The organism is Mailhella massiliensis, assembly GCF_020741395.1.
Taxonomy (GTDB): Bacteria; Desulfobacterota; Desulfovibrionia; order Desulfovibrionales; family Desulfovibrionaceae; genus Mailhella; species Mailhella massiliensis_A.
In genome coordinates, this window is sequence record NZ_DYZA01000200.1 from 1 (window position 1) to 42,212 (window position 42,212).

The window sequence follows — 42,212 nt, forward strand, 5'->3', positions numbered from 1 at the left end:
CGGGGAGAAAACGTGATAAGGCTTTCCAACGTGCATAAATCCTTCGGCTCCCATGAAGTGCTCAAAGGCGTCGACCTGGAAGTCCAGGAAGGGGAAAAACTCGTCATCATCGGCCCTTCCGGTTCAGGGAAGTCCACCACGGTGCGCTGCATGAACGGCCTGGAAATCCCCACCTCGGGCCATGTGTTCATCGACAATGTGGAGCTGACCCGGAAAAACCGCATCGAACTTGTGCGCAGCACCTCTTCCATGGTGTTCCAGCAGTTCAACCTCTACCCGCATCTCACGGTGATGGGCAACCTCACTCTCGCGCCCGTAAAGCTCTTCGGCAAATCGAAGAGCGAGGCGCAGGATATCGCCCGCCACTACCTGGAAGTGGTCGGCCTTGAGGAAAAGGCCCACGCCTACCCGGCCACGCTTTCCGGCGGCCAGCAGCAGCGCGTGGCCATTGCCCGCGCCCTGTGCAGCCAGACGAAGATCATCCTTTTCGACGAACCCACCTCGGCCCTCGACCCGGAAACCGTGCAGGAAGTACTGAACGTCATGGTCAGGCTGGCCGGAGAGAAAAACATCACCATGGTCATCGTGACTCACGAAATGGGCTTTGCAAGGCAGGTGGCGGACAGGGTGATCTTCATGGACGACGGCACCATTCTGGAAGAAGGCACGCCGGAACACTTTTTCGTCAACCCCACCCATGAAAGGACGAAACAGTTCCTGGGCAAGATACTGCACTAGGCCGGGAACGGAAAACGCCGCACGGCATAACCCGACAAGGAGAAGAACGACATGAAAAAACTGCACAAGATAGGCGCGTTTCTGCTTTCCGCCCTCGCCGTTCTGAGCATGGCCTCCGGCGCTTTCGCCGCGACGCTGCCGGATGACGTTCAGGCCATAGTCAAGCGCGGCGAGCTGCGCGTGGGCGTGAAGTCCGACGTGCCGGGCTTCAGCATGCAGGACCTTTCCGGCGACTATGCCGGCATGGAAGTGGATCTTGCCAGAAAGCTCGCCGAAGCCATGGGCCTCAAGCCCGACAAGGTCTCCTTCACCGCCGTGACGGCCAAGACTCGCGGCCAGCTTCTGGATACCGGCGATATCGACATGGTGCTCGCCACCTTCACCATCACCGCCGAACGCAAGAACATCTGGAACTTCTCCTCAGCCTACTACACCGACGCGGTATCCCTTCTGGTGAAGAAGAACGGCGGCGTCAAGGGCTACGCCGACCTCAAGGACAAGCTCGTAGGCGTGGCGGAAGGCTCCACCTCCAAGGATGCGCTCATCGCCGCAGCCAAGGAAAACGGCGTCGCCCTGAACGACACCGACAATATCCAGACCTTCCCCGACTACCCCTCCATCAAGGCCGCCCTCGACGCCGGCCAGGTGCAGGCCTTCTGCGTGGACGGCTCCATCCTTTCCGGCTACCTCGATCCGAGCACGGAAATTCTCACCACCGTCCGCTTCGCCCCGCAGGAATACGGCGTGGCCACCAAGCTTTCCAACAAGGGCCTGGCCGCCTTTGTGGAAGAGAACATCACGAAGTGGCTTGCCGACGGCACCATCGACAAGATCATCGCCGCCCACAACGTGGCCCCCTCCTTCAAGAAATAGGCACTTTTCTGGCGCGGCGGAAGCCGCGCCGCACAACGCAGGTTTGAACCGTGATTGAGCAAATACTGTCGCCCGCATGCTGGCTTGTCTTTCTGGCTGACTGGCGCCTGTTCCTTCAGGCCTTCGGCGTGACCGTCATGGTGTCCGTCGCCGCCCTGGCGCTGGCCCTGGCCCTCGGCGTCGTCTTCGGCGTCATGTCCACGTCGCATTTCCTTCTGCCGAGAAACGTGGCCCGCGCCTATGTGGAAGCCATTCAGAATACCCCGCTGGTGCTTCAGGCCTATGTGTTCTACCTCGCCCTCCCCTACATAGGGGTGATGATGGGCCAGGTATCCGTGGGCATCTTCGCCGTGGGCATCTACCACGGCGCGTACATTGCCGAGGTGGTACGGGCGGGCATCCAGTCCATCCCGCGCGGGCAGTCGGAAGCCGCCGCATCCCAGGGCTTCACCTATGTGCAGACCATGCGCTGGGTGATACTCCCCCAGACGGTGAAGATCATACTCCCGCCGCTCGTGAACCAGATGGTGAACCTCATCAAAAATACCTCCGTCATCGCCCTCATAGGCGGCACGGATCTCATGAACCGCACCAACGACTGGGCCACCAGCGGGGCCAGCATCTACGGGCCGCCCTTCCTCGTCTGCGGCGTGCTCTATTTCCTCCTGTGCTTCCCCCTCTCCACATGGGGGCGGCGCTATGAGGAAAAGCTGAAGAAAAAGGACAGCCATGCCGTTGAGGAGCTCAGAAAAATAGAGGAAGAACTGTCGTGATCGAGGTCATTACCCGTACTTTTACGCCCGAAATACTCGCCTATCTTCTGGGCGGCGCGTGGCTTGTCATCGAGCTTTCCGTCGTCATCGTGATATGCAGTATTTTCTTCGGCCTTATCCTGGCGCTTCTGCGCAGCTACGACAGGTTCATCCTCGGCAGGCTCGCGGGAGTGTACATCGAAATCTTCCGCAATACGCCGAACCTCATGTGGGTGCTCATCTGCTATGTGTACGCCCCCCTGCCCACGGCTTTTCTCCGCTGCTCCTTCGCCTTCGTGCTCTTCACCTCGGCCACCATCGCGGAAATCATCCGCGGCGGCCTGAACTCCATCCCCAAGGGGCAGTTCGAGGCAGCCGCCTCCCAGGGCTTCAGCTTCGTGCAGACGCTTATCTACATCATCCTGCCCCAGTGCTTCCAGAACATCGTGCCCACCCTGCTCAGCCAGGTCATCACCGTGGTCAAGGACACCTCCTTCCTCTCCATGGTGGCCGTGGCGGAGCTCATGTTCCGCTCCAGGAACGCCCTGGCGCTTCTGCCCCGGTACACGGGGCAGACCGTGGGCATCGCGCAGGTGGCCGTCATCTTCGGCTTCGCCGCGCTCATCTACTTCATCATCAACTTCTCGCTCTCCTGCATCGTGCGCCACATGCACAAGCGCCGCCATGCCCTGGCGCGGCAGGCCACGGCCAAGGCATAAAGGGCAAGAACCTCACCCCTGAAGCGCCCGGTACGGCTCACGCCGCGCCGGGCGTCTTTCATGCCCGAAGCAGGCCCCCGCCGCACGAAAAAGGCGAAACGCCGAGTCCCCGGGCGCTTTCCCGGCCGGGCGCGAAGGGCTTTTCTTCCGCGCGGCGTCACCCGGGGAGAAAACGCGCATCCGTTCGGAAAGAGGGCCTGCCGGGCACCGTGTCGACGCCTTCCATACCGCGCCCCCGGAAGGAAAAAGCCCTTCTCCCCTTCTGCCGCCCCGTCCTCCGGCCGTGCGGTCAGATTTTCCGGCCCCGGGCAGAACACGGCCACGGCTTGCCGCAGGCTTCGCACAGGGCTTTTGCCCGGCCGCGCAACGTACATAACGCCCCTCATGCCCCGCGCGCTTTCCAGAAAAAAAAGGCGGGCCGGCCGAAGCTCTGGAATTTTTTCACAACAATCGTGTCATACAACGGAAAATCTACGGCAAGAAAGCAGCTGCAAACAAGAATACGCTTGATAAAGGGCACGGTTTAAGATAATTACAGGAAAATACCTTTCGTGACGAAATTCCATCTGGCATATCCTGTCTCCGCCTTTCAAAAGCCGTCTTCCCGGGGCAAAGCCCCCATGTTTCGCAGGCTATTTCGCCCGCGTCCCCCCAGGCGTCCGCCTGCGGGAAACCCGTCATGGAACTGGGATATCTGCCATGAAAAGCACTGTTGAACTGCATGAACGCGCTCCCCTGCCCCTTGTCATCGCCCACCGCGGCGCAAGGGGCCACGCCCCGGAAAACACTCTCACCTCGGCCGAACTCGGCCACAAAGTCGGGGCCGACCTCTGGGAGCTCGACGTCAACTACACCAAGGACTACAGGCTCGTGGTGGTGCACGACGACACCCTCGTACGCACGACCAATGTGGAGGAGGTCTACCCCGGCAGAAGCTCCTACCGCGTGTGCGACTTCACGCTGGAGGAGCTTTCCCGGCTGGACGCCGGTTCCTGGTATGAAGGCCGCGACCAGTTCGGGCGCGTGGCCGCCGGGGAAATAGACGCGGATACCCTCGCATCCTTCAAGGGGCTGCGCATCCCCACGCTGGAAGAGGCACTCCTGCTCACGAAGCGCTTCGACTGGTATGTGAACGTGGAAATAAAGAACCACGAACACCTCATCGGTCATGATACCGTCACAAAAGATGTGTTAGAGATGATCCGCCGCCTCGACATGGCGGATCAGATCATCATTTCCTCCTTCCAGCACCGCTATCTGGAAGAGTGCCGCGCACTGTGCCCCGAAATGGCCACGGGCGCGCTTGTGGAAACGACGCGCCCGGAAGACCCTGTGGCCCTCTGCCGGAAGCTCGGCGTGAACGCCTATCACCCCGACAGGCTCATCCTCGCCCCCGGCGACCTTGAGAATCTGCGCGACGCGGGCTTTGCCGTCAACGTCTGGACCGTCAACGACATGGACGAAGCAAAAGATCTGGTCGCCCACGGCGCAAGCGGCATCATCACCGATTTTCCGGCCGCCTGCCGCTCAGCTCTCGGCAGGGGCTAGGCGCGCCGGAACACGCCCCGGGGAATCTTCCCCGCGCGGCGCATCCCATCCGGGATTCCCCCGGGAACCCCAACCGGACGACACCGTCCGCAAGGCAGGAGAACGTATGCGTTCCTTCCGATCCGTGGCCCTGCTGGCCATCAGTCTCATGCTTCTGGCCGCCCCCGTGCAGGCCAAGACCACCATCACCTTCTGGCATGGCATGGGTGGTGAACTCGGTGAAATCACCGACAACATCATCAACGACTTCAACGCGTCCCAGGACAAATACGAAGTCAAAGGCGTGTACAAGGGCAACTACGACGAGGCCATGACTGCCGCCATTGCCGCCTTCCGCGCCAAACAGCATCCCAACATCATCCAGATCTTTGAAGTGGGCACCGCCAGCATGATGGCCGCCAAAGGCGCCGTCCGCCCCATCTGGGAAATCATGGAAAACGCGGGCACGCCGCTTGACATGTCCAAGTTCCTGCCTTCCGTGACGAGCTACTACTCCACGAGCGACGGCAAGCTCATCGCCATGCCCTTCAACGCCTCCACCACCGTTCTCTACTACAACAAGGACGCCGTGAAGAAGGCCGGCGGCGACCCGGAAAACTTCCCCCGCACCTGGCCTGAAGTGGCCGACCTTGCAAGGAAAATCAAGGAATCCGGCGCGTGCAAGTACGGCATGACCAGCGGCTGGCAGTCCTGGGTGCAGCTTGAAAGCTTCTCCGCCTGGCACAACGTGCCCTTCGCCTCCAACAACAACGGCTTCGACGGCCTCGACACCGAGCTGCTCTTCAACGGCCCCCTGCAGGTCAAGCACATCGACTTCCTCTCCCAGCTGAACAAGGAAGGCGTCTCCGTGTATGTGGGCCGCAAGTCCGAAGCAATCAACACCTTCACCGCCGGCGAGGCGGGCATCCTCATGAACTCCTCCGGTTCCTACGCCGCCGTCAAAGCCGGCGCCAAGTTCGACTGGGGCGTGATGGTGCTGCCCTACTGGCCCGATGTGGAAGGCGCTCCCCAGAACACCGTCATCGGCGGCGCGGCCGTGTGGGCCATGGCCGGCCATTCCAAGGATTCGGAAAACGGCGTGGCCGCCTTCCTGAACTATGTGCTCCAGCCGGAGATCCAGGCCGCCTTCCATCAGGCCACCGGCTATGTGCCCGTCACCCTCGAAGGCTATGAACTCACCAAGCAGCAGGGCTTCTACGACAAGAACCCCGGCACCGACGTGGCCGTGAAGGCCCTCTCCGACAAGAAGCCCACCATCAATACCCTCGGCCTGCGCCTCGGCAACTTCGTCCAGATCCGCAACATCATCGACGAAGAACTCGAAGCCGTCTGGTCCGGCAAGAAGAACGCCAAGGACGCCCTCGACTCCGCCGTAAAGCGCGGCAACCAGGAACTACGCCGCTTTGAAAGGGCCAACCGCTAATCACGCTCATCCCGGGAGGGGCTGCGGCCCCTCCCCCCTCTCACGCATGCAAAAAGGAGCTCACAATGCAGGATGAGCGTTACGCATTCCGGGGCAAAAGGCATCTCATACTGCCCGTCCTCTTCCTGCTGCCCCAGCTTGTCATCACGGTGGTGTTCTTCTTCTACCCCGCCGGCGAGGCTCTGCTGGGGTCGGTATACATGGAAGATTCCTTCGGGCTTTCCCGGGAATTCGTCGGACTGGACAACTTCGCCGTCCTCTTCTCCGACCCGGGCTATCTGGAAACCCTGTACCTCACCTTCATCTTCAGCATCGCCACCATCACCCTCACCATGACAGTTTCCCTGCTCATGGCCGTGGTCGCCGACCAGGTACATGTGGGCGGCACCCTCTACAAATCGATGCTCATCATCCCCTACGCCGTCGCGCCGCCTCTTGCGGGCGTGCTCTGGCTTTTCCTCTTCAACCCCTCCGTGGGCGTGCTCTCCACGTTCCTCGACGGATTAGGCTACACCTGGAACCACAAACTCAACGGCAATCAGGCCCTGCTTCTGCTCATCATCTCCGCCTCGTGGAAACAGATTTCCTATAATTTCCTGTTCTTCCTCGCCGGATTGCAGGCCATTCCCCGTTCCCTCATAGAAGCGGCCGCCATAGACGGCGCAAGCCCCTGGCAGCGGTTCCGCAACATCATCTTCCCTCTGCTTTCCCCCACCACCTTCTTCCTTCTGGTGGTGAACACCATCTACACCCTGTTCGAGACCTTCGGCATCGTGCACGCAGTCACCCAGGGCGGTCCCTCCCGCGCCACGGAAACGCTCATCTACAAGGTCTTCAACGACGGCTTCATCGGGCTTGACTTCGGCGGCTCCTCCGCCCAGTCCGTGGTGCTCATGTTCATCGTCATGATCCTCACGTTCCTCCAGTTCCGCTACGTCGAACGCAAGGTCAACTACTAGCCGCGACAGGAAAGGGACTCGTTATGGTAGAAAAGAAAGGACTGGGAAGGGCGCTGAGCCATGCCGTGCTGCTTTTCGGCGCGGCCATAGTGCTCTTTCCTCTGTATGTGGCGCTTGTGGCCACCTCGCACAGCTACGACGTGCTCATCGGCACCACCCCGCTGTGGTTCGGTGAGGAGCTCATCAAGAACTTCACCACCGTGCTCACGGAAGGGCTCAAGGCCGCGGGCGGCATCCCCGTGTGGGTCATGATGGGCAACAGCCTCATCATGGCGCTCGGCATCGCCCTCGGCAAGATCGCCATTTCCATCACCGCCGCCTACGCCATTGTGTACTTCCGCTTCCCCGGGCGCGAGCTCTGCTTCGTGCTCATCTTCATCACGCTCATGATGCCCGTGGAAGTGCGCATCGTGCCCACCTTCCAGGTGGCGGCCACACTGAACTTCATCGACAGTTACGCCGGGCTCATCCTGCCGCTCATCGCCTCGGCCACGGCCACCTTCCTGTACCGGCAGATGTTCATGACTATCCCGCAGGAACTTCTGGAAGCCGCGCGCATCGACGGCGCGGGCCCCTGGCGCTTCTTTGTGGACGTGGTGCTTCCCCTCTCCCGCACCAACACCGCGGCGCTTTTCGTGGTGCTGTTCATCTACGGCTGGAACCAGTACCTCTGGCCACTGCTCGTCACCAACCAGGAAGGCATGTACACCGTAGTCATGGGCATACAGCGCATGGTGAACATCCCCGACGCCGTGCCGGAATGGAACCTCATCATGGCCGTGGCGCTTCTCGGCATGCTGCCGCCGCTTCTCGTGGTACTCGGCATGCAGAAGCTCTTCGTCCGCGGACTTGTGGAAACCGAGAAGTAACCCGTACAAGGAAGAGACAATGGCTAATGTTCGTCTTTGCGATATCGACAAGACCTTCAATAAGAACAAGGTGCTCTCCGGCCTCAACCTCGAAGTGCCGGACGGTTCCTTCATGGTCATGGTAGGCCCCTCGGGCTGCGGCAAGTCCACGGCCCTGCGCTGCATCGCCGGGCTGGAGGAAGTGACTTCCGGCTCCATCTACATAGGCGACAGGGACGTGACGCACATGGAACCCAAGGACCGCAACATCGCCATGGTGTTCCAGAACTACGCGCTCTACCCGCACATGAACGTGTACGACAACATCACCTACGGCCTGAAGGTGCGCGGTATTCCCGCCGAAGAGCGCAAACGCCGCGCCGAGGAGGCGGCAAAGCTCCTCGGGCTCGACGGCCTGCTCACCCGCATGCCCCGCCAGCTTTCCGGCGGCCAGCGCCAGAGGGTGGCCATGGGCCGCGCCATAGTGCGCGAGCCGAGCGTCTTCCTCTTCGACGAACCGCTCTCCAACCTCGACGCCAACCTCCGCAACCAGATGCGCATCGAGCTGCGCCGCCTGCACCAGCGCCTCGCCACCACCAGCATCTACGTCACCCACGACCAGGTGGAAGCCATGACGCTTGCGGAAAAAATCCTCGTGCTGCGCGCAGGCCATATCGAACAGTACGGCACGCCCGACGACGTGTACCTGCGCCCGGCCTCCGTGTTCGTGGCCCAGTTCATGGGCTCCCCGTCCATGAACATCGTGCGCGCCAGGGCCGAGGGCGGCGATATCATCCTGCCCGACGGAACCAGGCTTTCCGGCGTCCAGGCTCCAGACATAAACCTCGACGGCAGAAACGGCGACATTCTGCTCGGCCTCAGAAGCGAAGACCTTATCTTCGATCCTGAAGGCGACATTCGCGTCACCGTGGATATCGTGGAGGCCCTGGGCTCCGACACGCTCGCCTACTGCCGTCCGCTGAACAGCAACCCCGAAAAGCAGGAAAGCTCCTCCGTCATCGTGCGCCTGCAGGGCTCCCAGCGCCCCGCCTCCGGCGACGTGATACGCCTCACGGCCCGTCCGGGCCACGGCCATGTATTCGACCCGGAAACGCAGCTGCGCTGCCTGTAGAAATTCCATTAAAAGCCGAAAAAAACGGAGCTTCCCCGACGGGGAGGCTCCGTTTTTCTAAAGAGGAAAGCCGCTAATACACCGCAGCGATTTCGGCACAGGTACTTCTCAGAAGGCGTATGTAAAGGCGTATTTCCTTCTCCGTGAACTGCTGGCGCACGGCGGAAATCGTGATCACCGCGGTGAGGTCGCCGTCGGCGTTCAGCACGGGGGCAGCCACGGAACAGGCCCCCTGTATCCTTTCATTGGCGCTGGAAAAATAGCCGGCATGACGTATCTCTCCCAGAAGATGGGAGATCTGTTCCCAACTTTCTTCCATATCCAGCGCGTTGTCCCGATACACCTGAAGCTGACGGACTTCCGGCAGGCAGGCCCAGAGCATTTTGCCCGTGGCCCCCTTATGCAGCGGCAGGGGCGTGCGCAGCGGCGTATGATAGCGCAGCTCCTGGGCGGCATTGTGCACGAGTTCTATGCAGATGCGGAAATTATCCCTGTCCACCACGCTCATGCCCACGCTCTGCCCCGTTTCATGGGAAAGCTTGCGAAGATACGGCAGGGAAATTCTGCGGAGACGCTCATACATCTGACCGCCCTGGGCCATGCGAAGTATCTTGCTGCCCACGCCATACCGCGTCCCGGACTTTTCCAGGATGCCGCCCTCCACAAGACAGCGCAACATGCGAAAACATGTAGACTGGGGAATCCCCGTCACCACGGCAATGTCCTGAGCGCCCAGCCCGTTCTTTTCCTCCGCGAAGAGGGATAAAATGGAAATGACCCGTTCCACGGAGCGCATGGAGCTCTGCCCTTCCCCCTCTTTCTTTTCCGGCGCTTGTTTTAAATTTCTCACAAAGATAACCCGTTGTTTGTCGTTATTCACCTTCTTCATCCATACTGGGAAACGGACAAAGTTTCAATGTCCGCCGCAGGAATACCGAAAAAGTGATCCACCCGTCATACGATACGGGAACATCCCGCCGCCGGAAAACGGCAGCCCTGCCTTCGGCCTCCGGTCGAAGAAAAGCAGGCCCGGGGAATCCGCCCCTTTCTGCAAGGCTCCGGGCTCGCCCATGCTGCGGACACGGCCAGCATGGACGCGCTTTTCCCACGACAGAAAACCTGCGTCTGAAGCAAAAAGACAAAAGGTCCCGGCAAGATGGATGCTGCCGGGGCCTTTCTCCTGTCTGCGGCGTCCTCCGCCCGCGGGCGGAACGACGCGGAGGGGACATGACGCGCCGTTCCGCCCCGGGGCAGGTTATACCCAGGTCAGGGCAGGAGGCTTTCTCCACGGGATGCGCACATAACGTATCGCCGGATACCCGGCCAGAAAGGCGGCATACACCATCTTTCCTTCCGGAATGCCGAGGAATTGCCTGAGCTCGGGAACGGCGGGCGCTCCGCGTACGATGAGGCCGGACCAGCATGTACCTATGCCCATGGTGTGCAGCACGAGCTCAAGGTAGGACGCTGCGCCGGCGCATGCCTGGGGGGACATGTACGCGGGGGCTTCAAAATCGCCCCAGCGGGAAGGCAGTTCATCGGCATAAACGGTAAGCAGCAGGGGAGCTCCCCGAAGTATGGTATCCCTGCCGTGGCGGTAATTGTCGACATGCTTTTTCCAGCGGGGGAAGGCCTCCATCCACTCTGCCAGCAGCTCGCGTACCCGCGCAATAGCATCCGGGGAATCCACAAAACTGTACCCTACGTCCCGCCTGTTGGCTCCCGTGGGGGCATAGTTCGCTATGTGAAGCGCCTTTTCCACCTGCCCCCTGTCCACCGGCCTGTTTCTGAAGTGGCGTATGGAACGCCGCGACATGAAAAGCCGGGCCGCCTGCTCTTCGGGAATATTCAGAGCGGCAGGCTCCATGGCTTCCGGGTCCATGTCGTGCAGGCGTATGGCGGCGGCAGGGCATACCGCCACGCAGTGCCCGCACTGGATGCACTTCGCTTCCTCATCCGTCTTCCATACGGCCTTTTTATCTTCTCCCATCCTGAAAAGGTCGATGGAGCAGGCTTTCAGGCAAAGCCCGTCGCCCAGGCATTTTTCCGTATCTATGTGTATAAGAGGCATAGGGAACTCCGGCAGGATTAAAGAACGTCGATAAGCTTCCAGTAAGGCATCAGCACGGCCACCACGAAGATGGGCATGATGATGAACATGCGCAGGGCGAGAGCGGGAATGACATGGCGGAGCGTGATGTAGCCCGTCATGAAGATATACAGGAAGAAGCCGATTTCATAGGGGAAGATGTACTGATCCAGCCCGTAACTGAACGTGTACAGCATGGCCTGCGGGGAAACGCCGAGATCGACGGCAAGCTGCGCCATGGGCTGGCACAGCGCGGACATGGCGGCCATGGGCGTAAGGATGAAGTTCACCGCAACGCCCGTGAAGTAGCTGGAAATCAGTGCCATAGTCTCGCCCTGGCCTTCCAGAAGGGGCAGAAGTATGCCGGCCAGAGCCTTATCAATGCCTATGTTCTGGGCCACGATGCCGATGGAGATGCAGGCCGTGAGGAAAATGACGAAAGGCATGTCCAGCCTGCGAAGATCCGCCGCCGTCATCAGATTCACGCCGGGCAAAAAGTACACCATGGCAAGCAGCGCGAACACAAAGCCGCCGTCAAGCTTGGCCATGGGCGCAAGAAGGAATCCGGCCATGGCGATAACCAGGACGCCGAGCCCCTTGACTTCATCTCGGGAAACGCTGCCCATGGCGGCAAGGCGTTCGGTGAGCATCTGGCGCATCTGCCCGCGGTCGCGCAGGCGTTCCTTGCCCCGGATCATGAATATAAGCGCATAGGCTATGGCCGCGTAGACGACGCAGCCGAAGGCCTGATGATACATCCACTGCCCGTAGTTCACAGGCTCCTGTCCGCTGGCCACGGCCGCCGCATTGGCGCCCACGAGCTGGAGGAGCATGCTGGTCATGAAGGCGGGGGAGGTGGCCGCCGTGGCAAACAGGCCCGCCATGATGATGGAAGAGGACATGCGCGACTTGGGATCCACCCCGAGGGCGTCTACCATCCCCATGCCGAGAGCCGTAAAGATGATCAGACGGCCCTGGCTTGCAGGCATGATGGAGGAAAGCACAAAGCCCGCGAGAAGAAAGCCGAGCATGGCGCAGGCGTAGGAAGACCCCGTCCAGAGCATGATTTTAATGGCGATTCTCTTGGCCGCCCCCGTGCGGTGCAGAACATCGGCGATGATCAGGCCCGCAAAGGCTATCCACGGCAGGAAGGTACCGAAGGAACTGAACACCACGCCGGGTTTGGTGACGAACACGCTGTACAGAAACACCATGATGATTGCGGACACCGACGAAGGCATGGTTTCCAGCGCCCACGACATGACGGCCCATACCGTGATTGCAAGGAACAGGGGAATTTTCGGGTTCATGCCTTCGGACACGGGAATACAGAAATACACCAGCACCGGGACAAGAATGGACGCCGCCCATTTTATGGCGTCGGAACGTGAGAAGCCTGCTGAAACGGTAGACATAGGAAACCCCACTGTAGTGAATGAAGGGAAAAGCCGCCTCAGGCTTCCGGGGGCACAGGCACCCGGAAGGGCGGAATATTTCCACAATGATGACGAGACGGCCTTCCGGCTTGTTGCATCTTCTTCAGGAAAATGCGGACTCCTGAAAACAGTCGCGCTTCACACGCGGCCGCCTCCGGCGAAAGGCTCCCCGTAAGAAACTCAGACCTGAAGATCGTCCATGATTTCCTGAACCGGACGGTTTTCAAAATCCTTGATATCTTCGATGATCTTCTGCTGCCTGTCGTAGTAGAAGGGCGTGACGGCATGTTCGCAGCAGTGCCGGAACTTCCTTTCCACCTCTTCCGCCGTCAACATGTTGGTCGAATGGCCCTTCAGTACATGGCAGGTCTTGCTGAGCACTCTTCCGTCATCCAGAATGATCTGCACGGTCTGAGGCATTTTCAGCTTAGGCGCGGCATGTTCGTCCATGACTACCCGCGTCTTCTTTGCAAGGGCCACGATATCGGGATCATACAGGCGTTCTTCCGTGAAGTCGTCAAGGTCGATGAATCCGCGATGGAAGGCCACCGACGTGCAGTAGGCGCCGCTCAGAATGGCCTCCACCACGGCATGGCCGGAAATGGCCTCATACGGCTTGCTCGATACGCGGAACGGCGCGTCCGGCATGGTGATCACCACCTCGGCAATGTGTTTCGGATCCACGCCTTCGCGATAGAACTCGCATGCCGCGTCCACGGCGGCGTGCACGTCGCGTGCGCAGGGATACTGTTTGACGCCAATGCTCTTCACTTCCCAGCGGCTGCCCAGGTCCTTGAAAATCTGAGAGCGGTCGAAGCAGCCGCGTTCATACAGATTCATGTAGCCGAAGCGCCCTTCCAGCACGCCCTTCGCGCCGGTGATCCCCTTCTGCGCGAGCTGGCAGGAAAGAATGCCCGCATGCACGCCGAAGGCGGGATGCATGCGCTTGACCAGCGCCCCGTCAATATTGGACTGCAAGGTCGTGGACACCTGCGCATAGGCGATGCCCAGAGCATCCACAAACTGGGGGAAGCTCAGGCCCAGCATCTTTGCGGCTGCCACGGTAGCGCCGAAAAAGCCCAGAGTGCCCGTGCGCACAAAGGCTATGCTGGAGGTGATGCCCATGCCTATACGGCACTGTACCTCAAGAGCCAGAAGCAGGGCTTCCAGGATATCCTTCCCGGTTTTCCCGCCCATATATTCCGCCATGGCCAGCGCGGGCGGCAGACAGGAACAGTGGGCGTGACAGCACGCTTCATCGTGGTTGTCGTCGAAGTCCAGCGCCTGTATCAGCGTGGCATTGGCCATGGCCGCATGCTTGGCAAGAACCTTGCCTCCGAACACAAGGAAAGAACTCTGGGGCCTGCCTCCGTATTCCCGCATGAGCTCGACTACTTCCCGGCAACCGGGAGCATTGGAGCCCGCAAGGGCTACGCCCAGAGTATCCAAAAGCAGAAGTTTCTCATGATCCACAACGTCCTGCGGAATATCTTCCAGCTTCATTTCATACGCAAACTGTGCAAGTTCCTGCATAGCATCCATAGACTTTCTCCCTCTCTCCGGTTGCATACTCTTCCACGCCGGACGGGCGCGAAAACGAAGCATTACTTTCTTCCGACATAACGCCCGGCGCCGGGGGCGACGCAGATCTCGCCGTGATCCATGACCACGTTTCCCCGGCAGATAGTCATGACGGGGCGGCCCTTCAGGCGCATGCCTTCATAGATGGAATAGTCGGACGCGCTGTTGAGCTCCGACGCTTTCACCGTGAACTCGCTTTCAAGATCCACCAGCGCAAAGTCCGCGTCGCAGCCTTCCGCTATGCGGCCCTTGTCCGTCAGGCCGAACACCCGCGCAGGATTCGTGCTCGTCACTTCCGCGATGCGCTCCAGGGAAAGCCCGCGCTTGTGGTAGCCCTCGCTTATCATGAGCGGAAGAAGAAGGCCCACGCCGCCGAAACCGGGCTTCACCTTGCTCTGTTCCGTGCGACCCCCCTTCTTTTCAAAGCTGCTGTTGCAGTGATCCGTGCCTATGGAGCCGACCGTCCCCTCGCGTATGCCTTCCCACAGGCGCTCCGAATCCTCTCTGTAGCGTACCGGAGGGTTCACCTTGGCAAGAAGGCCGGCCTCGCTCTCCACCGTGGACGCCAGATAGTGAGGGCAGGTTTCCACCGTCACATAGCGCCGCGTCTCCTCGTCCTGAAGCAGGGGCGTGAGCATGTCCGCCGTCAGGCCCGCACTCGTGTGCACAAGGTAGGCCTTGGCCCGGAACTTCCGCGCGAGAAGCGCCGCTGCCAGCGCGGATACCGTTTCCGCATAGTCCGGGCTGCGCTTTTCGTACCAGCCCAGCGTGTCCTTGTCCGGCAGGGCGTCCCATTCACGATGGAAAAGCGGGCTGCGGGAAATCTCCATGCTTTCGCAGTGCACGCACAGCGTGGCCGTGGGAAGTTCCGCTCCCATGCGCTGCAGCACATAGCCCATGTCCCCGTCGTCCAGCCGCAGGGCCTTTTCCTCCGGCACCTTGAACAGTTCAGGCACCTGATACATGTAATTGGTGTAGAACTTGAACGACGATATGCCGAAGCGCCTGTACAGCACCCCCATCTGCTCTATGTGGTCCGTGGACAGGATGCCGATGTGAAGCCCGAAATCCACCGCCACCTGCGCTTCCCCGCGCCGGATGAGGTCCTCCACCGTATCCGGGTAATCCTTGCCGTGGCGGAAATACGACAGCACCGTCGTCACGCCCCCCGTGGCCGCGCAGCGGCTTTCCGTCCGGCAGTCGTCGTCGTAGGGCATGTACACGCCGTAGTGCATGTGCGGCTCTATCGCCCCGGGAAGAACCACCAGGCCGCGCGCGTCTATCTCTCGGCGCGCCTCGGGCGCCCCGTGGTTGCCGATGAACACGATGCGCCCCTGTTCCACCCCTATGTCCACCGGCTGCATGCCCCTGCCGGGCAGGCAGGCCTGCCCTCCGCGTATGAGAAGATCAAGCATGGCCGCCCCCCAGGCCCTTCATGTAGGCCGATATTTCTTCGGAGTTCATCACGTCGCAGTATTTCATCCACATATCCAGAAGCCCCGCCGCATGGGAAATGCTGATGCGGTCGTATACGCAGTCCTCCACCACCGCCACGTTGAAGTTGCGCGTCACCGCGTCCACCGCCGAGGCACGAACGCAGCCGCTCGTGGAACCGCCCGTCAGGATCAGCGTGTCTATCTTCATCTTCACCAGCCAGGAAAGAAGCGGCGTCCCGTAGAAAATGCTGGCGTAGGCCTTGTCCAGCGTCAGGTCCCCGGGCTGCGGCGCAAGCTCGTCCACGATGAACGTCCCCCGGTGCCCTTCCACATACCGGCTCTGATCCCGCTGCGACTTGGCGCCGAAACTGTCGAAAGCCAGGTTCTTCTGCACATTCCTGGTCAGAAGCACCGGAATCCCCGCTTCCCTTGCCTGCTTCAGAAGCGGCTGTATGCGCCGTATGGCCGCCCATGCCGCAGCCCCGCCGCCGGAAGGCCACTCGGCGAGCTGCTCCCCTACGGGCCTGTCCTCGCCCACATAGTTGTACTGGGCGTCGATCACCACCAGCATGGGCCTGGTTCCCAGCCCCCTGCTCTTGCCGTAGCCGCCTTTCTCAATGACCAGTTTGTCGTCCCCGGTCAGATACGGAGTCCAGACTCTTTCCATACTCGGCCCTCCTTATTATTTTATGATAATATATTTCTTATTGTATGAGAAATAAAAATCATAAAATAATATTCTTTTGTTTTATAAACATAGTGTCCGTTCTGCTTTCTCTTGTCAAGGCCCCCGCCGGATTTTTCTTCCGCGCAATGAAAAGGCACGTGACGCCCGGCACGGCATCCCTGCCTGTGCATAGGCGCATCCTCCGCTCCAATGGGCTTTGAAGAAAGGCATGTCCCGCCCGTCTCCCGGATAGCGTGCTTTCTCCGTAAAAAAACACCTTTTCAATGGCGACCGGGAGCCTGAGCTGCCCGCCTTATCGAAAAAATGCCTTTCGTCGATGAATGGGCCGTGTTCTGTCCGCGCGTGGAGGCATCCGCGGTCTCGGCAGCTTCCGCTCCATCCACGGATTGAAAGCTTTTCCCTTATCCCCGCACATGCGCGTCTTTCCTTTGCCCTGCCCCGCACAGGACAAAAAAACGCGCCGAATTTCTTCAGCGCGCTTTTTACAGCACCGGCCGGGAAAATCCCGGCAGGTTCACGTCATGCCTTGTTTTTCGCGGCCCTGCGCACAGGGGAGCCGTCCATGCGCCAGATGCCGAAGCCGGTGACGGCGCAGATCAGGGAGAAGATGGGCACGAACCAGTTGAAGAAGGCGTAGGGCACGAAATCGTAGGCGCTCACGCCGAGTACGCCCGCAATGTAGAAGGCGTGCACGCTCCACGGCACGAGCGGGCAGCCGATGGTGCCCGCGTCCTCACAGGTGCGGGAAAGCACCAGGGGGCTGATATCGGCGTTCTTGAAGGAATCGAGGAAGGCGCGGCCGGGAACGATGACGGCCAGCATCTGGCTGCCGGTACCGAAGTTGATGAGATACGCGGCGGCCAGGGCGGAGGCCACGAGGCGCAGGGCGGACTTCGCGCCCTTCAGTATGGCTTCGAGCAGCACTTCAAGCACGCGGGAGCGCTCCAGGATGCCGCCGAAGGCCATGCCGGAACAGAGCAGCAGCACGGTGGGCATGATGCTCATGAGCCCGCCGCGGGAGAGCAGCGGGTCAAGGTCGGCTATGCCCGTCTTGGACACATAGCCCGAGGTCAGCATGGTGGCCAGCTTATTGAAGGGCACGCCCTCGGCCACGGCTATGACCATGGCCGCAAGCAGGCACACGAGCATGACGGGAAGCACGGGGTAGCGGCGGTAGGCCAGCACTATCATGAGCACGGGGGGGATGAAGGCCACCGGGCCGAGGCTGAAGTTGGCCTCAAGGCCGGAGAGAATGGCGTTCAGGCTTTCCAGGGAAGCGCTCTGCTGCGCCGCCACGGAACTGCCCAGGAAGGTGTAGGCCACGCCCGCCACGATGAAGGCGGGGATGGTGGTCCAGAGCATGGACATGACGTGGGAGAAAAGCGGCACTTCGCACACCGAGGCGGTGATGTTGGTGGAATCCGACACCGGGGACATTTTGTCGCCGAGGTACGCGCCGGAAACGATGGCGCCCACCGTCATGTACACGGGGTAATCCAGCGCCTGCCCCACGCCGAGAAGCGCCACGCCTATGGTCCCCATGGTGCCGAAGGAAGTGCCCGTGGCCACCGAGGCCACGGAGCAGAGCACCATGGCCGAGAGCAGGAAGTGCTCGGGAGCTATGAGTTTGAGGCCCCAGTAGATGATTGCGGGGATGGTGCCCGAAGCAAGCCAGGCCGCGATGATCATGCCCACCATGGCCAGAATGGCTATTGCTATCTGTATGCGGCCGAGGGCCTCGAACATGCCGTCCTGAAGGTCTTCCCAGGTGTAGCCCGTCTTCATGGCCATGAAGGAAGCCAGGGCCACGGCTCCGAGCAGCGGCAGCACGGGGGGCCGCACGCCCACCACGAGCGTGCCGTACAGGATCATGGCCACAGGCAGCACCAGTGAAAGTGTCGCCCACAAAAGCGATGGTTTCTTTCCTTGCGTCTCCATCTGCATTCCTTGCGGTAAAGGTTTTTCCCTACCCTCTCCTCTGTGAGGGTTCCCTCTATGCCCTGGCGAAACGCGCGCGGCGCCCCGCCTTTTATGCGGAAACCTCAAGCCGCGTGGGGCGGCCCGCCTTCATGTCCAGAAGGCTTTCGATGCCGCAGTCCACCATGCTTATGATGGACTCCTCCGTATAGAAGGCCATGTGCTGGGTCAGCACCACGTTGGGGAACTGGCGCAGGTACACCATGTCCTTGTTCCTGAGTATGTCGGTCTTCCTGTCGGCATGATAGATGCCCTGCTCGTTCTCGAATACGTCCATGGCCAGGGAGCCTATCTTTTCCGTCTCTATGCCCTCAGTCACGGCGTCGATATCCATGAGCTCGCCCCGGGCGGTATTGATGAGAATGACGCCGTCCTTCATGCGGGAGAGGCTTTCACGGTTCACCATGCGCCGTGTTTCGGCAGTAGCGGGCACATGGAAGGTGATGATATCACATTCCCTGTAGATGGTCTCAAGATCCACGAAGGTCGCCCAGGGGCGCAGATCCTCACATTCCACAAGATTGTAGGCCAGGATGCGGCATCCGAACCCGGCAAGGGCGCGTATCACGGCGGCCCCTATGCTGCCCGTGCCCACCACGCCCACGGTCTGGCGGCGGAGGCTGCGGCCCATGAGCCCGTAGAGGGAGTAGTCGTTCACCTGCTGCCGCCACATGGCGGGCTTGTAGCGGCGCAGCACCATGAGGATGAGCATGAGGGTGAAGTCGGCCACGGCGTCCGGCGGGTAGGCGGCGTGGCTCACGCGAAGACCCAGCTCCTTCGCGGCGGCGAGGTCGATATGGTCCACGCCTATGGTACGGGTGGACACAAAGCCTATGCCCATGGCCTTGAGCGCTCCGAGCAGCTCCCGGTCAAGGCGGCTGCGGCCGAGCGTGGACACGGCTTCGCAGCCCTCGGCACGGAAAAGAGTGTCCATGGAAAGGTTGCCTTCCACCAGGCGGAGGTTCACGTCGAGAGTGCGGGAAAGGCGGTCGAATTCCGCCCTTTCGTCGCTGCTGACTTCAAACACGGCGATGTTCATGGCTGTTCTCCGGTAGGGACGCGGTTACAAAAAAGTGACGGCGAGGCCGTAGAGGATCACGCTCACGAAGAGCGAGGGCAGCATGTTCAACGTCTTGCAATCTTTGATGCGCAGCATGGACACGCCGGAAACAAGGATGAGTATGCCTCCCACGACGGAGACTTCCGTAAGGAGGTCGCGCGGAACAAAGGAGCCGAGCCACAAGCCGAGAAGGTACAACCCTCCCTGCCAGCAGAAAAGCACCGGCGCGGCAAAGGCTATGCCAAGACCGTAAGTGGAGGCCAGCACCATGGAGGTGACGAAATCCAGCGTGGCATTGGTGAAGAGAAAGGTGTGGTTGTTGTGCACCGCACTTTCTATGGGGCCGAGGATGGAGAGCGTGCCTATGCAGAAAAGCAGTATGGCCGTGGCGAGGCCGCGCCCCAGGTCGGAACTGCCCATGCGGCGGGCGAAATTCTGGAACTTGCCGTCCCAGTCCCACACCGCGCCGAGAAAGCTCCCGAGGGCCATGCTCAGAATAAAGAGCACGGGATACTTGCTGTTCGGCATGTTGGAAACCACGGCGTTCACGCCTATGGCCACGGCGGAAAAGCCCATGGCGTCGAAAAGCGCAGTCTGATATTTCTCCTTGATGCCCTTGCGAAGCACGCTTCCGAGCACGCTTCCGCAAAGTATGGCCGCCGTGTTGACTATGGTGCCTATCATGTTTCCTCCGGTCAGGTGTTTCTGCATAGCATAAATCATGCCGGGACGTAAGCCCTCCCCCCGGGCGCAGACCGGGGCGCGGCATTGCCAGGAAACGAAGCTTTTTGTACAAAAAAAATACGCATCGCCTCTTTTCCCGAAAAAAAAGCATTGACAACACGGCAAGGGGCTATGACATTCTTTTCCGCCGCGCCCGCCCGGAAGGCCTGTGCCTGCCCGCCGGACCTCGGCATCTGGAAACAGGAGATTCCCTATGCGCAAACTTCTCATATCCTGCCTGCTGCTCGCGGCCGCTCTCGTGTTCGGCCCCGCCTGCCAGGCACAAGCCGGAGGAAAAACCATGGTCACGCTTCAGACCACCAAGGGCGACATAGTCCTTGAACTCGACGCCGAAAAGGCCCCCAACACCACCAAGAACTTTCTGGAATATGTGAAGTCCGGCTTTTACGACGGCACCATCTTCCACCGCGTCATCCCCGGCTTCATGATCCAGGGCGGCGGATTCGACAAGGACATGGTGCAGAAGAGCACCAACGCCCCCATTGAGAACGAAGCCAACAACGGCCTGAAGAACGACGTCTACACCATCGCCATGGCCCGCACCCAGGCCCCCCACTCCGCCACGGCGCAGTTCTTCATCAACGTGGCGAACAATTCCTTCCTCAACTTCACCGCCCCCACCATGCAGGGCTGGGGCTACGCCGTGTTCGGCAAGGTGGTGAAGGGCCAGGACGTGGTGGACGCCATAGCCAAGGTGCCCACCACCTCCCACTATCCCCATCAGGATGTTCCGGTGGAACCCGTCATCATCAAGAAGGCCGTCATCGACTAGGCTTTCCCAAGCCTGAAACGACAAAGCCCCGGGCTTTCGCCCCGGGGCTTTTTTCGCATCCGGCCGGGGCGCGCTCTCCCCGCCGGGCGGAGACCCGGCAGGAAGGCCCGGCAAAGCGCAGGGATTTTCCGGCGGGCGGCTGCGCAGGGCGCGTTTTCTGCCCACCCGCAAGCCCCGCTTTTCCGACCTGCGATGCCGTGAGTCAAAAACTGTGCCGGCGATACGAAAAGGCCCTTCCCGCCATGCGGAAGGGCCTTTTCGTATCGCAGAAGGCCGGAATCAGCCTTTCTTTCCTTCGTCCTTCCTTTCTTCGGAAGAAGGTTCCGCCCCGGAGGATTCGCTTCTTCCCGCAGGCGGAGCAAGGAGTACTGCCGCAAAGGTGCGGACGGCCTCCGCCGCCTGCGCGGCGTACCACTTCAGCGGACGTGGGAAGAGCAGTACGGCGAAAAGCATGGTCAGCCCCATCAGGGCAAAAGCCTGCACGAGCACGGCGAAGGCCATGCACAAGAGCGCGAGCGCCAGCACCGCACAAAGGAGAAGGGCAAGGGAACGGCCCAGACGGACGGACAATTCGCGCATTTTTTCCATGATGCTTACCACAGCGTTTTTCTGTGCGCGGCCATGTGCTGGAGGCTTGCCAGCGCAAAGGCCGCACCGGCGGCGCGGTGCAGGCTCCCCCCGCCGGCAAAGGCCCCGGCCAGGGAAAGCAGGAGGGAAACGAGCATGGCGCGGTTCGCAAGGCGCGTGGCGCTGCGGGAAAGCACCATAGCCATCAGTTCAGAGGCGGGCCCCCGGGCCCTGCCGCGGCCCTTTTCCTCCTCCGGCAGCAGGGCCGCACCCTGCCTCGCCAGCTCCAGGAGCGTTTCCCGGCTCAGTTTTTCCGCATCGTAGAAGATGAGAAGGGAACCGGTCAAGGGGTTGGCGCGCACGCTCTCCACGCCGTCCACGCCTCCCAGCAAGGCGGTGACCATGTCCGCCGTGGAAGGGTCTTTCAGAGCTTCGTGACGAAGGCGCACGCGGCCGTCGATGAAACTTGTGATGCAGTCGGTGATGGAAACCATATCATTCCCCTCCGGGCAGGGCCGGGCGCATGGCGTTGAGCGACACGCCCAGCGTGGTGAGATTATGAAGTACCGCCGAGACCCCCGGCCTGAGCAGGCCGAAAAGGCCTCCGAGAAGGAAGGCGGAATTCAGGGCCATGGTGGCTGCAAAATTGATATGGATACGGTTCATGGCTCCCCTGCCGAGCTGAAGAGCCGTGACCAGCTCCCACAGGGATCCGCCCATAAGCACTACGTCGGCCACCTCGCGGGCGAGATCCGCCCCGTCGCGCAGCGTGACGCCCACATCGGCGGAGGAAAGAGCCGGGGAGTCGTTGATGCCGTCTCCGAGCATGAGCACTGTACGGCCCGAGGCCTTGAGCTCCTGCACCACGCGGGCCTTGTCTTCCGGCAGCACCTGGGCGCGGAATTCCGTGATGCCGAGCCGCGCCGCCACCGCGGAGGCGGTGCGCCCGTCGTCGCCGGTAAGCATGAGCACATGACCTATCCCCATGTCGCTCAGGCGCCGGATGAGTTCCGGACTTTCCGGCCGGAGAGGGTCTTCCATGGCGATGATGCCCGCCGCCTTTCCGTCCACGGCAAGATAGAGCAGAGAGTACCCCTCGCGGGACAGAGCCCCCATATGCTCTTCCATGGGAGAAAGATCCACATGCTCATCCTGGGAAATATAATGACGGCTGCCCAGAAGCACGCGCTTTCCCTTCCACAGGGAAGCGATGCCGTGAGCCACCACATATTCCACTTCCGTGTGTTCCTCGGCATGGCGCAGGCCGCGTTTCTCCGCACCGTGCACCACGGCGCGAGCCACGGGATGGGGGAAATGCTCCTCCAGGCAGGCAGAGAGGCGGAGTACCTCGTCTTCGTCGAAGCCCTCGGCGGGAACAACACGGGCCACCTCAGGCCGCGACTGGGTAAGTGTACCCGTCTTATCGAAAACCACGGTATCCACGGAAGCAAGAGCCTCCAGGAAACGCCCGCCCTTGACCATGACCTTATGCTTCACCCCCTCATTCATGGCCGCGAGTATGGCAAGGGGCGTGGCGAGGCGCAGGGCGCAGGAATAATCCACCAGGAGCACGGAAGCCGCGCGCGTAAGGCTGCGCGTGAAAAGCCAGACCAGGCCAGCCAGGGCGAAGGTGAAGGGCACGGCCCTGTCGGCCAGTTTCTCAAAACGCCCCTGTATGCCCGCCTTCATCTGCTCGGTAGTTTCGATGAAGCGCACGATCTGCTGCATGCGGGTATCCTTGCCGATGCTGGTGGGGCGCACGAAGATCTCCCCGTCCTCCACCACGGTACCCGCGTACACGGAAGCCCCCTCCCCGCGCATGACGGCCAGAGGCTCCCCAGTCATGGAGGATTCGTTCACCGAAGCCGTACCCCGGGCCACCACGCCGTCTACAGGCACTGCGGAGCCGGCACGCACGGCCACAAGATCAGTCTCCTTGAGGTCGGAAAAGGGAATGAGCATCTCCTCCCCGTCGCGCAGCACCCACACTCTGTCCGCCTGCAGCGCCAGATGGGAGGCCAGATTCTCCAAGGATTTCTTCTGCGTGTAGCGCTCCAGCGCGTCGCCGAAGCCGAGAAGGAGCGTAAGCAGGCCCACGGTACGGAAATCGCGCCTGAGCAGGGAAACGGCTATGGCCGCACCATCCAGTGCATCCACATCCAGCCGCCTCTGCGACAGGGAGGAGACGCAACGACGCAGATACGGCAGCGCGTGGGAAATGGCCGTGACCATATTCACGGCCACAGGCAGAAGCGGACGCAGGAAAAGGTAGCGGAAAAAGGGAAAGAGGCTGGGCCCCCCCTCCACCCTGCCCACGTCCCTGGATACAGGCTTTTCCGCCCCGCAGACGGCTCCATTCAGAAAAAGACAGGCACGGGAAAGTGCGCCCTCGTCGCTGTAGAGAAGGAGGACACTTCCGGTATGCGGGTTCACACGCACGCCCTCCACCCCGGCAACAGCCTCCAGCCCGTCTGCCAGGGCCTCGGCCGTGCGCAGCCCGAAGCGCGCTTCACTGCGCAGGCGGGCACGCCCCGGAATACGATGGACTAAAACAAAATTCATGCATTTCTCTCCCGGAGGGCCGGACATGGCTTCCGGCCGAAAGTTCCGGCCGCGCCTATGCCCGGCCTTCGGCAGCCCCCGGAAGCATGGCTTGAACCGGAAGCAACGCCCTTGCGGCAGGGAGGCCGACGGCCGCCCCAACAAAAAGAACGGCCCGGCCTTTCCGTATGGACAAGCCGGGCCGGACAAGCCTTCCGGCAAAACTCTACACTTCCCCGGCCTTCGCCTTGCGCTGTTCGGAAACGGCGTGGGCTTCGGCCACCATGTCTTCCATGTTTTCGCGTACAGTTTCAGCCTTGGCAAGAAGCGCATCCTTCGCGTCCAGCCCCCGACTCATAAGTTCGGTGGCAAAGGGCCTGAGGTCAAGCTTGCCGCGGCTCACCGCCACAGCACCCACGGCGCCGAGCGCCACTCCACCCAGAAAGAACAAACCATATTTGAGATTCTCGTTCATTCTGCATCTCCTCTTTCGCGTGATTTCCATCGACTACGGCACGAGCCGCCTTCTTGCTGTTCAAGAACAAAGGAAATATATTGAAACAGAATTTCAATGTCAACTATAAAAACGAAGATTCCGCGTTCTTTCCCGCTATGCGCAGGAAACGCTCGGCCAGCACGGCGGGGGCGACGAAGGCTCGCGAACTTTCGGAGGAGGCAAGACTGCCCTCCTCCCTCATGGGTTCGCTCGCGCAGGCCTGGGCCAGCTGGGCTTCAAATGCCTCGCGCAGGGCAGCGAAGGAGGCTTCCACTTCCGGATAGGAGTTATCGGCTCGCCAAGGCAGACGCAGGGTCTGCGGCCAGCTCCTGCCCCGATGAGAAGGTGTTTCCAGCTCATAACACGAGGCGGGGCATGGGGCTTCCGCCCTCTCCATCTCCCCGGGATAACAGTATTCCCGCCAGGACTCCTCCGGTTCGGGGATGGAGGAGCGCACGCGAAGGGGCGGCATGGCCAACGCCTTTTCATGATCCTCCAAAGTGACGCTGTAGGTGAGCAGGGGGCGGAGATTGCCTCTTTTCTTGGTGATGTTCCATGCTATGCGCATATTCCCTCCCGGGAACGGATGGGCGGACGAAAAGCGGCCCCTGGGACCTGGCAGGAGGAAAACGGCTCCCTTACCCTTTCGCCCGCATGGTTTCAGCCCTCCGGCCCGCCTTCCGCAGGTATGACGACGATATCCCCGAAGGGCGGACGTACCTTCGGTTCTGCCGGACATACCCAGAGCACGGGGTAAGGGGGCTCCTCGGGGAAGCGGTCGCACTCAAGGTCGGTGAACCACAGAAGGCAGGCAGGGGAAAGGCCCATAGCCTCCACCTCCTCCGGTACGGGGCGGTAATCGGTGCCCCCGCCGCCCACAGGTACGGGCGTAAAAGGCATGTCCTGCCTTGTATATACGGCGTACCCGCCGACCTTCACGTCGTGATAAAGCACGAAAAGCGTAGTGTCGAAATCGGAAAGCATGCCGGAAAGCTCCGCGCAGAAGCGGGAAAGAAGGTGTGCGTCCACGGAACCGGAGGCATCCACGGCAAGTGCCACGGACGCAAGGCGAGCCTCCCTGCGCGAAGGCAGGTACAGCCCCGTGTGCACATGCCGCCTGTCGGGCTGTGTCCAGGTATAATCGTTGTCCGAGCACTGCTCCATGAAACGGGAAAGAATTTCGCGCCAGGAAAGCAAAGGCCGTACCCTCTCCTTTACCAGCCTGGCAAGGGAAGCTGGCATGTCGCCCATGCGAAGCGCCTCCCTCGAGGCCTGCACCAGGGCCATGTCCGCTTCCTGTTCGGCCTTTTCCCGCGCAGCATCGCCCATCCCATCCCCAAGAAGCGGATGGTCGCGCACCTCCCCTGAAAAGGGCTTTTCCGTATCGCGCTCGCGGCCCTTCGGCTTCTTTCCGGCTGCGGCCCCCTTTTCCCCCAACGCGCCGCGTCCCTTTTCCCCGGCCCGGGGAGAGGCTGAAGCCTTATCGTTCTCACGCCCTTTCTCCCCGCCAAGGCCCGCACTCCCTTCGGCTGCAAGAGAGACTTCCTCCCCCTCTTCCGATATGCCCTTCATCCTGTGGGAGGGGCCGTCCTGAAGGCGGGCAAGCCACGAATAAATCTCGTCCGCGCTTCGGTCCGCATATTCCGGACGAAACGCAGCTCCTTCCGGCAGAGAAAAGCCCGCGTCCAGCAAAACGGCATTCACCACATAATCGCAGGCCCTGTTCCACAGGCGCTCATCGCGCTCCCTGCGTCGTACATGATGGCCGAGGGCTATGTGCAGCACCTCATGGGCCAGAGAGGAAATCAGCGTTTTTTCCGAAACCGAGGCCGCGTACACGGGATTGCAGGCCAGAGTACGGCCGTCGGCCCAGAGGTCGGCACAGGTTCCGTCGCAGTAAAGGCGCATACGCAGCGCTATGGAGCCGAAAAAAGGATGTTCCAGAACCAGCGCGGAGCGGGCCTTCTCCAGCGCCTTCAGGGCAGCTTTTTCCATCTGTTCCGCCGGGGATGCGGCTTCGGGCGCACTCACAGCAAAACGTCCGCGTGTTTCTGAGCCCACGAAGCAAAGGCCGGGCTTTCCACAAGACCCTGATCCCTGCATACCCCCCGTCGCAGGCACAAGACGCCGAATTCCACGGGCAGCCGCTCAAGATAGGCAAGGACGCGGGCCAGGTTCTCCCGGGAAAGAAAGGACGCAAGGGCCTCGCTTACGGCATAGAGAGCCGCGGGCTCCCCGGGTACCTTCGCCGTTTCCGGGGCGGAAAGCACCTCCTCCACCGAAGGCAGCTCGCGCCACACGGCAAGAAAGCCCATGAATTCCGCAGCCGCACCGTCGCCCACGGCGCCGCGCACAAGGTCGTATTCCACGGCACGCTCCGGTCCGGCCTTCAGAATGTCGGACACAAAGGACCACGAACGCGGCGACGCAAAGGCACGCGCGGAGGACTGAGGGTCGAAATCGTGCAGAAGCGCAGGCCGGAAGCGCAGAAACGCCGTGACTTCCGGCCGTATCCCCGCCTGTGCGGCCCACTCCAGCCAGTCGTCGAGGCTTACGTCGAATTCCAGATGCACCATACGGTTGGAAAGCGCACTGGGCATGCGGTGCGTCACGGCCCTGTCCTTTTCACGGTTGCCCGCAGCCACCACCACCCAGCCTTCAGGCAGCACATATTCACCGATGCGGCCGTCGAGGATAAGCTGATAGCAGGCGGCCTGCACCAAGGGCGGAGCTGCGTTCAGCTCGTCAAGAAAGAGTATGCCCTTTTGCCCGCTGCGCGCATCGGGCAAAAAAGAAGGCGGGCACCACTCGGTTTCTCCTGCAGCCGTGATGCGGGGTATTCCCCTCAGATCCACAGGATCGAGCAGCACGGCGCGTATGTCACGCAGTTCATAGCCCAGAGAACGGGCCACCCCGGCCACCACCTCGCTTTTGCCCACTCCGGGAGCACCCCAGAGAAATACGGGCCTACGTATGGAAAGAAGCGTTTTCAAAGAAGAAATAATGTGCGAAGGTCTCATGGCGCAGAAAGGCTCCTCAGGAAAAAGAATGTTTCTCCAGGCAAAAAAAGTGCTGCAATGGGCCAGCCCTCATGACGGCGGGCCCGGGGGCAGAAAAGGCATGGTCAAACAAGCCGGACTCGTCGAAAAAGCCGGGGGCATATCCCCGTCCAGAGGAAAGCGAAGCGGCAACAGTTTTTCTTTTTATATTGAAAATGAATTTCAATGTCAATATCAATGCGGGTCAATTCTCAACTCTTCCCACGAAGGCCGCGCCGTACGGCATTTTTCCGCAACATATACGCAGGGGCGGCACTTCAGCCTTCCGCTTTCCCGGCTACTGCCCCTCCCGCGACCCGGGAGAGGCACGCCGCACGGGGACTTGCCGTGAAGGCTCCTCGTTGCCCCTGCCCCATCCCGGCAGGGCACATGCGTCCCTTCTCCGTCCGCTTTTCTCCGTTCATAACGGGCAAGCCGCAGAACATTACGCCGATACGTCTTCCCCTTTGCATGGGAATGTCCAATATAATCAAATGAACGCACAATGTTTTCGACTTTACAACACAACCGTCCTTTGTGATAAAAAGTATTTTTACGGCTTCTTCCCTGCAAAGGCCTCCGGGAAGCCGCAAAAACGCACCATGGAACTATGCTGGAGAATGCCATGACAAGAAAATATCCGCACCTTTCCGCCCCCATCCGCCTCGGCCGCGTCACCTTCCGCAACCGCATGTTCGCCGCGCCCACCGGCGCCACGGATATCACCTGGGACTGCTGTGCAGGCCCGGGCAGCCGCGCCTTCTATGAAAACAGGGCGAAGGGCGGCAGCGCCAACGTCACCGTAAGCGAGCTTGTGGTGCACCCGGAGACCGACGCCTCCCACATGCTGCACCTGGAACTTCAGACGCCCGGTTCCCTGGCGAGCTTCACCATGACAGCCGACGCCATACGCCGCCACGGGGCTATTCCCAGCGTGGAGCTTTCCCATTCCGGCCAGTATGCGGGCACCTATCTGGTGGACAAGGAAAAGAAGAACGCCCTCTCCCAGTACGGCCCCTGCGACGGCGTGCGCCCCGACGGCAGGCCCGTGAAGGCCCTCACCAGAGAACAGATAGCCGCAATCGTGGCTTCCTACGGCGAAAAGGCCGCCCTTGCCAAACGCGCGGGCTTTGAAATGGTCATGATCCACGCCGGGCACGGCTGGCTCATCAATCAGTTTCTCTCGCCCTATTTCAACAAGCGTACCGACGCGTACGGCGGCGACCTTGCTGGACGCGCCCGCCTGCTTCTGGAAGTCGTCGACGCCGTGCGCGAGGCCGTAGGGCCGGGCTTCCCCATCGAAGTGCGCATGAGCGGCTCAGAGCTTTTCGAGGGAGGCTACACGCTGGAAGAAGGCGTGGAAATAGCGAAGCTCCTCGACGGCAGGGTCGACCTCATCCATGTTTCGGCCGGTTCCTACCAGTTCGGCTTTTTCGACACGCACCCGCCCATGTTCTCCGAGCACGGCTGCAACGTGTACCTTGCCGCCGAGATAAAGAAGCACGTTTCTACGCCCGTGGCCACGGTAGGCGCGCTGAACGACCCTGCGCAGATGGAAGAAATCATTGCCTCCGGCAAGGCGGACGTGGTGGAAATGGCCCGCGCCCTCATCGCCGACCCGGAACTGCCCGGGAAAGTCATGGAAGGCCGCGATGATGAAATCGTGCGCTGCCTGCGCTGCTTCGTGTGCATGGCCGAGCGCCCCACCACAGGCACGCGCCGCTGCACGGTGAACCCGCAGATAGGCCGCGAGCAGGACCTGCCGCCCCTGCCCGCCCGCCGCGCGAAAAAAGTCCTCGTGGCCGGAGGCGGCTGCGGCGGCATGAAGGCCGCCGTTACGGCGGCACAGCGCGGGCACCATGTCATCCTCTGTGAAAAAGACGGGGAACTCGGCGGCATACTCAGAAGCGAGCAGGCCATTCCCTTCAAGCGGGAAATGTACATGCTCGGCCTCACCCTGGCCCGGCAGCTGGAAATCGAGGGTGTGGAGGTGCGCCTGAACACCCTTGTCACGGCCGACTATGTGGAGAAGGAAGGCGCGGACGCGCTCATCATCGCCACCGGTTCCGAGCCCATCGTGCCGCCCCTTCCGGGCATGGACGGCAAAAACGTCATCATCGTGAACGACTACTATCTCCGCAAGGAAGAATGTGCGGATACCGTGGTGGTTCTCGGCGGCGGCCTTGCCGGATGCGAATGTGCCATTCACCTTGCCGAAGAAGGCAAAAAAGTCACGCTCGTGGAAATGCGGCCTGAAGTTGCGCCCGACGCCAACATCCGCCACCGGCCCATACTCCTGCGCAAGCTGAAGGAGCTTGTCACGGTGCACACCTCCTGCACGGGCCTTGCCGTCACGGCCGAGGGGCTTCTCGTGCGCGACGCGGAAGGAAAGGAAGAGCTTCTTCCCGCAGGCACGGTAATCTGCGCCGCGGGCCAGCGCTCCCGCGCCTGCGACACACTCCTCGATGCCGCGCCCTTTGTGCGCGTCATAGGCGACGCGGTGCGCCCCTCCACCATCACCACCGCCGTGTACCAGGGCTACCACGCCGGGCTCGACGTGTAAGCCCGAACCCCGCGCTTTTCGCCGAAAATGCGCCGACATAACGCAAAGGGCCGCCCCACGCCTTCCGGGGCGGCCCTTTTTTGCGCAGAAAAGCCCGGCTCCTTCATGAGAAGGAACCGGGCTTTCTGAAAAAATATCCTTCGCCCTACCCGGCCGGGCAGGAGACGGGCCGGGACCCCATAAAGCGTCCTGCCAGCATGGCCGCCGCGGAAAGCGCCATGCCCGCATAGGCGAAGAAAGGCTCGCCGAACACGGCCGAGGAAAGGCCCCCCGCGCCGCCCGCCGCCATGGCCGCCAGGGCAAAGGACGGCCGCACCGTACCGCGCTTCATGAGCATGGCCACGAAAACAGGCACGGCCACGCCGCAGACATAGATATCGTTGGCCATGAGCAGAAGATCGAGGATGCCGTGCCCGCGTGCGGCAAGGGCAAGGCCGCCCGCGCCGAGAAGAAGCGTGACTTTCCGGCAGAGCGCAACGTCGCGCCGTCCGAGGATATCGTTGCAAAGCACGGTGGAAGCCGTGACGACGCACGAATCGGCCGAGGAAAGCACGGCGGAGAGAAGCGCCGCCAGAAGCAGCATTCCCGCCCAGGAAGGCATGAGGGCCATGGCGGAGGAGAGCACGTCGTCGGGCGACATTCCTTCCGGCACAAAGCCCCGGCACAGAACGCCGAGAACCACAATGGCCGCGGCGGAAAACAAAAGCCCCGCCACGGCGAACCAGCAGCCGCGAAGGGCGCTTTTTTCGTTGCGCGCGCTCAGGATGCGGCCGAAGAGCATGGGGCAGACAAGATAACTGCCGCCCATGACGAGCATGAAGTAGGAAAACCTGCCCGGCCCGAACTGTTCGTTGACGATTTCCAGGCGCAGATTTCCCAGCGGAGCGGAATCGTGCAGGAAAAGCCAGAGAAGCGCCGTCAGTACGCCCGCAATGAGCAATAGGCACTGGGGAAGGTCGCTGCGTATGACGGACGCCTGCCCGCCGAGGCAGGAATAGGCCGTAATGACCGCCGCACCCGCGAAAAGCGCCCATTCCGGCGGCAGGGAGGCGAGCGCATGGGTCAGCTTGCCCATGGCCGTGAACTGCGCCGCGAGTATGGCCAGCCACGCGGGCAGAATAATGAAGGAAACCAGGGTGCGGGCGCGCGGCCCGAGCCAGGCGGACACGATTTCCGGCATAGTGTAAGCCCCGGAGGCGCGTACCTTTTTCGCCAGAAAGAGCGTGAGCAGCGCAAGCCCGCACGCGCCGGAACCGAGCCACCAGAAGGAGGGGGTCCCGACCTGCCACGCCAGCCCGGCCATGCCCATGGTGGCGGAGCCGCCGATGCAGGAGGCTATGAGGGAAAAGCCCGTATGCCACGCGCCCGAGGAGCGGCCGTTCACGAAAAAGGCCGCCTCCCCGCGCGAGCGGCGGGCATCCCGAAGGCCGAGACCGAGCAGAAGGGCCGCGTAAAGGCAGAAGATCAGCACGAAATTTTCTCCTCCGTCCGGGGGGAACCGCCGTGCAGGCCGGCGGAAACGGCCGCCTCGCACATGGCGCGCGTGAGCGTGTCCACCTCCTCTTCCGAGGCGATGAAGGGCGGCATGACATACACGGTGCGCCCGAAGGGACGTATCCACACCCCCCTTGCGGTGAAAAAATCCTGCCAGGCGGCCACATCCACAGGCTCGCAACGCTCCATGACACCTATGGCCCCGAGCACGCGCACGTCGGAAACTCCCGGCACGGCGCGGCACTCCTCAAGCCCCTGCGAAAGCCGTTTTTCCAGCGCCGCAACGCGCTCCTGCCACGGCGAGGAGCAAAGCGCGTCGAGGCTTGCGCAGGCCGCGGCGCAGGCAAGGGGATTGCCCATGAAGGTGGGCCCGTGCATGAACACGCCGCCCCCGTGGGCCGCATCGGCCCCGGATATGACTTCCGCCACACGGGACGTCGCGGCCACGGCCGAGAGCGTCATCATGCCGCCGGTGAGCGCCTTGCCCACGCACATGATATCCGGCGAGATGCCCGCCCATTCGCAGGCGAACATCTTGCCCGTGCGGCCGAAGCCCGTGGCTATCTCGTCCGCAATGAGCAGTATGCCGAGCTCGTCGCACAGCGCGCGCAGATCGCGCAGATACTCGGGGCGGTAGAACCACATGCCCCCCGCGCCCTGCACCACAGGCTCCACCGCCACGGCCGCAAGTTCCCCCGCGTGGGTGCGAAGGGCGCGCTCCATGGGGGCAAAAGAGCAGGGATCGTAGGGCGCATCGAAGCGGCAGGAAGGCCGCTCCACGAAAAGCTGCTTCGGCAGCACTCCGGAAAACAGCGTGTGCATGCCCGTGACCGGGTCGCAGAGCGACATGGCCCCCAGCGTATCGCCGTGATAGGCCCCGCGCAGGGCCGCGAAACGGCGCCTTTCCCCCCGCCCTGCGGATTGATGGTACTGCAAGGCCATTTTGACGGCCACTTCCACGGCCACGGAACCGGAGTCGGCCAGAAAAATATGTTCCATGCCCGGAGGAAGAAGGCGGAGCAGCCGGCGGCCGAGTTCCACCGCAGGCTCATGGGTCAGACCCCCGAACATGACGTGGGAAAGCCTTGCCGCCTGACGCTGGATTGCGCGCACAAGGCGCCTGTTGCCGTAGCCGTGCACCCTGCACCACCAGGAGGACATGCCGTCGATAAGTTCACGGCCGTCGGCAAGAAACAGCTTCGCGCCGGAAGCGCCCTTCACGTCGAGCACGGAAAGAGGCCTTGAGGCAGAGGTGTAGGGATGCCAGAGATGCTCCCTGTCGAAGGCAAGGAGCGCCTTGCGCGCCGCCGTATCATCCTCCTCTTCCGCCATGAGGTGCGCCGCGCCTTCCAGCGCCCCGGCAAGGGCGTCCACAGTCCGGGCATCGGCATGGGAAAAGGATTCCAGGTAAGGTATGTCGGCCAGAAGGGGTACGCCGCGCGCTCTCCCCTCCCTTTCCAGGCTCGCGGCGTTGTCGGCAAGAATGGCGGCCTCGGCCTCCGCCGACGTGCCCGCGTCCGCGCGCGAAGGCGGCGTACTGCGGCAGAGCACCATGCCCGCCGCCGAAAGCCCGGCCATGTCCAGCGCGTCCAGGGAAAGCAGGGCATGGTTCAGGCAGCCTAAGCGGTTCGCCACCACCAGTATGACGGGAAGGCGCAGTTCCCGCATGAGGTCGAGCATGCTCTCTTCCTCATTCAGGGGGACGTACAGCCCGCCCGCTCCTTCAAAAAGCGTCACGCGGCCGGGCAGAAGGCGCTCCCGGCAGGCGGCGGCCACGGCAGCAACGTCGAGCCTCTTTCCCTCAAGCTGCGCGGCAAGGTGCGGGGAGCAGGGCATGCGGAAAGAAAAAAGGGCTTCGCCCTGCCCTCCGGTGGCGCGCCACGCGGCCACGTCCGGAGCTTCCAAAGAACCTTCCTTCTCCGTGCAGCCCGTCTGCACCGGCTTCACGGCAAAGGCCTCCACCCCCATGCGCGAAAGGGCGGCAAGGATCCCCGCCGTCACCGCCGTCTTGCCCGCGTCGGTATCCGTGCCCGTGATGAAGAAGCCGCGCATCAGGCCACCCCCAGGGTGCGCATCATGGCAAGGTCGGCCTCAAAGGCCGCACCGGAAGTGGTGAGGTAGTCGCCCGTCATCATGCCGTTGGCCCCGGCGGCGTAAAGCCAGCTCTGCCATTCGCCGAGCACATGGCCGCGCCCGCCCGCGATGAGAATATCCCGAGAAGGATGCAGGACGCGGAAAAGCGCAATACTCCGCAGGGCCTCCTGGGGCGAGAGGCGGGGCATGTGTTCTAGGCGCGTGCCCTTTATGGCGTTGAGAAAATTGATGGGCACGGAATCCACCCCCATCTCGGCCAGCGTCCAGGCCAGTTCCACACGCTGCACCGGGCTTTCCCCGAGGCCCATGATGCCGCCGGAGCACACCTCCATCCCGGCTTCGCGGGCCGCGACAAGGCTCTGCACGTCCTTATCGTACTCATGTGTGGTGCAGATATGCGGGAAAAAGCTCTTCGCCGTTTCCAGATTATGATGGTAGCGCACCATGCCCGCCTCGCGGTAGACGCGGGCCCTCTCCGGCGTGAGCAGGCCGAGGGAACCGCACACCGCCATACCCGTTTCCCTGACGATGCTCTCCACCGCGCGGCACAGAGGTTCCACATCCGCCTCGCCCAGCATGGTGCCGCTGACCACGATGCTGAAGCGCTTCGCACCGTGCTTCGCCGCCTCAGCCGCTTTTCGCAGAAGAATCTCCCGCCCCACAAAGGGATAGACAGGGGAGCCTGTTTCGTGGTGTGCTGACTGGGCGCAGAAAGCGCAGTTCTCCGGGCATCGGCCGGACTTGGCGTTGATGATGCCGCAGTTGAAGAAGCCGGGCGCGCGCAGGGCACGCACAGCCCCGGCCACAGCGATCATGTCCGGCGTGGCGGAAGGGGGAAGGGCAATGAAGGCCTCGGCCTCTTCCCGGGAAAGAAGAGGCCCTTCCCCGGCTTCGGGAAGGCGGCGGAGTATGTTTTCAAGCAGACTGTCCATGTGTGTTCCTTCTTCAATGAAAACGTGTGCGGTCAGCTTGCACCGGGAAATGAGAATATGTCAACCTTAAAAGTGAAACTTTACGGTTGACAATCAATCGTAAAAAGGAACAGGCATGCAAGAGGAACAGACCCCCACACGGGAACGTATTCTGGAAAGCCTTGGCCGCGGGGGAGGGAAAGGATGGGTCTCGGGGGAGGCACTTTCCCGGGAATTTCACATCAGCCGTGCGGCTGTGAGCAAGCATGTGTGCAGCCTACGCGAGGAAGGGAACATCATCGAATCCGTGCCGCGCCGGGGCTACCGGCTGCTTTCCCGGGCAGACCCCTGGGCCGGGGACGACGCGCGCGGCCCGCTGCACACGAACATGCTGGGGCAAAGCAGCTGGATATGGCTTAAAGAAACTGGTTCCACCAATCAGGTGGCGGCGCTTCAGGCCCTTTCCGGCGCGCCCGAAGGCGTGGTGGTGGTGGCCCGCCGCCAGAGCGAGGGCCGGGGCAGCCGGGGGAGCCGCTGGCTGTGCCTGCCGGGGAGCCTCTCCTTTTCCGTGATCACACGCCCCGCCCTTGCGCCGGAAGAGCTCGCCCTGCTGCCCGCGCTCGCCATGGAGGCCTGCGTCCGCGCGGTAGAAAAAAGCTGCGGCGTCCGCCTGGAGAAACGCGCGCCCAACGACCTTTTCCTCAACGGGGGCAAGGTGGCGGGCATCCTTGTGGAGAGCATGTTCCACAATACGGAACTCCGATGGGCCGTGGTGGGCATAGGCGTCAACGTGAACGCGCCGCACTCCGCCATACCGCCTGAGCTTCAGGGCACGGCCACCTCGCTCTATGCGGAAACGGGCGAGGCCTTCAGCGTTACGAAGCTTCTTCGCCACATTCTTGAAGAACTGGAAGAGGAGCTGGAAAGGGGCGAAAAAATTCCGCGCAGGGACTGACCGCCGGGACACTCCTGTGCCTGGCGCGGCCCCGCGCCGGAAAAGCCCGACCGGAAGCGCCCCGGACATGAAAAAAGGCCCCTTGCAGGGCCTTTTCCTGTTCAGGCGCAAAAGGCTCCCCGCGCTCAGCAGTAATATTCGTTTTCCCGCCTCGCCTTCAGCTTTTCGGTAAAGGCGGCGGCAAAGGAAAGATAGGCTTCCGTATCCATGTTCTTCGCACCCTTCGGGCAGCGGCGTATGCAGCGGAAGCAGGAGAGGCAGGTGTCGGCAATGGTCCTGCAGTCTTCCGCTATGGCCTGCACGGGGCAGCGCTTGACGCAAAGGCCGCAGCTCACGCACGCATCGGAGGTCAGCGGGCGGAACTTGCCCCCGGAGCCGCCTTCGCGGTAGGGCCTGCTGCCCGGGATATCCTTCACTTCCTTTGCCAGAGCAAAGGCGCGTGCTGCGAATTCCCCGTCGGCGGCAAGGTCGGCCTCGTCGGGCCTGCCCACCTGTATCTCGCCGAAGGTATGGCGGCCCACCAGCGCGGCGGCCCCCACAACCACAAAGCCCTGCTCCTTCGCCATGTCGGCAAGCTCCAGAAGTGCGTCGTCATAATGGCGGTTGCCGTACGTCACCGCCACTACGCAGGGAGTCTGTACCCCGCGGAAGCGGGAAAGGCGCTCCCGGGCCACGGAGGGAATACGCCCGCCGTACACGGGCGCACCGAAAATCACCCTGTCGTTCTCATCAAAAGAAACAGGTTCAGAAGAAGCGTCGGCCGTCACGTCCACGGCCTCCGCCTCCGCCCGCAGTCCGCGGGCCATAGCCTTCAGGCTTTTTTCCGTATTTCCCGTGGGGGAAAAGTATACCAGCGTCACTTTGCTCATTACATCTCTCCCGATGTTGTCCGGCTGAAAAAACGCGGCCCGGGCCGCCCCGGCCGCACCCACTTTTTTCAGGATAGCCGACATGCCCCGCCCTTTCAAGAAGGCCGTCACGCATTTTTCGCTCCGTCCCCTGCCGAAAAGCTGTTCCTCCATGCCCGACCGCCCACAAAATGCATGACATACGGCCCGTTCCGTGCGAGTCTGCAACGAAGCTCCATGTTTTTCAGGAGGATTCCATGAGCAATGTCATCTGCATCACCGGCGTCACTTCCGGCATAGGCAGGGCCGCCGCCCTCCTGTTTGCCGCCAGAGGATGGAAAGTGGCAGGCACGGGCAGAAGAAAGGAGCGCCTTGACGAGCTTCATTGTCAGCTCGGGGACGCCTTCCTCCCCCTTGCCTTTGATATCGGCGACAGAAATGCGGTACTGGAAAACTTTTCCGCCCTTCCCCCGGAATTTGCCGCCATAGACGTGCTTTTCTGCAACGCGGGCATTTCCCTTGCCGGCAGGCCCGTGCACGAAGCGGACATAGACGACCTTGAAACCATGATAAAGACCAATATGAACGGCGTGCTCTACTGCTGCCGGGCCGTCATTCCCGGCATGGTCCGGCGCGGGCACGGCCATGTGGTGACCATGGGCTCCTATTCCGCCACCTGGCCGAACCCGGGCACCAACGTCTATGCGGCAAGCAAGGCCTTTGTCCGGCTGCTCACCTACGACCTCAGGGAAGACCTGGTGGGAACTCCCCTCCGCACAACCTGCATCATCCCCGCCGTCACGCAGACGGAATTCCCCCTTGCCCGCATGAAAGGCGATACCCGGAAGGCCGAAAAGCATTTTGAGCACCTCGACCCCATCCAGCCTTCCGACGTGGCGGAAACGCTCTGGTGGGCAGTGAACATGCCCGAGCGGGTCAACGTCAGCGAGATACGGCTCTCCCCCACAAGGCAGACCTACGGCGCGGCGAACATGTACCGCGAGCCCTTTTTCCGCGACTGAAACTCAGGCGGTACGGTGCGGTACAGGCCCCGGCCTCAGTCCCGGAAAACGCCCTTTCCGCGCGCTTGCCGTGATGAAAGCGCAGGCAGAAGGATGCGGTCGACCAGAAGAACAAGAAGAATGTCCATCTGCCAGGCAAGGAGCATGCTCATGACAGTATGAGAAAGGAAATGCTCGCCGCGCATCATCTGATAAAGGCCCATGATCCAGCCCGCGGCAAGAGCCGCCGCCAGCGCCGCCCGGGCCCGGCGGCCGGAAAGGCAGAAAAAAAGCATGGTGAGCGCAAAGCCGCCGGAAGCGTGGCCGCCGGGAAAACAACGCCCGCCGGATACCCCGGAAAAAATCATGGAAAGAGGCCGGTAAGGAGCCTGCCCGCCGAATTCTGCAAGCTCCCGCGGGCAGTAGATGCCGGTAAGCGCCTTAAGTACGGAAACGAGAAGAGGGGTCGCCGCGCAGGAAAGCGCCATGAGAAGCCCGGCCCGCACCCATGCCCTTCTGCCGGAGAACAGGCCGATGCAGGCAAGAACAGCAGACGATATGCCGATAAGCGCCACGCCCCTTTTCATGCCGTCGTAAAACAGCCAGCGCCACGCCTGATGTGCCGAGCTATCCAGCGCCCACACGCCGTGTACTGCATCGTACCAGTGCCGCTGGATGAAAAAATCGATACCGGTACCGCTCTCCATGAGCACCGTCGACGCCATGAGCGCAAGACACGCGAGACTCTGAATCCATGCTTCCCGGCCGGACAGGGTCATACGCCCTCCGCCCCCTGCTCAAGAGGCAGCTCCATGGACACCCTGAGCCCGCCCTCCTTCCGGTTCTCCGCCCATATCCTGCCGCCGTGGGCATGCGCGGCCCGCTCCGCCAGGGAAAGCCCCATGCCTGTGCCGCCGCTCTCCCTCCGGCGCGAGGCATCCACCCGGAAAAAAGGCCGGAATATCTGCTCAAGGGCATCTTCCGGAACGCCCGGCCCCCGGTCTTCCACTTCCAGAAGGCAGGTCTCCCGGCCGGAAGTGAGGCGTATGACGATGCTCCCGTCGTCGGGAGTATAGCGCAGCGCGTTGCGGAGCACATTTTCCACGGCATGCCGGAGCATTTCCGCATCCCCCGCAAAGAACAGGCTCTTCGGCAGGTCTTCCTCCACCAGGCAGCCGCGCACGCTCCCTTCAAAGCGCACATCCTCCGCCACGTCGCGCACGAGCTCCGCCAGGTCGAAGGAGGCGGAATGCAACCTCGCCTCCATACGGGAATAGGCGAGCATGCTTTCGATGAGCGCCTCCATGCGCTCCGTCTCCAGGCAGAGCCTGTCGAGCAGCCTGGGAGGGATCTGCTCCCGCCTGAGCAGCTCCACCGTAACGGAAAGGCGCGTGAGCGGAGAACGAAGCTCATGGGACACGTCGGCAATGAGCGCCCGTTCCCGCGTCCTTTCCTGTTCCCGCTGCTCGGCCATGCTGTTGAAGGCCCGGGCCAGCAGGCCGAGTTCATCCTTCCTGTCCGCCATCTCCGGGGAAACGCGCGCCGCAAGATCTCCGCCGGAAAGCCGGTATATCACCGACGTGAAATGCCCGATGATCTTCTTCAGCACGCTGATGAGCACGGACGCTTCCAGCGCCGCCACAATGAAGGTGAAAAATATCCAGAGCAGCAGCTCCTGCACGGAAGAAAAGGATTCTCCCCCCCTCTGCAGAAGGTCTCCCGCCACATACTCGCCGAATTCCCCGAGCATGGCGAAAGCACCGATGAACAGCACGACACAAATGTATATCTTGCGGAACAGCGGCAGGGCGTCCCAGAACGAGGCCAGCCTTTCCCCCGCACCTCTCATGATCTCTGCTCCCCGCGCACCGCATACATGTAACCCACGCCGCGTATGCTGCGTATGCGCTCCGAGCCGTCGGGATACGACCCGAGCTTGCGGCGCACGCGGCTTATCTGCATGTCCAGCCCTCGCTCCATGGGCATGGGCTCGCGGCCGAACACCGCAAGGCTCAGCTCATCGCGCGAAAGCACCTTGCCCGGCGAAGCCAAAAGAGCGCGGAGTACGCGGTACTCCTGCCCGCTCAGGGAGATCTCCTCCTCCCCCTTCCAGGCCTTCATGGCCCCTTCGTCCAGGCGTATGTCGCCCACGCCCTCGCCGGAAGCGGGCTGGGCGCGCCGCATCACCGCCCTCACGCGGGAAAGCAGCTCCCGGGGATTGAAGGGCTTCGGCAGATAATCGTCCGCCCCGGCGTCCAGCCCGCGCACTCTGTCGCAGAAATCCCCGCGCGCCGTAAGCATGATGACGGGAAGCCTCGCAAACTTCGCATCCCGTCGTATGGCCCGGAGCACTTCAAAACCGTTCTTCTCCGGAAGCATGACGTCGAGAATCACCATGTCCGGCTTCTCCTCCCCGAGGGCGGCGAGGCCCCTCGGCCCGTCGTGGGCGAAACGGCAGGCTATGTTCTCCAAGCGGAAATAATCCTCCAGAAGCTGGCAGAGTTCCTTGTCATCATCAATAATCAGCATCTGAAACATGGCTCCTCCCTGCCGGCAGCCATGACATACGCCCTTTTCAGAAAAGATCCTGAACGGATCGCGGCGGTATGCACAACGAAAAACTTCGGGGCGGCGCCCCCCATTCCTTCCTGTACCATCCCCGGCGCCGGACGGCAACGCGGCAGGACACTCTGTTACGCTTCGTTACACAGCTCCCGAAAAATCTCCGTATAAATTTTTACCATAAAATCATCATCGACGCATAAAATCAGTTACAGTACGTTACACTTATCTTATTATCACGCCTTATCGGAAAAATAAGGCGTAAATTTTCTGTCATGACGGTATTATTTTCTGAACATAACGACTTTTTTTATACTGTTACGCTTTGTTACACCAAGCATACTTCGCATGATTCGACTTCTTCATGTATATCTATCCCAAATGCCACTTTTTAGGAGTATCTATGCTTTCCCGCATCAACGCCCGTGCCCGCTACCTCGGCCTGCTGCTTCTTCTCTGGCTGGTCGTAAACGCCGCCGTCAGAACAGTGCTCCTCGTCATGGCGCACCGCGCACAGGAAGCCTCGTTCTCTCTGCCCGCGCTGGCGGCCCTGTATCTGAAAGGCACCGTGAACGACCTGCTTCCCTATGCCCTGCTCATACTCCCCCTTATTCCCTTCCTTCTCCTGAAAAAACACCTCTGGGGCGGAAGAGCGGGGAAAACCCTGGCCGGCCTGATATTCTGGCTGTATGCCTGCGTCTTTCTCTTCACCGCGGCTGCCGAAGTCCTGTTCTGGGAGGAGTTCGGCAGCCGCTTCAACTTCATTGCCGTGGACTACCTCATCTATACCACGGAGGTGATAAGAAACATCAGGGAATCCTATCCGATGATTCCCCTGCCCGCCGCCGTGGCCGCCTTCGCCGCCCTGCTCTCCGTGCCCGCCATGTGCATGCAGTGGAAAAAGGCGGGGCTTCCCGCGCGCCGCTCCCCCCTGCTTCTTGCCGGATGCCTCGCCATGGCCTGCACGGCATTTTTCTCTACTCCCCTCTCCTCCCCGGACAGGGTGGAAAGGGAACTTGCCGCCAACGGCGTATGGTCGCTTTTTTCCGCCTACAGACACAACAGCCTTGCCTACCGCGACTTCTACCCCGTCATGGATGAAGCGAAGGCCGCCCGCCTCGTGCGCGAACCCCTTGCGCAGGAAGAAGCGCGCTTTGTCGGGCAGGAAAAAGACGTGCGGCGCGACCTCATCTCCACGCGCGCGGCATGGAAACCCAACGTCGTGCAGATCGTGGTGGAGAGCCTCGGCAGCAACCTTCTGGGAGAGCATACGCCCAACCTGAACCGTCTTGCGGGGGAAAGCCTCTTCTTTTCCAACCTGCGCGCCACAGGCACGCGCACGGTGCGCGGCATAGAGGCGCTCACTCTTTCCCTGCCGCCCACGCCCGGCTCCTCCATCGTGCGCCGGCCGGGCTGCGAAGGGCTCTTTTCCACAGGCACCGTGTTCCGAGCTCAAGGCTACGACACAGCCTTCCTCTACGGAGGCTTCGGCTACTTCGACAACATGAACGCCTTCTTCTCCGGCAACGGCTTCCGCATAGTGAACCGCGCGGCGCTGAAAAAAGAAGATATCACCTTCACCAACGCCTGGGGCGTATGCGACGAGGACCTTTTCCGCTCATGCCTGCGCGAGGCCGACGAAAACTTCCGGCAGGGCCGTCCCTTTTACCAGTTCGTGCTCACGACCTCCAATCACCGCCCCTTCACCTACCCCGAAGGCAGGGTACCCATCCCCTCCGGCACGGGCAGGACGGGAGCCGTGGCCTATACCGACTACGCCCTCGGGGAATTCTTCCGGGAAGCGGCGCAAAGGCCGTGGTTCAAAGACACCGTGTTCGTCCTCTCGGGCGACCACACCTCCAGCGCGGCCGGACATACCGACCTGCCCCCGGAGCGCTACCTTATCCCGGCCCTGATCTACAGTCCGGGGAACATCGCTCCCGGAAACATCGCCACCCTGTGCAGCCAGGCCGACCTTGCCCCCACGCTGTTCGACCTGCTGGGATGGAACTACCGCTCGGGCTTTTTCGGCCGCAGCATCCTTTCCCTGCGCCCGGAGGAGGGCCGGGCCTGGATCAGTACCTATCAAGCTCTGGGCAGACTCGAAGAAGGCGGGCTCGTCACACTGGAGCCGGTAAAGAAAGTTTCCGCAAACGTATGGACGAAAGACGGAGGGCTCGGGCGCGAACTTCACGGCGAAGAGGCCTCGGCTCGGGTGGACAGGGCCCTGGCCGACTATCAGCTTGCCTACGACCTGTTCACGCAGGGAAAAATGAAGGAAGAAGAAGTGCTCCGATGAGCTTCCCGGGAGCGCGCCTGCGGGGAAGACCGCTCAGCCCGTGCAGCACGCCCCTGCTTCCGCCTTTT

General features: G+C 61.8%; 37 protein-coding genes. 14 read left to right on the top strand and 23 right to left on the bottom strand.

Annotation, left to right across the window (positions count from 1 at the left end):
• Nucleotides 1-12: 12 nt before the first annotated feature.
• The 9 genes from K8W16_RS09775 to K8W16_RS09815 all read left to right on the top strand — a co-directional run bounded on the left by K8W16_RS09775 (nucleotide 13) and on the right by K8W16_RS09815 (nucleotide 8,992).
• Nucleotides 13-738, top strand: coding sequence for an amino acid ABC transporter ATP-binding protein (locus tag K8W16_RS09775; protein WP_304123165.1), 726 nt, complete (start codon nucleotides 13-15; stop codon nucleotides 736-738).
• 51 nt (nucleotides 739-789) lie between these two features.
• A complete protein-coding gene (locus K8W16_RS09780) occupies nucleotides 790-1,611 on the top strand; it encodes a transporter substrate-binding domain-containing protein (protein ID WP_304123076.1) in 822 nt (273 codons plus the stop codon).
• Nucleotides 1,612-1,661: 50 nt separating this feature from the next.
• Nucleotides 1,662-2,384 (top strand): amino acid ABC transporter permease, encoded by a 723-nt coding sequence (locus K8W16_RS09785; RefSeq protein WP_304123078.1) that lies wholly within the window; start codon nucleotides 1,662-1,664, stop codon nucleotides 2,382-2,384.
• Nucleotides 2,381-3,082, top strand: a complete 702-nt coding sequence (locus tag K8W16_RS09790; protein ID WP_304123080.1) for an amino acid ABC transporter permease — start codon at nucleotides 2,381-2,383, stop codon at nucleotides 3,080-3,082. Before K8W16_RS09785 ends, K8W16_RS09790 begins: the two co-directional genes overlap by 4 nt.
• Nucleotides 3,083-3,781: 699 nt before the next feature.
• Nucleotides 3,782-4,630, top strand: a complete 849-nt coding sequence (locus K8W16_RS09795; RefSeq protein ID WP_304123083.1) for a glycerophosphodiester phosphodiesterase family protein — start codon at nucleotides 3,782-3,784, stop codon at nucleotides 4,628-4,630.
• 106 nt (nucleotides 4,631-4,736) lie between these two features.
• A complete protein-coding gene (ugpB, locus tag K8W16_RS09800; RefSeq protein ID WP_304123086.1) occupies nucleotides 4,737-6,053 on the top strand; it encodes a sn-glycerol-3-phosphate ABC transporter substrate-binding protein UgpB in 1,317 nt (438 codons plus the stop codon).
• A gap of 65 nt (nucleotides 6,054-6,118) precedes the next feature.
• Nucleotides 6,119-7,012, top strand: a complete 894-nt coding sequence (gene ugpA, locus K8W16_RS09805; protein ID WP_304123088.1) for a sn-glycerol-3-phosphate ABC transporter permease UgpA — start codon at nucleotides 6,119-6,121, stop codon at nucleotides 7,010-7,012.
• A 23-nt stretch (nucleotides 7,013-7,035) separates the two neighbouring features.
• Nucleotides 7,036-7,881 (top strand): sn-glycerol-3-phosphate ABC transporter permease UgpE, encoded by an 846-nt coding sequence (ugpE, locus tag K8W16_RS09810; RefSeq protein ID WP_304123091.1) that lies wholly within the window; start codon nucleotides 7,036-7,038, stop codon nucleotides 7,879-7,881.
• 19 nt (nucleotides 7,882-7,900) lie between these two features.
• The gene (locus tag K8W16_RS09815) at nucleotides 7,901-8,992 is read left to right on the top strand and encodes an ABC transporter ATP-binding protein (protein ID WP_304123094.1); all 1,092 of its coding nucleotides are present in this window, start codon (nucleotides 7,901-7,903) and stop codon (nucleotides 8,990-8,992) included.
• Nucleotides 8,993-9,065: 73 nt separating this feature from the next.
• On the opposite strand, the gene K8W16_RS09820 is transcribed toward K8W16_RS09815, so the two are convergent.
• The 9 genes from K8W16_RS09820 to K8W16_RS09860 all read right to left on the bottom strand — a co-directional run bounded on the left by K8W16_RS09820 (nucleotide 9,066) and on the right by K8W16_RS09860 (nucleotide 19,943).
• The gene (locus K8W16_RS09820) at nucleotides 9,066-9,788 is read right to left on the bottom strand and encodes an IclR family transcriptional regulator (protein ID WP_304123097.1); all 723 of its coding nucleotides are present in this window, start codon (nucleotides 9,786-9,788) and stop codon (nucleotides 9,066-9,068) included.
• A gap of 459 nt (nucleotides 9,789-10,247) precedes the next feature.
• Nucleotides 10,248-11,063, bottom strand: a complete 816-nt coding sequence (locus tag K8W16_RS09825; RefSeq protein WP_304123100.1) for a nitroreductase family protein — start codon at nucleotides 11,061-11,063, stop codon at nucleotides 10,248-10,250.
• Between the two features lie 17 nt (nucleotides 11,064-11,080).
• Nucleotides 11,081-12,496, bottom strand: a complete 1,416-nt coding sequence (locus K8W16_RS09830; RefSeq protein WP_304123102.1) for an SLC13 family permease — start codon at nucleotides 12,494-12,496, stop codon at nucleotides 11,081-11,083.
• Between the two features lie 201 nt (nucleotides 12,497-12,697).
• A complete protein-coding gene (locus K8W16_RS09835) occupies nucleotides 12,698-14,059 on the bottom strand; it encodes an MmgE/PrpD family protein (RefSeq protein WP_304123104.1) in 1,362 nt (453 codons plus the stop codon).
• Nucleotides 14,060-14,121: 62 nt separating this feature from the next.
• Nucleotides 14,122-15,513: a dihydroorotase family protein gene (locus tag K8W16_RS09840; protein ID WP_304123105.1), complete on the bottom strand. Its 1,392-nt coding sequence runs from the start codon at nucleotides 15,511-15,513 to the stop codon at nucleotides 14,122-14,124.
• Nucleotides 15,506-16,201 (bottom strand): isochorismatase family protein, encoded by a 696-nt coding sequence (locus tag K8W16_RS09845; protein ID WP_304123108.1) that lies wholly within the window; start codon nucleotides 16,199-16,201, stop codon nucleotides 15,506-15,508. The genes K8W16_RS09840 and K8W16_RS09845 overlap by 8 nt, the downstream gene beginning before the upstream one ends.
• Nucleotides 16,202-16,741: 540 nt before the next feature.
• Nucleotides 16,742-18,160: a Na+/H+ antiporter NhaC gene (nhaC, locus tag K8W16_RS09850; RefSeq protein WP_304123110.1), complete on the bottom strand. Its 1,419-nt coding sequence runs from the start codon at nucleotides 18,158-18,160 to the stop codon at nucleotides 16,742-16,744.
• Nucleotides 18,161-18,251: 91 nt separating this feature from the next.
• Nucleotides 18,252-19,238 (bottom strand): D-isomer specific 2-hydroxyacid dehydrogenase family protein, encoded by a 987-nt coding sequence (locus tag K8W16_RS09855; RefSeq protein WP_304123113.1) that lies wholly within the window; start codon nucleotides 19,236-19,238, stop codon nucleotides 18,252-18,254.
• Between the two features lie 24 nt (nucleotides 19,239-19,262).
• Nucleotides 19,263-19,943, bottom strand: coding sequence for a DUF554 domain-containing protein (locus tag K8W16_RS09860; RefSeq protein ID WP_304123116.1), 681 nt, complete (start codon nucleotides 19,941-19,943; stop codon nucleotides 19,263-19,265).
• Between the two features lie 253 nt (nucleotides 19,944-20,196).
• Here K8W16_RS09860 and K8W16_RS09865 point away from each other — a divergent pair, with 253 nt between their 5' ends.
• A complete protein-coding gene (locus tag K8W16_RS09865) occupies nucleotides 20,197-20,775 on the top strand; it encodes a peptidylprolyl isomerase (RefSeq protein WP_304123119.1) in 579 nt (192 codons plus the stop codon).
• 279 nt (nucleotides 20,776-21,054) lie between these two features.
• Here K8W16_RS09865 and K8W16_RS09870 read toward each other — a convergent pair whose 3' ends face one another.
• From K8W16_RS09870 to K8W16_RS09900, 7 genes are all read right to left on the bottom strand, one after another.
• On the bottom strand, nucleotides 21,055-21,363 hold the full coding sequence (locus K8W16_RS09870; protein WP_304123122.1) for a hypothetical protein: 309 nt from the start codon (nucleotides 21,361-21,363) through the stop codon (nucleotides 21,055-21,057).
• 5 nt (nucleotides 21,364-21,368) lie between these two features.
• The gene (locus K8W16_RS09875) at nucleotides 21,369-21,836 is read right to left on the bottom strand and encodes an HMA2 domain-containing protein (protein ID WP_304123125.1); all 468 of its coding nucleotides are present in this window, start codon (nucleotides 21,834-21,836) and stop codon (nucleotides 21,369-21,371) included.
• Between the two features lies 1 nt (nucleotide 21,837).
• Nucleotides 21,838-23,904 (bottom strand): heavy metal translocating P-type ATPase, encoded by a 2,067-nt coding sequence (locus K8W16_RS09880; protein WP_304123127.1) that lies wholly within the window; start codon nucleotides 23,902-23,904, stop codon nucleotides 21,838-21,840.
• A 205-nt stretch (nucleotides 23,905-24,109) separates the two neighbouring features.
• Nucleotides 24,110-24,358, bottom strand: coding sequence for a DUF6110 family protein (locus K8W16_RS09885; protein WP_304123129.1), 249 nt, complete (start codon nucleotides 24,356-24,358; stop codon nucleotides 24,110-24,112).
• Nucleotides 24,359-24,461: 103 nt separating this feature from the next.
• Complete coding sequence (locus K8W16_RS09890; RefSeq protein ID WP_304123131.1) at nucleotides 24,462-24,947, bottom strand: hypothetical protein; 486 nt, start codon at nucleotides 24,945-24,947, stop codon at nucleotides 24,462-24,464.
• 92 nt (nucleotides 24,948-25,039) lie between these two features.
• Nucleotides 25,040-26,374 (bottom strand): VWA-like domain-containing protein, encoded by a 1,335-nt coding sequence (locus K8W16_RS09895; RefSeq protein ID WP_304123133.1) that lies wholly within the window; start codon nucleotides 26,372-26,374, stop codon nucleotides 25,040-25,042.
• Between the two features lie 32 nt (nucleotides 26,375-26,406).
• Nucleotides 26,407-27,399, bottom strand: a complete 993-nt coding sequence (locus K8W16_RS09900) for an AAA family ATPase (RefSeq protein WP_304123135.1) — start codon at nucleotides 27,397-27,399, stop codon at nucleotides 26,407-26,409.
• A gap of 643 nt (nucleotides 27,400-28,042) precedes the next feature.
• Here K8W16_RS09900 and K8W16_RS09905 point away from each other — a divergent pair.
• Nucleotides 28,043-29,980 (top strand): NAD(P)/FAD-dependent oxidoreductase, encoded by a 1,938-nt coding sequence (locus K8W16_RS09905; RefSeq protein ID WP_304123137.1) that lies wholly within the window; start codon nucleotides 28,043-28,045, stop codon nucleotides 29,978-29,980.
• A 145-nt stretch (nucleotides 29,981-30,125) separates the two neighbouring features.
• On the opposite strand, the gene K8W16_RS09910 is transcribed toward K8W16_RS09905, so the two are convergent.
• From K8W16_RS09910 to bioB, 3 genes are read right to left on the bottom strand one after another with little or no spacing between them, the layout of a single operon-like run.
• Nucleotides 30,126-31,451, bottom strand: a complete 1,326-nt coding sequence (locus K8W16_RS09910; protein WP_304123139.1) for a sodium:solute symporter — start codon at nucleotides 31,449-31,451, stop codon at nucleotides 30,126-30,128.
• On the bottom strand, nucleotides 31,445-33,526 hold the full coding sequence (bioA, locus tag K8W16_RS09915) for an adenosylmethionine--8-amino-7-oxononanoate transaminase (RefSeq protein ID WP_304123141.1): 2,082 nt from the start codon (nucleotides 33,524-33,526) through the stop codon (nucleotides 31,445-31,447). Before bioA ends, K8W16_RS09910 begins: the two co-directional genes overlap by 7 nt.
• Nucleotides 33,526-34,500, bottom strand: a complete 975-nt coding sequence (gene bioB / locus K8W16_RS09920) for a biotin synthase BioB (protein WP_304123143.1) — start codon at nucleotides 34,498-34,500, stop codon at nucleotides 33,526-33,528. The genes bioA and bioB overlap by 1 nt, the downstream gene beginning before the upstream one ends.
• Nucleotides 34,501-34,615: 115 nt before the next feature.
• Here bioB and K8W16_RS09925 point away from each other — a divergent pair, with 115 nt between their 5' ends.
• Nucleotides 34,616-35,434 carry a biotin--[acetyl-CoA-carboxylase] ligase gene (locus K8W16_RS09925; protein WP_304123146.1) on the top strand — a complete coding sequence of 273 codons (819 nt, stop codon included), beginning with the start codon at nucleotides 34,616-34,618 and terminating at the stop codon, nucleotides 35,432-35,434.
• 125 nt (nucleotides 35,435-35,559) lie between these two features.
• Here K8W16_RS09925 and K8W16_RS09930 read toward each other — a convergent pair whose 3' ends face one another.
• Nucleotides 35,560-36,303: a flavodoxin domain-containing protein gene (locus K8W16_RS09930; protein WP_304123148.1), complete on the bottom strand. Its 744-nt coding sequence runs from the start codon at nucleotides 36,301-36,303 to the stop codon at nucleotides 35,560-35,562.
• Between the two features lie 236 nt (nucleotides 36,304-36,539).
• Between K8W16_RS09930 and K8W16_RS09935 the strand changes: the two genes are divergently transcribed.
• Entirely contained in the window at nucleotides 36,540-37,304 is a 765-nt protein-coding gene (locus K8W16_RS09935) for an SDR family NAD(P)-dependent oxidoreductase (RefSeq protein ID WP_304123150.1), read from the top strand.
• A 35-nt stretch (nucleotides 37,305-37,339) separates the two neighbouring features.
• Here K8W16_RS09935 and K8W16_RS09940 read toward each other — a convergent pair whose 3' ends face one another.
• Genes K8W16_RS09940 through K8W16_RS09950 form a run of 3 tightly spaced genes read right to left on the bottom strand, consistent with a single transcriptional unit; the run spans nucleotide 37,340 to nucleotide 39,821 of the window.
• The gene (locus tag K8W16_RS09940; protein ID WP_304123152.1) at nucleotides 37,340-38,062 is read right to left on the bottom strand and encodes a phosphatase PAP2 family protein; all 723 of its coding nucleotides are present in this window, start codon (nucleotides 38,060-38,062) and stop codon (nucleotides 37,340-37,342) included.
• Nucleotides 38,059-39,132 carry a cell wall metabolism sensor histidine kinase WalK gene (locus K8W16_RS09945; RefSeq protein WP_304123155.1) on the bottom strand — a complete coding sequence of 358 codons (1,074 nt, stop codon included), beginning with the start codon at nucleotides 39,130-39,132 and terminating at the stop codon, nucleotides 38,059-38,061. Before K8W16_RS09945 ends, K8W16_RS09940 begins: the two co-directional genes overlap by 4 nt.
• Entirely contained in the window at nucleotides 39,129-39,821 is a 693-nt protein-coding gene (locus K8W16_RS09950) for a response regulator transcription factor (protein WP_304123158.1), read from the bottom strand. The genes K8W16_RS09945 and K8W16_RS09950 overlap by 4 nt, the downstream gene beginning before the upstream one ends.
• 427 nt (nucleotides 39,822-40,248) lie before the next feature.
• Between K8W16_RS09950 and K8W16_RS09955 the strand changes: the two genes are divergently transcribed.
• The gene (locus K8W16_RS09955; RefSeq protein ID WP_304123162.1) at nucleotides 40,249-42,144 is read left to right on the top strand and encodes an LTA synthase family protein; all 1,896 of its coding nucleotides are present in this window, start codon (nucleotides 40,249-40,251) and stop codon (nucleotides 42,142-42,144) included.
• Nucleotides 42,145-42,212 lie beyond the last annotated feature (68 nt).

Excerpts from the sequence above, each read along its gene's own strand:
- K8W16_RS09780 (WP_304123076.1), top strand. The coding sequence starts at position 790 with ATGAAAAAACTGCACAAGATAGGCGCGTTTCTGCTTTCCGCCCTCGCC.
- K8W16_RS09795 (WP_304123083.1), top strand. The coding sequence starts at position 3,782 with ATGAAAAGCACTGTTGAACTGCATGAACGCGCTCCCCTGCCCCTTGTC.
- ugpB (WP_304123086.1), top strand. The coding sequence starts at position 4,737 with ATGCGTTCCTTCCGATCCGTGGCCCTGCTGGCCATCAGTCTCATGCTT.
- ugpA (WP_304123088.1), top strand. The coding sequence starts at position 6,119 with ATGCAGGATGAGCGTTACGCATTCCGGGGCAAAAGGCATCTCATACTG.
- ugpE (WP_304123091.1), top strand. The coding sequence starts at position 7,036 with ATGGTAGAAAAGAAAGGACTGGGAAGGGCGCTGAGCCATGCCGTGCTG.
- K8W16_RS09815 (WP_304123094.1), top strand. The coding sequence starts at position 7,901 with ATGGCTAATGTTCGTCTTTGCGATATCGACAAGACCTTCAATAAGAAC.
- K8W16_RS09820 (WP_304123097.1), bottom strand. The coding sequence starts at position 9,788 with ATGCGCTCCGTGGAACGGGTCATTTCCATTTTATCCCTCTTCGCGGAG.
- K8W16_RS09825 (WP_304123100.1), bottom strand. The coding sequence starts at position 11,063 with ATGCCTCTTATACACATAGATACGGAAAAATGCCTGGGCGACGGGCTT.
- K8W16_RS09830 (WP_304123102.1), bottom strand. The coding sequence starts at position 12,496 with ATGTCTACCGTTTCAGCAGGCTTCTCACGTTCCGACGCCATAAAATGG.
- K8W16_RS09835 (WP_304123104.1), bottom strand. The coding sequence starts at position 14,059 with ATGGATGCTATGCAGGAACTTGCACAGTTTGCGTATGAAATGAAGCTG.
- K8W16_RS09840 (WP_304123105.1), bottom strand. The coding sequence starts at position 15,513 with ATGCTTGATCTTCTCATACGCGGAGGGCAGGCCTGCCTGCCCGGCAGG.
- K8W16_RS09845 (WP_304123108.1), bottom strand. The coding sequence starts at position 16,201 with ATGGAAAGAGTCTGGACTCCGTATCTGACCGGGGACGACAAACTGGTC.
- nhaC (WP_304123110.1), bottom strand. The coding sequence starts at position 18,160 with ATGGAGACGCAAGGAAAGAAACCATCGCTTTTGTGGGCGACACTTTCA.
- K8W16_RS09855 (WP_304123113.1), bottom strand. The coding sequence starts at position 19,238 with ATGAACATCGCCGTGTTTGAAGTCAGCAGCGACGAAAGGGCGGAATTC.
- K8W16_RS09860 (WP_304123116.1), bottom strand. The coding sequence starts at position 19,943 with ATGATAGGCACCATAGTCAACACGGCGGCCATACTTTGCGGAAGCGTG.
- K8W16_RS09865 (WP_304123119.1), top strand. The coding sequence starts at position 20,197 with ATGCGCAAACTTCTCATATCCTGCCTGCTGCTCGCGGCCGCTCTCGTG.
- K8W16_RS09870 (WP_304123122.1), bottom strand. The coding sequence starts at position 21,363 with ATGGAAAAAATGCGCGAATTGTCCGTCCGTCTGGGCCGTTCCCTTGCC.
- K8W16_RS09875 (WP_304123125.1), bottom strand. The coding sequence starts at position 21,836 with ATGGTTTCCATCACCGACTGCATCACAAGTTTCATCGACGGCCGCGTG.
- K8W16_RS09880 (WP_304123127.1), bottom strand. The coding sequence starts at position 23,904 with ATGAATTTTGTTTTAGTCCATCGTATTCCGGGGCGTGCCCGCCTGCGC.
- K8W16_RS09885 (WP_304123129.1), bottom strand. The coding sequence starts at position 24,358 with ATGAACGAGAATCTCAAATATGGTTTGTTCTTTCTGGGTGGAGTGGCG.
- K8W16_RS09890 (WP_304123131.1), bottom strand. The coding sequence starts at position 24,947 with ATGCGCATAGCATGGAACATCACCAAGAAAAGAGGCAATCTCCGCCCC.
- K8W16_RS09895 (WP_304123133.1), bottom strand. The coding sequence starts at position 26,374 with ATGGAAAAAGCTGCCCTGAAGGCGCTGGAGAAGGCCCGCTCCGCGCTG.
- K8W16_RS09900 (WP_304123135.1), bottom strand. The coding sequence starts at position 27,399 with ATGAGACCTTCGCACATTATTTCTTCTTTGAAAACGCTTCTTTCCATA.
- K8W16_RS09905 (WP_304123137.1), top strand. The coding sequence starts at position 28,043 with ATGACAAGAAAATATCCGCACCTTTCCGCCCCCATCCGCCTCGGCCGC.
- bioA (WP_304123141.1), bottom strand. The coding sequence starts at position 33,526 with ATGCGCGGCTTCTTCATCACGGGCACGGATACCGACGCGGGCAAGACG.
- bioB (WP_304123143.1), bottom strand. The coding sequence starts at position 34,500 with ATGGACAGTCTGCTTGAAAACATACTCCGCCGCCTTCCCGAAGCCGGG.
- K8W16_RS09925 (WP_304123146.1), top strand. The coding sequence starts at position 34,616 with ATGCAAGAGGAACAGACCCCCACACGGGAACGTATTCTGGAAAGCCTT.
- K8W16_RS09930 (WP_304123148.1), bottom strand. The coding sequence starts at position 36,303 with ATGAGCAAAGTGACGCTGGTATACTTTTCCCCCACGGGAAATACGGAA.
- K8W16_RS09935 (WP_304123150.1), top strand. The coding sequence starts at position 36,540 with ATGAGCAATGTCATCTGCATCACCGGCGTCACTTCCGGCATAGGCAGG.
- K8W16_RS09940 (WP_304123152.1), bottom strand. The coding sequence starts at position 38,062 with ATGACCCTGTCCGGCCGGGAAGCATGGATTCAGAGTCTCGCGTGTCTT.
- K8W16_RS09945 (WP_304123155.1), bottom strand. The coding sequence starts at position 39,132 with ATGAGAGGTGCGGGGGAAAGGCTGGCCTCGTTCTGGGACGCCCTGCCG.
- K8W16_RS09950 (WP_304123158.1), bottom strand. The coding sequence starts at position 39,821 with ATGTTTCAGATGCTGATTATTGATGATGACAAGGAACTCTGCCAGCTT.
- K8W16_RS09955 (WP_304123162.1), top strand. The coding sequence starts at position 40,249 with ATGCTTTCCCGCATCAACGCCCGTGCCCGCTACCTCGGCCTGCTGCTT.